This window comes from Micromonospora sp. NPDC048040 (assembly GCF_055587185.1).
Genome location: NZ_JBVJGT010000023.1, coordinates 1 through 56,770 on the forward strand (window position 1 = coordinate 1; position 56,770 = coordinate 56,770).

Below are 56,770 nucleotides of genomic sequence, written 5' to 3' on the forward strand. Positions count from 1 at the left end.
CCCCCCCCCCCCCCCCCCCCCCCCCCCCCCCCCCCCCCCCCCCCCCCCCCCCCCCCCCCCCCCCCCCCCCCCCCCCCCCCCCCCCCCCCCACGTCGCGTCGGGCATCATGGCGGCATGGTGCAGGTGGCGGTGTGCGGGCCGGCGACCGCGTCGGGCGCCGAGCTGGCGTACGCCCGCCGGGTGGGCGAGCTGCTCGCCGAGCGCGGCGCCACCGTGCTCTGCGGGGGCGGCGGCGGGGTGATGTCCGCCGTCGCCGCCGGCGCCCGTTCCCGAGCCGGCCTGGTCGTCGGCGTACGCCCCGACGACGGCACCTCGCCCGGCCCCGTGGCGGACGTGTCGGCCACGGTCGTCACCAACGTGGGCCAGGCGCGCAACGCGATCCTGGTGTGGAGCGCGGACGCGGTGATCGCGGTCGGCGGCTCGTGGGGGACGCTGTCCGAGGTGGCGCTGGGCATGCGGCGCGGCGGCATCCCGGTGGTGGTGCTCGGCGGGTGGCGGATCGTCGACGCCGGCGGCGTGCCCGTCGACGGCCCGCTGCACGTGTCCACCCCGGAGGAGGCGGTCTCGGCGGCGCTGCCGCGGTGACGTCGCCGCGCCCGCTGGCGGCCGACGCGCCGGGGCGGGTCAGCCGTGCTGCCCGGCCCGGTACGCCGCCGCGAGCCGCTTCGGCGCCCGGTCCTGCCACGCCTCGACGACCAGCTCGGTCAGCTCGTCGGGGTCGATCCGGTCGAGCCGGACCAGGACGACCGGGTAGCCGTCGAAGTGCGGGGTGGCGAAGTAGACGCCGGGGTCGTCGGCGAGCAGCGCCTCCTTCGCCCCCAGGTCCGGCATTCGCACGCCGAGCACCGGGCCGTCGGGCGCCGCCGCCCCGAGGGCGTCGAGGTCGGCGCGGCGCAGCGGGCGCTCCCAGACGAACGCCCGGTCCCGGACCTTCCACGCCGGCGCCCCCTGGTAGGAGGGGTGCTCGCTCGTCTCCGGCAGCCCCAGCGCGATCCGGCGTACGTCGTCCCACGTGGCCATGTCCCGACCCTACGCCTGACCGACGACGCGCGGTTCCCGCTCGGCCGGCGCGGGGGCCGGCCGGGGGCGGAGGCCGGGCAGCAGCGGCAGCAGGGTGACCACCAGGCAGAACGCGGTCATCACCGACAGGGCGGGGCGGAGGCCGAGCGCGGTCACCGACCAGCCGCCCAGCAGCGCGCCCAGCGGCAGGCCCGCGAACGCCAGCGATCCCGCCAGCCCGATCACCCGGGTCTGCAACTCGGGCGGCACCCGCTCGTAGATCGTCACGCCGAGCAGCGGGTTCACCGCCGCGATGCCGATGCCGGACGCGAACGTCACCGCCAGCACCACCGCCAGCTCCTCGCTCAGCGCCAGGACCAGCAGCCGCGGGGCGCCACTGACCGCCGCCCCGACCACGAAGGTCAGGTACCGGGGCAGCCGCGGGCCGTACGCGGTGAACAGCAGGTTCCCCAGCAGGGCGCCCGCCGAGAACGCGCCCAGCACCAGGCCCAGCCCGGCCGGGCTGCGCAGCACGTCGGCCACCCAGAGCGGGATGTAGACGGCGACGCTGGCGTTGACCACCATGTTCAGCGCCGAGATCACCAGCAGCATGGTCAGCAGCATCCGGTCGCGGCCGAGGTAACGGAACCCGCCCGCCAGCGCGCGCAGGTAGCCCTCCGGCCGCGCCGGCGTCGTCGGGGGCGCCGGCGGTCGGACGAGGAGCCCGACCAGCAGCGCGCAGACGGCGAAGCTGGCGGCGTCGATGAGGATCGCCTGGGTCACGCCGAACCACCAGACGAGCAGCCCGCCCAGCCCCGCGCCGAGGAGGGTGACCACCCGACCGAGCCCGTCGTAGACGGAGGTCAGCCGGATCAGTCGCACCCCGGCGGCCTCGGCGGCCGGGCGGAACATGACGTGCTTGACCCGGTCGCCGACGCCCCGCAGCGTGCCCACGAGGGCGACCAGCGCGACCAGCGCGCCGAAGCCCAGCCACGGGGTGAGGGCCACCGCGACCATCAGCCCCGCGCTGCCCACGTCGGCCAGGATCGAGGTGCGGCGCAGCCCGATCCGGTCCGCCCAGGGGGTGCCCAGCGCGCCGGAGAGCAGGTAGGGCAGCGTCTCGGCGGCGGCCACCGCGCCCATCTTCGCGGGGCTGCCGGTGGTCTCCAGCACCAGCCACGGGATCGCCACCACGGAGACCCGGCTGCCCAGGTTCGAGATCAGGTCGGCGGCGACCAGGGTGGTCAGCTCCCGCCGGGGCGTCACGCCACGCTGCCGATCGACGCCTCCGGGTGCTCCACCGCGCTCGGGTGGGCCTCGGCGTGCCGGGCCCGCAACGCGCGCTTGTCCACCTTGTTCGAGCGGTTGAGCGGCAGCCGGTCGACGAACTCCACCCCGCCCGGCGCCCAGGTGTCGCTGAGCGCGGCGGTGACCAGGTCGATCAACTCCCGCGCGGTCACCGTCGCGTCGGGCGCCGGCACCACGTAGGCGTACGGCAGCTCGCCGGCGACCTCGTCCGGCACGCCGATCACCGCCGCCGCGCGGACCTGCGGGTGCCCGGCCAGGACGTCCTCGATCGGGCGGGAGTAGATCGGCCAGCTGCGCCGCCGGGTGAGGATCCGGTCCTGCAACCGGTCGACGAGGTAGAGGTAGCCGTCGGCGTCGACGTGCCCGATGTCGCGGGTGCGGACCCAGCCGTCGACCAGCGTCTCGGCGGTCAGCTCGGGCCGGCCGTGGTAGCCGGCGAAGCGCAGGTCGGTGTGCACCCACACCTCGCCGTTCTCGCCGGGCGGCAGCACGGTGCCGTCCTCGGCGCGGATCTCGACGCGCACGTCCCCGTACGGCCGACCGCAGGAGCGCAGCCGCTCCGGGTGCTCCGGGTCGTCGGTCAGCCCCGGCAGGGCGGTGATCACCACCGCCTCGCTGAGTCCGTACACGATGCGCAGCACCGGGCCGAAGCGGGCGATGGCCTGGCGCAGGCGGGCGGGTGCGGCGGGCCCGGCGCCCACGTTGAACATGAACATGGCGGAGAAGTCCGCGCCGTCCAGCGCCGGGTGGTCGAGCACCTCGTAGAGCATCGGCGGGGTGACGAAGGTGGAGTTGATCTGCTCCCGCCCGACGGTCTCGATGAACCGCGCCGGGTCCCAGCCGTCGCGGGGGAACAGCACCCCGCCGGTGAACAGGTTGAACAGCGTGGTGATCTGGCCGCTGGCCAGCCACATCGGCGAGTGCGACAGGTGCCGCAGCAGCGGGTACCCGGCCGCGCGGAAGTCGGCGGCCAGGGCGAGGATCTGCGCGTAGAAGCTCTCCCGGTGGTGCACCAGCTTGGGCGTGCCGGTGGTGCCGCTGGTCTGGAGGAAGGACTCCGGCGCGGGCGGCCGCGCCGGCAGGTCGTCCCCCGTCGTGGGGGGCCCGGCGGCGGTCAGGTCCGGGCCCGCGCCGCCCGGACCCAGGCAGAAGACCGGCACGCCGGGCAGCCCGGCGGCCAGCCCCGGACCCAGGCTCGCGGGGTCGCGGGCGTCGTAGACGAAGGCGTCGGGGCGGGCCAGCCGGACGAACTCGTCCACCTCGCGGCGGGAGGTGACCGGCGCGATCCACATCGTCCGGCAGCCCAGCAGGTGCAGGGCGAGCTGCACCAGCGGCCCCTCCACCGGGTTGCCGAGCGCGACCAGCACCCCGTCGCCCGGCCGTACGCCGTGCCCGCGCAGCGTCGCGGCCAGCCGGCGCACCTCGGCGGCGACGTCGGCGTAGCTGAGCCGGCGCCCGCCGCCGACCAGCGCCTCCCGGTCACCGAAGTCGGCGAACAGCTCCAGTGCCCGGTGTGCGTAGCCGTCCCGTCGCTCCGGTCCGTCAGTCATCCCGCAGCCCCCATCGGCGAAGAGGAGTGGCCGTCCGCCGGCCGACCCGGGGACGTGTACACCGCGTCGGCGGGCCAGCTCGCCGGCGCGGCGGGTGGGCGCGCGCCTCGGCGACCGCACCGCCGCCGTCCGTGAGCGTAGGCACCACCGCCTGTCACGGGACAGAGACCGAACGGCGTTCCGGCCGGACCGGAGGACATTTGATCACGTCGATCAGGTTGATTGACGCCCGTAAAACGGGGCGGCTAGGTTTCTGGACCATCGTCCAGGCGGTGCCGTCAGCGGACGGCCCTGGGCTGCCAACGATGGAGGTTCAATGTCGACCCCGAAGAGATGGCCTGTCATCGCGTCCGCGGCCACGCTGTTGATCGCGGGAACCCCGGCGGTGGTGGCCAGCGCCGGCCCGCCGGACGCCGAGGCGGCCCGCCAGCAGCGGACGGTCTGGGCGGGCAGTTGGGCGGCCGCGGTCACCCGGGGCAACGCGACCGGCCTGACCAACAACGGCCTCAACAACCAGAGCGTCCGGATGGTCGTGCACACCAGCGTGGGCGGACCGCAGTTCCGGGTGCGACTGAGCAACATGTACGGCGAGCAGGCCGTCAAGGTCGGCCGCGCCACCGTGGCGAAGCCGAACACCGCGACCCCCGACGACCTGTCCGACATCGACACCTCGACCCTGCGGGAGCTGACCTTCGACGGGGCCACCTCCGCCACCATGAACCGCGGCGCCGAGCTGCTCAGCGACCCGGTCGCCCTGCCCGTCGGCGACCAGCAGGACCTGGTGGTGACCCTGCACTTCCCGACGCCGACCGGGCCGGTGACCTTCCACGGCCAGTCCCGGCAGACCAACTTCATCGGCGCCACGGACCTCACCTCCGCCGCCGACGGCGCCGGGTTCACCATCCGGCCGAACTGCTGCTGGTTCTTCCTGTCCGGCATCGACGTGCAGCGCCGGCACAGCCCCGGCTCGGTGGTGGTCTTCGGCGACTCGATCGCCGACGGCAACGGCAGCACCGTCAACGCCAACAAGCGCTGGCCGGACCTGCTCGCCGACCGCCTCGTCGACGCCCGCCCCGACGTACGCACCCCGGGCGTGCTCAACCTGAGCCTGGCCGGCAACCGGCTCAACCACGAGGGCACCGAGCCCGGTGCGGGCGGCTTTCCCGGCTATTACGAGCTGGGCCCCAACGCCCTGGCCCGGCTCGACGAGGACGTCTTTGCGCAGACCGACGCCCGGACCGTCATCACCCACCTGGGCATCAACGACATCTGGATGTCGGGCGACTCCGCCGAGAGCATCATCGCCTCGCTGCGGCAGGTCAACCAGCAGGTGAAGGCGCGCGGCCTGCGCAGCCTGGTGTCGACGCTCACCCCGTACGAGGGACACGGCAACCCGGGGGTGTGGACGCCCGAGAAGGAGGCCACCCGGCAGGCGGTGAACGCGTGGCTGCGCGGCAGCGACGAGTTCGACGGGCTGCTCGACTTCGACCGGGTGCTGCGCGATCCCGTCCAGCCCAGCCGGCTGCTGCCCGCGTACGACTCGGGTGACCACATCCACCCGAACGACGCCGGCAACCAGGCGATGGCTGACGCCGTGCCGCTGCGACTGCTCGGCCTTTGACATCCGGCGCGGGCGGCGGGCAACCCCCGCCGCCCGCGTCACCGTTCCTGGGGGAGACCGATCGACCGTGGACGTCACGCAACTGCTGACCCGTCTCTACAGCGACGAGGGCCGGCAGGACCCGTATCCCTGCTACGCGGGGCTGCACGAGCTGGGGCCGGTCAGCCCGGTGCCGGCGCGCGCCGAGCACCGGTCGGTGGCCGCCGTCGCCGTCGGCTACGACCTGGTCAGCCAGGTGCTGCGCGACCCGGAGTGGTACAAGCAGCCGCCGCCGGGCTGGCAGGAGCAGGAGGTGCTGCGCACCCTCCAGACCTCGATGATGTTCGTCAACCCGCCCGACCACACCCGGATGCGGGGGGTCTTCGCGAAGACCTTCACGCCGCGCCGGCTGGGCGCGCTGGAACCGGCCGTGCACCGGGTCGTGGACGGACTGCTGGACCGGATGGCCGACGCCGGGGAGACCGGGTTCGACTTCGTGGCGGAGTTCGCGTACCCGATGCCGGCCCTGGTGATGGCCGAGTTCATCGGCATCCCCGCCGGTGAGCTGGACTTCTACCGGCAGCGGGTGGAGCGGATCGACGAGTTCCTGGACGTGGCGGGCAAGACCCCGCAGCGGCTCGCCGCCGCCAACACCGCCGCCGCCGAGCTGCGCGACTTCTACGCCGACCTGATCGCCCACCGGCGCCGCCAGCCGGGCGAGGACCTGATCAGCGGGCTGGTGGAGGCGGTCGACTCCGGCGACGTGGGGCTCAGCGCCGACGAGCTGGTCAGCAACCTGATCGTGCTGTTCAACGCCGCCTTCGTCACCACCGTCTACATGTTCAGCAACGGCCTGCCGCTGCTGCTGGCGCACCCCGACGTGGCCGCCGCGCTGCCCGGCGACGACACGCTGGCCCGGGGCGCCGTCGACGAGATCCTGCGGCTGGAGGCCCCGGTGCACTTCCTGGCCCGGGCCGCGCCCCGGGACACCGAGCTGGGCGGGGTGCCGGTCGCACGGGACGAGAACGTCCTGCTGATCATCGCCGCCGCCAACCGCGACCCGGCCCGGTTCCCCGAGCCGGACCGCTTCGACCCGCGCCGGCCCGGCCCGCCGTCGCTCGCCTTCGGCGTCGGCCTGCACTTCTGCCTCGGCGCGGCGGTGTCCCGGCTGGAGGGTCGGCTCGCGCTGCCGAAGCTGCTGGCCCGCTTCCCCCGGCTCGCGGTCGCCGAGCCGCCCACGTACAGCGGCAGCCTGTTCCTGCGCGGCATCGACAAACTGCTGGTCCACCCCGGAGGGGAGGCCGCGTGAGCGTCCACCCGCAGGTCGCGGCGTACCGGGCCGCCCGCGAGTCGGCCGGCATCCCGCCGCTGTACACGCAGACCCTCGCCGAGGCCCGCGCCGCCGACCTCGCCGCGATCCGCGCCGGCGGCGGCGCGGTCGAGCCGGTGCACGACGTACGCGACACGCACGTGCCCGGCCCGGCCGGCGACCTGCCGGTGCGTATCCACCGGCCGGCGGGGGAGGGTCCCCTGCCCACCCTGGTCTACTTCTTCGGCGGCGGCTGGACGCTGGGCAGCGTCGACACCGCCGACGGCATCTGCCGGCGGCTGGCCAACGCGGTGCCCTGTCAGGTGGTCACCGTCGGCTACCGGCTGGCCCCGGAGCACCCGTTCCCGGCCGCCGTGCACGACTGCCACGCGGCGGCCCGGTGGATCGCCACGCATCCCGAGGAGTTCGGCGTCGACCCGCGGCGGCTGGCGGTCGGCGGGGACAGCGCCGGGGGCAACCTCGCGGCGGCCGTCACCCTGCTGGCCCGCGACGGCGGCGGGCCCGCGCTCGCCGCCCAACTGCTGGTGTACCCGAACACCGACCAGACCGGGGAGCCCGGCGGCGACGGCGAGGACCCGCTGCTGTTCAACCGCCACTCGGTCGCCTGGTACCGCGGCCACTACTTCGCCGACCCCGCCGACGCGCGGCACCCGCTGGCCTCGCCGCTGCTCGCCGAGGACCTGAGCGGCCTGCCACCGGCGCTGGTGGTCACCGCCGAGCACGACCCGCTGCGCGAGGAGGGGGAGCGGTACGCCCACCGGCTGCGCGACGCGGGCGTGCCCACCACCCTCGCCCGGTACGCCGGCATGATCCACGGCTTCTTCGCCATGCCCGGCGCGTTCGACGACGGCCGCCGCGCCCAGGACCGGGCTGCCGCCTTCCTGCGGGAGCGGTTCGGTCTCCCGACCGGCGATGCCGGCCCGGGAACGGTGGCGGCGGCTGCGGCTTCCCGGCCGGCGGCGGGGACGGGGGCGAACGATGGCTGAGACGGTGCTGCCCCGGCAGGACGTGCCGGCCGCCGAGCCGCCCGCGCCCGCCGGCCTGGCCGACTTCGCCGAGCGGGCCCGGGCGGTGCTCCCGCCCGAGGTGTGGGACTTCCTCGACGGCGGCAGCGGCACGGAGACCACCCTCGCCGCCAACCGGCGCGCCCTCGACCGGGTGGCCGTGCTGCCCCGCGTGCTGCGCGGCGTGGCCGCCCCGCGTACCGACGCGCGGCTGCTCGGCGCCCCGTGCGCCCTGCCGGTGGCGGTGGCGCCGATGGCGTACCAGCGGCTGGTGCACCCCGACGGGGAGACGGCGCTCGCGGCGGCGGCCGGCGCGGCCGGCGTGCCGTACGCGGCCAGCACGCTGAGCAGCGTGCCGATCGAGGAGATCGCGGCGACCGGCGCGGCCGTCTGGTTCCAGCTCTACTGGCTGCGGGACCGGGCCCTCGTCGCGGAGCTGCTGGACCGGGCGCACGCGGCCGGGTGCAGCGCGCTGATGGTCACCGTGGACGTGCCGATCCTGGGCCGACGGCTGCGCGACGTCCGCAACTCCTTCGCCATTCCGCCGCACGTCGTCGCCGCCAACCTGCCGGCCGGGCGGGACGCGCTCGCGCACGCCGCCACCCCGGGCGTCTCGGCCGTCGCGGCGCACACCGGCGAGGTCTTCGCGCCCGCGCTGAGCTGGGCCGACCTGGACTGGCTGCGGGGCCGTACCGCCCTGCCGCTGGTGGTGAAGGGCATCCTGGACCCGCGCGACGCGGAGCTGGCGGCGGCCGCCGGAGCGGACGCGGTGGTGGTCTCCAACCACGGCGGCCGTCAGCTCGACGGCGCACCGGCCACCGCCACCGTGCTGCCCGAGGTGGTGACGGCGGTGGCCGACCGGTGCGAGGTGCTGCTGGACAGCGGTGTGCGCGGCGGCGTTGACGTGCTGCGCGCGCTCGCCCTCGGCGCGCGGGGGGTGCTGGTCGGCCGGCCGTTGCTGTGGGCGCTCGCCGCCGGGGGCCGGTCGGGGGCGGAGACGGCGCTGGAGTTGCTGGCCGGCGAGTTCCGCGACGCGCTGGCGTTGGCCGGCTGTGCCGACCCGGCGGCCGTCCGCGAGTTGCGCGTGCTGAGGGAGGGCTGAGCGGTGGCCGAACCGGTGGACCTGCACGTCGCCGACCTGCATCCGGCGGTCGACGACCCGGCGCTGAACTCGATGAACTTCCTCAACGAGGTGGCCCAGCACTATCCCGACGCGGTGTCGCTGGCGGCCGGCCGGCCGTACGAGGAGTTCTTCGACGTCGCCGCGCCGCACCGGCACCTGGAGACGTTCCGCCGGCACCTGGCCGACGACCTCGGGCAGAGCCCCGCGCAGGTGCACCGGACCCTGTTCCAGTACGGCCGCACCAAGGGCATCGTGCACCACCTCGTGGCTCGCAACCTCGCCGTCGACGAGAACATCACGGTCGACCCGGAGGCGGTCGTGGTGACCGTCGGCTGCCAGGAGGCGATGTTCCTGGTGCTGCGGGCGCTGCGGGCCGACCCCCGCGACGTGCTGCTCGCCGTCGCCCCGACGTACGTCGGGCTGACCGGCGCCGCGCGGCTGCTGGACCTGCCGGTGCGGCCGGTGGCCGGCGGCCCGGCCGGGGTGGACCTGGCCGACCTGCGGGAGCAGGTGCGCCGGGCCAGGGCGGCGGGGCTGCGCCCACGCGCCTGTTACGTGATGCCGGACTTCGCCAACCCGTCGGGCACGAGCATCGGGCTGGCCGACCGGCGGCGGCTGCTCGACCTCGCCGCCGAGGAGGACCTGCTGCTGCTGGAGGACAACCCGTACGGCCTCTTCCCGGCCGGGGACGCGGGGCGGCTGCCGACGCTCAAGGCGCTGGACACCGCGCGGCGGGTGGTCTACCTGGGCTCGTTCGCCAAGACGGTGCTGCCCGGCGCGCGGGTGGGCTACGTGGTCGCCGACCAGCGCGTCGCCGGCTCCGACGGCTCGGTGGGCCTGTTCGCCGACCAGCTTGCCAAGATCAAGAGCATGGTCACGGTGAACACCTCGGCGATCGCCCAGGCGGTGGTCGGCGGCGCGCTGCTGGAGCACGGGTGCAGCCTGGTGGCCGCCACCGCCCGGGAGCGGGCCGCGTACGGCCGGAACCTGGGCCACCTCGTCGACGGCCTGGCCCGGCGCTTCCCGCCGGGCGCGTCGCCGGTGCGCTGGAACGTGCCGGCCGGCGGGTTCTTCGTGGTGGTCACGGTGCCGTTCGCGGTCGACGACGCGTTGCTGCACCGCTCCGCCCGCGAGTACGGGCTGCTCTGGACGCCGATGGCGCACTTCTACGACGACGGCGCCCCGGTCGACGCGCTGCGCCTGTCGGTCAGCGCGGTCACCCCGGAGCAGATCGACCTGGGCCTGGACCGGCTGGCGGCGCTGGTCGCCGACGCGACGACCGAGCGGTCGCGGGCGCTCGCCGTCACCCCGCAACCGGCCCGGTGATCTCGCCGGAGCCGCGCGGGGTCAACCGGCTCGCGACCAGGTGACCGGTAAGCGGCAGCACCCGTCGTGTCCACAGTCGGCGGTGGTGGCCCTGCCGTCTCGGCGTTGACACACCGCGTTCACCGCATGGCAAAGCGCGACTGCCGGTGTTCCGCCGTCCTTCGTGGACACCCATAATGGACGTCATGATCGCTTGGGAGTACGCGTTGCTGGTCCGCCGCTATCAGGGGCAGGGCCGCAATTTCCATGTCAGCTTCATCTGGTACGGCCCGGACGGGTCGCGCCGGGACATCACCGCGTACGGCGACACCGCGATCGCGCACCTCAACCGGGCCGGCCGGGAGGGCTGGGAGCTGGTCTCCGCCGCCGAGGACGTGAACAACATCCAGGGCAGCACCGAGGTGCACCGCTACCACCTGAAGCGGCCCATCGCCTGATCCGGGGAGGGACGGACGGTCCGTCCCAGCGGTCCTGGTCGAGGACCCGGTTCTCGCTCATCTGTCGGCTCCTCATCCGCGGGGTGACGCGGGTGTGGAGGGGGCGCCGAGACCGCGCGTATCGATGTGTCGAGATCAACGACTGCGGTAGCGTTGCCTCCCGCCGCCGCTGACCGGCCGCCCCGCCCGGGCGCCGGAGCGGCGCGGCGGGAGGGGGAGCGGTGACGCAGCCGGCAGCCGGGTCCCCCCGGCACGTCGTCGGGGTCGACTTCGGCACCCTCTCCGGCCGGGCGGTCGTGGTGGACGTCGCCGACGGCACCGTGCGCGGCGAGGCCGTGCACGCGTACCGGCACGGGGTGATCACGGAGCGGCTGCCCGACGGGACGCCGCTGCCGCCGGACTGGGCGTTGCAGCACCCCGACGACCACCGCGAGGTGCTCCGGGTCGCGGTGCCCGCCGCGCTGCGGGCCGCCGGCGTACGCGCCGAGGACGTGCGCGGCATCGGCGTCGACGCCACCTCCTGCACGATGCTGCCCACCCGTGCCGACGGCACCCCGCTCTGCGAGCTGCCCGAGCTGGCGGGCCGGCCGCACGCGTACCCGAAGCTGTGGCGGCACCACGCGGCCCAGCGGCAGGCCGCCCGGATCAACGACGTCGCCGCCGCGCGCGGCGAGACCTGGCTGCCCCGCTACGGCGGCCGGGTCTCCGCCGAGTGGCAGCTCGCCAAGGCGCTGGAGGTGCTGGAGGAGGATCCGGCGGTCTTCGACCGCGCGGAGCGTTTCATCGAGGCCGCGGACTGGCTGGTCTGGCAGCTCTGCGGCCGGGAGACCCGCAACGTCTCCGCCGCCGGCTTCAAGGGGCTGCGGCAGGACGGGCGGTACCCGTCGGCGGAGTTCCTGCGCGCCGTGCACCCCCGCCTCGACGGGCTGCTGCCCCGGATCGACGGCCCGCTCGCGCCGCTGGGCGCCCGGGCGGGCGGGCTGACCGCCGAGGCGGCCCGGTGGACCGGGCTGCCGGTGGGCACGGCCGTCGCGGTCGGATCCATCGACGCGCACGTCACCGCCGCGGCGGCCCGCGCGGTCGAGCCGGGCCGGATGCTCGCCGTCCTCGGCACCTCCACCTGCCTGATCATGAACGCGGCGGCGTACCACGAGGTGCCCGGGGTCTGCGGCGTGGTCGACGGCGGCGTCACCACCGGTTCCTGGGGCTACGAGGCGGGGCAGAGCGGCGTCGGGGACATCTTCGCCTGGTACGTCCGCACCGGCCTGCCGGCCGACTACGCGGACGAGGCGCGCCGCCGCGGGCTGAGCCCGTACGAGCTGCTGGACGCCCTCGCCGCCGAGCAGCCGGTGGGCGGGCACGGGCTGCTGGCGCTGGACTGGCACAGCGGCAACCGGTCGGTGCTCATGGACCACGAGCTGAGCGGGGTGCTGGTGGGGCTGACCCTGGCCACCCGGCCGGAGGAGATCTGGCGGGCGCTGCTGGAGGCCACCGCGTTCGGCGCCCGGACGGTGGTCGACGCGTTCACCGCCGCCGGGGTGGCCGTCGACGAGCTGACCGTGGCCGGCGGGCTGACCCGCAACCGGCTGCTGCTGCGGATCTACGCCGACGTCATCGGCCGGCCGCTGCACGTGGTCGACTCCGCGCACCCGGCGGCGCTGGGCGCGGCGATCCACGCGGCGGTCGCCGCCGGGGCGTACCCGGACGTGCCGGCCGCCTCGGCGGCGATGGGCGCCGCCCGCCGCGAGACCTGGCACCCCGACCCGGCCCGGGCAGCCGCCTACGACGAGCTGTACGCGGACTACCGCGCGCTGCACGACCACTTCGGCCGGGGCGGCACCGATGTCCTGCACCGCCTCCGCGCCCGCCGCCACCGCACCCACCGCCCCTGAGGCGCCCACCCCGCGCCGCCGGGCGGGGGCGGGACGGGGACGCCCCCGCGCGGCCGGGCCGGGCGGGGGCGTCGGGGCGGGCGCCCGGTCAGCCGAGGTCGACGGCCGGGTAGAGCGGGAAGCCCGTGAGCAGGTCGCTGGCCTGCTTGCCGACCCGGTCGGCGACGGCCGGGTCGAGGACGTACTTGGCCTTCGACGGGGTGCCGTCCGGGTTCGCGCCCGGCCGGGTCTGGCTGAGCACGGTGTGGATCAGCTCGGCCGTCTCGTCCATCTGCGCCGGGCCCAGCCCCCGGGTGGTCAGCGCCGGGGTGCCGACGCGGATGCCGGAGGTGTACCAGGCGCCGTTCGGGTCCTGCGGGACGGAGTTGCGGTTGGTAACGATGCCCGAGTCGAGCAGGGCCTGCTCGGCCTGCCGGCCGGTCAGCCCGTAGCCGGTGACGTCGATGAGCACCAGGTGGTTGTCGGTGCCGCCGGTGACCAGCTTGCCGCCCCGGCGCAGCAGCCCCTCGGCGAGGGCCTGGGCGTTGGCGACGATCCGCTGGGCGTAGTCGGCGAAGTCGGGGCGGCGGGCCTCGGCCAGGGCGACGGCCTTGGCGGCCATCACGTGCGGCAGCGGGCCGCCGAGCACCATCGGGCAGCCCCGGTCGACCTGGTCGGCCAGCTCGGGCTGGCAGAGCACCATGCCGCCGCGCGGGCCGCGCAGCGACTTGTGCGTGGTGGTGGTGACGATGTGCGCGTGCGGTACCGGGTCGAAGTCGCCGGTGAAGACCTTGCCGGCGACCAGGCCGGCGAAGTGCGCCATGTCGACCATGAAGGTGGCGCCGACCGAGTCGGCGATCTCCCGCATGATCCGGAAGTTGACCTTCCGGGGGTACGCCGAGTAGCCGGCGACCAGGATCAGCGGCTTGAACTCGCGGGCCGCCTCGGCGACCTTGTCGTAGTCGACCAGCCCCGTGGCCGGGTCGGTGCCGTAGCTGCGCTGGTCGAACATCTTGCCGGAGATGTTCGGGCGGAAACCGTGGGTGAGGTGGCCGCCGGCGTCCAGGGACATGCCGAGCATCCGCTGGTTGCCCAGCTCCCGGCGCAGCGCGAACCAGTCCGCCTCGGTGAGGTCGTTGACGTGGCGTGCCTGGGCCTTCTTCAGCGCGGGGGACTCCACCCGGTCGGCCAGGATCGCCCAGAAAGCGACCAGGTTGGCGTCGATGCCGGAGTGCGGCTGCACGTACGCGTGGGCCGCGCCGAACAGCTCCCGGGCGTGCTCGGCGGCGAGCGCCTCGACGGTGTCCACGTTCTGGCAGCCGGCGTAGAAGCGGCGGCCGACGGTGCCCTCGGCGTACTTGTCGCTGAACCAGTTGCCCATGGCCAGCAGGGTGGCCGGGGAGGCGTAGTTCTCGCTGGCGATGAGCTTGAGCGACTCGCGCTGGTCGGCGAGCTCGGCGCCGATGGCGTCGGCCACCCGAGGCTCGACGGCGCGGATCACCTCGAGGGCGCTGCGGAAGGCGGTGGATTCGGCGTTCGGCGACGACATGCGACCTCCAGTGACGTGCGGAAGGCCCAGGCGCTCGGCATGCGTCCTCATGACGGGACCGCTTCCCGATGGTTCTCCATCCCCACGCGCCAGTCACGGCCCACCGCCGATCCTACCGGGTCGGCCGGGCGCGCCCCGGCCCACCTCGGGACCGCCGCACCCGCGGTGTGGTGCATCGACGGGCCCGCGCCCCGCGCGGTTCGCGGTCGTCCCCGGCCGCGCATAGGATCGCGGTCATGGCAGGGGAGGACGGCGGGGGTGGCAGCCTGCTCGCCATCAGCGACCTGCACGTGGGGCACCCGGGCAACCGGGCGGTGGTGGAGGGGCTGCGCCCGGGGTCGCCGGACGACTGGCTGATCGTCGCCGGGGACGTCGGCGACACCGTGGCCGACGTCGAGTGGGCCCTCGGGCTGCTCGGCGACCGCTTCGCGCGGGTGGTCTGGGCGCCGGGCAACCACGAGCTGTGGACCCCGCCGGCCGACCCGGTGGCGCTGCGCGGGGTGGCGCGCTACCAGCACCTCGTCGACCTGTGCCGGCGCCTCGGCGTGCTGACCCCCGAGGATCCGTACCCGGTGTGGCGGGGGTCGGGCGGGCCGGTGCTGGTGGCGCCGCTGTTCCTGCTCTACGACCACAGCTGGCGCCCGGAGGGGTTCGACACCCCGGAGGCGGCGCTGGCCGAGGCGTACCGGACAGGGATCGTCTGCACCGACGAGTTCCTGCTGCACCCCGACCCGTACCCGAGCCGGTCGGCGTGGTCCGCCGCCCGGGTCGCCGAGACCGCCCGCCGGCTCGCCGCGCGGGAGCCGGGGCTGCCGACCGTGCTGGTCAACCACTGGCCGCTGCTGCGCGAGCCGACCCGGATCCTGCGCTATCCGATCTTCGCCCAGTGGTGCGGCACCGAGGCCACCGCCGACTGGCACCTGCGCTTCGACGCCGCCGCGGTGGTCTACGGCCACCTGCACATCCCCCGCACCACCTGGCACGACGGGGTGCGGTTCGAGGAGGTGTCGGTGGGCTACCCGAGGGAGTGGCGGTCCCGGGCCGTACCGCCGGCGCTGCGGCGGATCCTGCCCGCGCCCCCGGCGTGACGACGGGCCCCGGCGCACCGGGGCCCGCCGGAGTCGGTCGGCTCAGGCCGTCACGGCGTCCAGCGACTTCTTGATCGCCTTCGGGTCGGTCGGTGTGCGCGGCGCGTTCGCGCGCAGCTCGACCATCCGCTCGCCGATCTCCTGGAGCTGCTTACGGCCGAGCGCCTCGCGCACCTTCGGGAACCACTCCTGCTCCTCCTCCTCGACGTGGTGCAGGACGTTCTCGATCAGCACCGTGGTCTTGGCGTTGAAGCGCTCGTCGTCGGCGTCCATGGCGAACAGTTCGGCGCAGAGCACGTCGGCGACGTGGTGCTCCTCGTACGACTCGAGGATGTCGTCCTCCAGGTCGGGCAGGAGCTTGCGGACCTCCGGGTACATCACCTCGTTCTCCAGGTAGGTGTGCACCGTGAGGGCCTCCAGGATCTGGCTCACCAGCTTCTGCCGCCGCGCGGCCGGTCCCTCCTCGGCATCCTGGAACGCCTTGAACAGGCGGCGCATCTCCTTGTGGTCCTCTTTTAACAGGACGATGGCATCGGTGGACACCGTTGACCTCCTCGGCTCGTCGGACGCCTCCTCCCGTACCCCAGCCGTGAGCAGCGAAAACGGGTGGGGCCCGGCGGATCACCGCCGGGCCCCACCACGGGTCGTGCCGTGCTGCTACTTCACCACGTTGTACGCGTTGACCATGCCGGCGCCGTAGAAGCCGTTGCGCTGCCCGCCGGAGCAGGTGGCGTCGTAGGCGTTCGGGCCGGCCGCCATCAGCGGCACCGGGTTGTAGACACCGGCGGGGCAGGAGATCGCCTCGGCGGTGTTGCCCAGGAAGGCCGACAGCTGGCCGGGGGTCATGCCCGGGTGCGCCGACAGGGCCAGGGCGGCCACGCCGGTCGCGTGCGGCGAGGACATCGAGGTGCCCTGCTTGTAACCCCAGCCGTTGGTCTTCGTGGTGGTGTTGTAGGTGGTGGACAGGATGCCGTCGGCGGGGGTCGAGCGGACACCCTGGGTACGGAAGCGGGTGTCGCCACCCGGCGCCGTCACGTCGACCGTGCCCTGGCCGTACGAGGAGTAGTAGCTCTTCTCCCCGGTCGGGCCGACCGCCGACACCGTCACCACGCCCGGCGCCTCGGCCGGCAGGTCGAGGCAGGCGTTGGTGAGGTCCTCGCGGACCTCCGGCGTCCCGTTGTTCGGGCTGCCCTCGTCGGTGATCTTGTGGGCGAGGTCGAAGTTCGAGTTACCCGCGGACGCCACGTGCAGCACGCCCTTGCTCTGCGAGTAACGGATCGCCCGCTGGACGGCCTTCCACACCGGACGCTGGCGCGCGTCGTTGCGGCAGTTGAGCTCCCACGGGTCGATGTAGTAGCTGTTGTTGGTCAGCTGCATGCCCTGCTCGGCGGCCCACATGAATCCGCAGACCGCAGCCTCCGGGAGGATGTAGCCGTCGTTGTTGACCACCTTGACGGCGGCCACCTTGACGCCCGGGGCGACGCCGGTCACCCCCTTGCCGTTGACGGCGGCGGCGATGGTGCCGGCCACGTGGGTGCCGTGGTCGGAGTTGGTCGGGTTCCAGGCGGACTCGGTGGTGTCGGAGACCCCACCGATGCAGGACGTGCTCTTGTCCTTCGCGATCTGGTCCTTCAGGTCATCGTGGCTGGAGGAGATGCCGCTGTCCAGCACGCCCACCACCACGCTGGCGCTGCCGGCGTTGACGGCGTGGGCCTGCGGGACGTCGATCATCGGCATGTCCCACTGCTGACCGAACATGGGTTCCTTGGTCGGGTCGGCGGTGGTGTTCGCCACCTCGGCGGCGGAGACCTCGATGGTCTCGCCCTCGTCGAGGGCGGTGCCCAGGCCGGCGGTGGACGCCACCGAGTCGACGCCCGCGCCCGCCACGTCCGTGACGAAGTCGGGGTTGGTCGACCGGACGACGAGCACGCCGATCTGGTCGTAGCTGGCCACCACGGTGCCCTTGGCGGCGGCCACGCGGGCAGCCGCCTGGTCGGTCTTCGCGCCCTGCGGGGCGAGCACCAGGAACGTGGTGTCCGGGCCGGCGGCCGACGCCGCCGGGGCCACCCCGCCGGCGACGGCGAGGCCGACACCGAGCGTCACGGCAGACGCGGCAGCCAGTGTCTTGCGACGGAGGTTCTTCACACAGACTCCCAGGGGATGTTTCCAGCCGGGCACGCCCCCTGGCAGGGAGCGGCCGGCGGGAGGCGGGCGGGGGTGCCCTCCTCCGACCCACAGCGTAGGAGCCGGGTGTGGCGTTACACACAGCCGTTCGGTCAGACAAGGAAGTGTCAGACGGTGGCGAGGGTGTGGGGAATCTCGTCGAGCAGCTCCCGGGCGAGGAACCCGATCCGGCCGAACCGCGGCACCAGCCGCTGGCCGCTCACCGCGTGGGCGAACGCCGCCCAGCACGCGGCCTGCGCCGGCTCGGCGCCCCGGGACAGCAGCCCGGCCAGCAGTCCGGCGCGGACGTCCCCGCTGCCGGACGTGCCGAGCCCCGCGTCGCCGCTCTCCTCCCGCCAGCTCCGCCCGTCGGGTGTGGAGACATGGCCGTAGAGCGAGACCACGGCGTCGTACCGGCCGGCCAGCTCGATGGCCTCGGCGTCCAGGTCGTCGCCGGGGTCCCGGCCCAGCAGGTGCTGCGCCTCGGTGAGGTTGGGGGTGAGCACCACCGGCCGTCCGGACCCGACCAGCAGGTCCGGGGCGTGGCTGAGCGCACCCAGGGCGTACGCGTCGAGCACCAGCGCCGTCTCCCGGGCGGCCGCGTCGAGCACCAGGCGCAGCAGCGCCGCCGTCTCGTCGATGCCCTTCAGGCCGGGGCCGAGGGCGACCACGTCCGCCTCGGCCACCAGGTCGCCCAGCAGCTCGCCGGGCCCGCCCGCCACCGCGCCGTCGGCGGTCTCGGGCAGGCCCACCACCAGCGCCTCGGGCACCTGGATGCTCAGCGCGGCGGCGGTGGACTCGGCGGCGGCGAGCTGGAGCACCCCGGCCCCGGCCCGCAGCGCGGCCACGCCGGCGAGCAGCACCGCCCCGGGGGTGAACCGGGAGCCGCCGACCACCAGCACCGTGCCCCGGGCCTCCTTGCCCCCGGTCGGCATCGGCAGCGCCCAGTCCCGTAGCAGCTTGGGGGTGATCACCAGGGTCTCAGACCGGTTCGGCATGGACCTCGTCCTCCCTGGTCGGCCGGGCGCCCTGGGCCCGCAGGTGGCCGACGTCGTTGAACACGTCCGGGCTCAGCCGGCCGTGAGCCCCGGCGGACCAGCCGGTGATCGAGCAGTTGGCGATGACGTGCTCCCGGGTCAGCGCCATCAGCTCCGCCTCGGTGAGCCCCTCCACCAGGTACCGGGTCAGGAAGACCAGGGCGTCGTGGCCGAACAGCAGCGCCCGCCGGCCCTCGTGGTCGCGGCGCAGGTCGCCGAGGAGGGCGCGCAGGCGCAGCGCCACGTCCGTCCAGGACTCGCCGCCCGGCGGCCGGTAGTAGAACTTGCCGAGCCGGTCCCGGCGCGCCGCCTCCTCCGGGTGGCGCCGGCGCGCCCCGTACCCGGTCAGCCCGTCCAGGATGCCGAGTTCCCGGTCGCGCAGCCGCTCGTCGCGGGTGAGCGGGATCCCGGTGCCGGCCAGGGCCAACTCGGCGGTCTGCACGGCCCGCAGGTACGGCGACACCACCGCGACGTCGGGCCGGCGGGCCTCGGGCAGCCCGGCCAACCAGCGCGCGGTGGCCCGGGCCTGCTCCTCCCCGGTCGGGCTCAGCGGCACGTCCGCGTCCCGGTGGGTCAGGTCGATCAGCTCGGCGCCGGACGCCTCGGCCGCGGTGGCGGCCACGTTCGCCGTGCTCTCGCCGTGCCGGACGATCCAGAGCGCTGCCAGTTCCGCCATGCGGCACCCCCTACCCGAGGCCCGCCCCGGATAACCGCCCCCCGCCGCCCGCCGTGGCGGCGGGCGGCGGGACGCTCAGGCCGCCGGGCAGCGGGAGAAGAGGGTGGTGAAGCCCGACTCGACGCGCTCGATGCCGAGCACCAGGCCTGCGCCCTCCCCGACGAGCGTCAGCTCCAACTCCTCGTCCACCTTGATCGCCTCGAAGGTCGCCCAGTCGAGCACGACGTGGTCGCGCCGGGCCTGGAACATGTCGCCGCGGTCCACGAAGACGCGCCACCGGCCGGCGCCGTGCCGCGGCACCGCGCCCGCGTGCTCGGTCTCCCGCCGGTAGCCCGGCACGAAGTCCTCGTCGTGCAAGACCTCGTCGATCAGCGAGGCGGAGACGTCGGTGACGGTGAACCCGCCGGCCGCGTCGAGGGTGAGCACGTCCCGTTCCGGACCGCACCAGACACCGGTGACGTCGGCGGCGGCGGTGGGCGGTGGCTCGCCCCCACAGCCGGCGGCGACAAGCACCAGCGCCAGCACCAGCGACGGGTACCCCGTCTGTCCGCGCACGAACGCCCCCTCCGCCCGGCATCGTAGCCCCGCCGTCGGGCGTGAACGGGACCAGGCCGGGTAAGCGCTGCTGCCACCGAACAGCGAGAGCGAGATGGGGAGGTACGTCCGTGGCGACCATGACCAAGGAAATGATCAGCCCGGTCAAGGACCAGAACTACGACCTGATCCACGTCCTGCAGATGTCGTTGCAGCACATCTGGAAACTGGACACCTACATCGCCGACGCGGATTCGCGGGGCGACACGGAACTGGCCACCTGGTTCCGGAAGATGCAGGAGAACAACCGCAAGGCGGGTGAGCAGGGCAAGAAGATGCTCATGTCGCGCCTCCAGGAGGAGATGAGCTGAGTTCGGCCCGAGGTGGCCGGGCGGCCGGAGACGGGCCGCCCGGCCACCTCGCGTACGCCCGGCGCACGGGGCAGCGCGGACGGCCGCCGACCGGCAGAATGTCCATCCGGGTCGCACGGGATGGAGCCGCGATGACGGTTGTCAGGGGTCTGCGGGAAGCACTGGTGCTGTTCGTGATCGCGCTCGTCGTGGTCGCGGCCGCCGCCGGGGTCTGGGTCGCCCTGGGCGGCGGCGACTTCGTCTACCGCTTCGGCATCGCCCTCGTGGTGGTCGGTGGGCTGCTCGGGATCACCGGCGACCTCACCCTGAGCCGGATCGGCATGATGGGGGCGCGCGCCACCTTCGGCGTGGCGCCCGAGCGCGAGGCCGCCGGCGAGGGGCGGGTGCTGACCGGGATCGGGATCTTCCTGTTCGTCGGTCTGCCGCTCATGGCCGTGGGCATCATGCTGATCGCCTGAGACCGGGCCCGACGGCCGCCGGCCGTGTCGGAGGCGCCCGCTATGGTCCCCCGCACAACGCGGGTGATCAAGGAGACAGGGTGCGCACGTTCGAGTACGTCGGTGGCAGCGCGGCCAGGTTCTGGCAGGTGGAGCGGGACGACGCGACCGTGACCATCCGGTACGGACGCCTCGGCTCGGCCGGCCGGACGCAGGTCAAGCAGCTCGGTTCCGCCGCCGAGGCCGTCGGGCACGTCGACAAACTGGTCGCGGAGAAGCTCCGCAAGGGGTACGCCGAGACGGGCGTGCCGGCGACGGCGGGCGCCGCCCCGACGTCGGCCACCGCCCCCGCCTCGGCCGCCGTCTCTCTGGCCGAAGCTCCCGCGCCGGCACCCGCCACCGCGCCGGCACCCACCGTGAGCGCCGACGTCACCGAGGACGGCATGGCGACCGCGAGCGGACCCGTCGACGGCCCGGCGCTGCCCGACGAGGAGACGTTCGTGGTGCCGGACGGCTGGCGGCGCAAGGTCCTGCCCCGCCACGACGGGGTGCCCGGCACGGCGTTGCCGCGCGGCCCCAAGGCGGTGCGCGCCGCCGAGGATCTGCTGCGCTCGGTGCGGGCGGGCGTCGAGCGGTTCGTCGAGCGGGGCGGCGACCCCGACGTCGGCGAGGCGCTGCGCGCCCACCTGGCCGGCGACCGGACGCCGCTCGGCGCGGGCGCGCTCATCGTTACGGTGGCCCACGAGGTCGGCTGGTACGACAGCGACCGACTGCACGCCCTGGCCGACGGGATGGTCGCCACCGACGGCGTGGTCTTCGCCGCCCGCGCCCTGGCCGAGTCGGCCGACCTGCACACCGGGTGGTGCTCGTGTCGCGACGGCGAGAAGTGCCAGCTCAGCCGGCAGCAGGGTGGGACCGGGGCATGGTGCGACCGCGACGGGCGGCTCGCGGTCGCCCGCCGGGTCCGCGCGCACCTGGCCGCCGCGAGCGTCGAGGAGTACGCCGCCGCCCGCGCCGCCCTGGCCGGGTACCGGGACGCGGCTCTCCCCGTGCGGGTGATGCTCTCCTTCCTCATGCCCACCGAGGCTGACTGGGTGGCCCAGGACGTGGACGACGTGGCGCGCGCCGGCGATCGCGATTTCGCCGAGCTGATGGTGTTCTCCGTCAACACCGCCGAGCAGTGCGCCCGCATGGTCGACCAGGTCATCTCCCTCTACTTTTTCCTCAAGGACGCGAACGCGGTCACCACGGCGACCGCCGCCGTCGGCCCGGCGCTCGCCCCGCTGCTCGCGGAATGGTTCGACAACCAGCACCTCGGCGCCGAGAGGCGGCGACGGCTGGTGTCGCTGATGTCGGCGTTCCCCACTGACGAGGCGATGCGCCTGCTGCTCGACCGGCTCGACCAGACGTACGTGCAGGCCGCGGTGCTGACCATGCTGGAGCGGTTCCCCGTGCGCGGGCTGCGGCTGCTCGCCGCATCGGCGGAGGGGGACACCCCGGCGGCCCGGGAGGCGGCGCAGCTGCTGCGCGGGCACGCCGCAGCGAATCCCGCCGCCGTCGCCGCCGCGCTGCCCGGGCTGGGCGACGCCGCCCGACAGCGGGTCATGGAGGTGCTCGCCGAGCTGGCGTCGGCGGTGCCGCAGGCCCGGCCCGAGCAGCTCCCGTCGGTGCTGGTCGACCCGCCGTGGCGGCGCCGGAGCGAGCCCGCGTCCGTGCCGCCGGTGACCGGCGTGCGGCGGGTCGAGGAGTCGGCGATCGCGTGGCTGCCGGGGGAGCGCGAGCGGTTCGCGGCGATGACCCCGACGTACCTGACCGACCGGCTCGACGACCGGTCGATGACGGACATCGCCCGGGAGATGGCGGCCTCCGGCCGCGTCGCCAGTGACATCGCGGTCGTGTTCTACACCATGGGGCCGGAGGCGCTGGCCCGTCCGCTGATCTCGCGCTGGCGGGCCAGCTACCCCCACAACGCGGAGTACTGGCTGCGCTGCGTGCTGGGCCGCTTCGAGGGGGACGCCCTGCCGGCCGTCCTGCGCCGCGCCCAGGCCGACCCGGCCGCCGCCGAGGCGCTCCTGCCGGTCGCCGACTCCGCCGTCGCCGACCTGATGGCGGGCCGGCTCGATCGGTCCAAGTCGCGGACGGTGGCCCTGGCCTGGCTGCACCGGCATCCGGCGGTCGCCGCCCGCGCGCTGCTGCCGGCGGCCCTGGGCATGCCCGGCCCCGCGCAGCGCGCCGCCGAGCGGGCCATGCGCGTCGTCGCGGTGGTGGACCCCGAAGCAGTCCGACGGGCCGCCGAGGGGTACGGGCCCGAGGTCGTCGCCGCCGCAACCGCCGCCGGGCTGCTCGACGCGGACCCGCTGGCGCAGCTTCCCCCGACGATGCCCACCCTGCCACCGTGGGTGGACCCGGCGGTGCTGCCGCCGGTCCTGCTGCGGGACCGCGCCGCGACGCTGCCCGCCGACGCCGTCCGGCACCTCGGCACGATGCTCGCCATCTCCCGTCCCGGCGAGGTCTACCCGGGCGTCGACCTGGTGCGGCGGGCCTGCGATCCGGCCTCGCTGGCCGAGTTCGGCTGGGCGCTGTTCGAGCGCTGGCAGGCCGCCGGTCACCCGCCGAATGAGGGCTGGGCGCTCACCGCGCTGGGCTGGCTCGGCGACGACGAGACCGCCCGCCGGCTCGCGCCGGTGATCCGTGCCTGGCCGGGCGAAGGCGGCCACGCCCGGGCGGTCACCGGCCTCGGCGCGCTCGCCTCGATCGGCACCGACGTGGCGCTGATGCACCTGTGGGGTCTGGCGCAGAAGGCCCCGTTCCGGGGGCTGCGCGAGGAGGCCCGGCGGCACGTCGCCGCGGTCGCGGACAGTCTCGGCCTCGACGCCGCGCAGCTCGGCGACCGGCTGGTGCCCGACCTCGGCCTGGACGCCGACGGCAGCCTGGTCCTCGACTACGGCCCCCGCCGGTTCACCGTCGGCTTCGACGAGCAGCTCAAGCCGTACGTGCTGGACGGCAGCGGGGCCCGCCGCAAGGACCTGCCCAAGCCGGGGGCACGCGACGACCAGGACCTGGCGCCGGCCGCGTACCAACGTTTCGCCGGCCTGAAGAAGGACGTGCGCACCCTCGCCGCCGACCAGATCCGCCGCTTCGAGGCCGCGATGGTGACCAGGCGCCGCTGGCCGGCCGCCGAGTTCCGCCGGTACTTCCTGGACCACCCGCTGCTGTGGCACGTCGTGCGACGGCTGGTGTGGGCGACCTTCGACGCCGACGGGGCGCTCGGCGTCGCGTTCCGGGTCGCCGAGGACCGCAGCCTCGCGGACGTCTCCGACGAGGTCTACGATCTGCCGGCCGAGGCGACCGTGGGCATCGCGCACCCGTGGCACCTCGGCGCGGCCGTACCGGCGTGGGCGGAACTCTTCGCCGACTACGAGATCCTCCAGCCCTTCGCCCAGCTCGGCCGGGAGGTGCACCACCTCGCCACCGACGAGCGGGACGAGAAGGTGCTCGGCCGGTTCGCCGGCGTGACCGCCGAGGCCACCCGCCTGCTCGGGCTGGAACGGCGCGGCTGGCGGCGCGGCGACCCGCAGGACGGCGGCTTCCAGCAATGGTTCGAGCGGATCCTGCCCGGCAATCGGGCGATCGTGGTCGACATCGACCCGGGCATCGCGGTCGGGGCGGTCGGCGAGTTCGCGAAGCAGGAGATCACGCGGGTGTGGGTGAACGACCGGCCGTACGGCGACTGGCGCGGCCAGGGCCGGGTGCGGTTCGGCGACCTCGACCCGGTCGTCGCCTCCGAGCTGCTGCGCGACCTCTCGGAGGTGACCCGGTGAGCGGGGCCGACGCGGCCGGCGGGCGGGCCCAGCGGCCCCCGGCCGAGGTGCGCCACGCCGACGAGCTGGCCCGGCTGCGGGCCGACGACACGGACCCTCGCCCGCCGGGCTGGGCGCTGAGCCTGCGCGCCGCCCGCCGGTTCATCCTCGGCGACCCCGCCGCCGGGATCACCCGCAAGTTCGTCGGCGACCCCTCGCTGATCGACCGGGCGCTGGTCGCGCTCGCCACCAGCCGGGGGCTGATGCTGGTCGGCGAGCCCGGCACCGCCAAGTCGCTGCTGTCGGAGCTGCTCGCCGCCGCCGTCAGCGGCGAGTCGACGCTGACCATCCAGGGCGGCGCGTCGACCACCGAGGACCAGATCCGCTACTCCTGGAACTACGCGCTGCTGGTGGCCGACGGGCCGTCGCCGCGCTCACTGGTGCCCGCGCCGCTGCTGCGCGGCATGGCCGAGGGCAGGGTGGTGCGCTTCGAGGAGATCACCCGTTGCCCCCTCGAGGTGCAGGACTGCCTGCTCTCCCCGCTCTCGGACCGGGTGCTCGCCATCCCCGAGCTGCCCGGGGCGGAGGCGATGGTGTTCGCCCGGGAGGGCTTCAACGTCATCGCCACCGCGAACACCCGCGACCGGGGGGTCAACGAGATGAGCGCGGCGCTCAAGCGGCGGTTCAACTTCGAGACGGTCTTCCCGATCCCGGACCTCGCCACCGAGCTCGACCTGGTCGAGGCGGAGGCGACCGCGCTGCTGGCGCGCTCCGGGGTGGCCGTCCCGCCCCGCCGGGACGTCCTGGAGGTGCTGGTCACCACGTTCCGCGAGCTGCGCACCGGCGTCACCGAGCGGGGCGACGCGATGGAGCGGCTGTCGGCGGTGATGAGCACCGCCGAGGCGGTGTCGGTGGCGCACGCCGTCGGGGTGCGCGGCTGGTTCCTGCGCGGCGAGCCGGGCGACCCGGCCGACGTGGTCGCCTGCCTCGCGGGCACCGCCGCCAAGGACGACGCGGAGGATCTGGCCCGGCTGCGGCGCTACCTGGAACAGCAGGTGCCCCGGCGCTCCGGCCCGCAGTGGCAGGCGTTGCACGACGCCCGGCACCTGCTGCCCGGCTGATGGCGACCGGCGCGCCCGCCGACGTCCACTTCCTCGGGGTCCGCCACCACAGCCCGGCCTGCGCCCGGCTGGTGGCGCGGACCATCGCGGCGGTGGAACCGGCGTACGTCCTGGTGGAGGGGCCGGCGGACCTGAACGACCGGCTGGACGAGCTGCTGCTCGGGCACGAGCTGCCGATCGCCGTGTTCACCGCCTACCGGGCAGGCGGGCACCGGCACGCGTCGTGGAGCCCGTTCTGCGACTACTCGCCGGAGTGGGTGGCGCTGACCGCCGGGCGGCGGGCCGGGGCGGAGGTCCGCCTCATCGACCTGCCCGCCTGGCATCCCGCGTTCGCCCACCGGGACAACCGGTACGCCGACGCCGAGCAACGCTATGCCGAGGTGGTCGAGCGGCTCTGCGCCACGTACGCGGTGGACAACGTGGACACGCTGTGGGACCACCTGTTCGAGGTCGCGCCGCCCGACGGGCTCGCCGAGCGGCTGGCCGTGTACTTCGACCTGCTGCGGGGCGAGTCCGACGCCGGGGCGGACGACACCGCGCGGGAGGCGTACATGGCCCGCTGGGTGCGCGCCGCCCGGGCCCGGGCCGGCGGTCGGCCGGTGCTGGTGGTCACCGGCGGGTTCCACCGGCCGGCGCTGGTCCGGCTGGCCGCCGCCGGTGACCCGGACCCGGGCACCCCCGCCGACGGCTGGCCGGCGGTGCCCGCGCCCGCCGAGGGGGCGACGGCGCGCAGCTACCTGGTGCCGTACTCCTTCCGGCGGCTCGACGCGTTCGACGGCTACCAGTCCGGGATGCCGTCACCGGAGTACTACCAACGGCTCTTCACCGACGGGCCGCAGCGGGCCGCGGACGGGCTGGTGGAGACGGTGGTCGGCCGGCTGCGCGAGCGCCGGCAGCAGGTCTCGACCGCCGATCTGATCGCCGCGCGCACCATGGCCGCGGGCCTGGGCCGGCTGCGCGGCCACCCCCATCCGGCCCGCGCCGACGTGCTCGACGGGCTGGTCTCCGCCCTGGTCACCGACGCGCTGGAGCAGCGGCTGCCGTGGACGGCCCGGGGCCGGCTGCCGGCCGGGACGCACCCGGCGGTGGTGGAGATGGTCGCCGCCCTCGGCGGCGAGCGGTCCGGGCGGCTGCACCCCGACACCCCACTTCCGCCCCTGGTCCACGACGTCGCCGCCGAGTTGGACCGGCACGGGATCGACCTGCGGGGCGACGTCCGGCTGGACCTGACCGACCCGGCCGACCTGGCCCGCAGCCGGCTGCTGCACCGGCTGCGGATCCTCGGCGTGCCCGGCCACGTACGCGAGCGGGGCCCCGCCCTGGGCGCGGCCCCGGAGCTGACCGAGCATTGGACGGCGCGCCCCGACGACGAGCGGCTCGCCGTGCTGATCGAGGCCGGCGGGCACGGGCCGACCGTCGTGGACGCCGCCGCCGCGCGCGTCGAGGAGCGGGCCGGCACCCTCGGCGGCGACGTGGACGGGCTCGCGGAGCTGCTCTTCGACGCCGCGCTGTGCGGGCTGCGGGAGCACTCCGGGCGGGCGCTGGAGGCGATCACCAGGGCGGTGGGTGGGGCCGGCCGGCTCGCCCCGCTCGGCCGGGCGCTGGCCGCCGTCCTCGCCCTGTGGCGGCACGACGTGCTGCTGGGCAGCGCCGGCGACGCCGGGCTCGGGGCCGCGATCGTCGCCGCCGTGCGGCGTACGCTCTGGCTGGTCGAGGGGATCCACGGCGCCGGCGCGGCGGAACCGGGGCGGCTGGCCGCCCTGGTGGCCCTGCGGGACGCGGTCCGGCACGCCGGACCGGCCCTCGGCATCGACCCGGCGCCCGCGCTGGCCACGGCGGCCCGGGTCGCCGCCGACCCGGCCGCGCCACCCGACCTGCGCGGCGCCGCGACCGGCCTGCGCTGGTCCCTGGGCGCCGGTGGGGAACCGGCCCGGGCGGTACGCGCGATGGCCGCGCCGGGCACCCTCGGCGACTGGCTCGCCGGGCTCTTCGCGCTGGCCCGCGAGCAGGTGGCCGGCGGCGAGCGGGAGTTGCTCGACGTGCTGGACACGCTCCTCGGCGAGCTGACCGGGCACGACTTCCTGCTCGCCCTGCCGGCGTTGCGGCAGGCCTTCGCGTGGTTCCCGCCCCGGGAGCGGGAGGCGATCGCCGGCCACCTGCTGACCCGGCGGGGCGCGACCGGCTCCGCCCGGTCCCTGCTGCGCCTGCCCGTCGACCCGGTGCTGGTGGCCCGCTCCCGGGCGCTCGACGCGGAGGTGGACGCCCTGCTCGCCCGCGAGGGGCTCGACCGGGAGGGGAGCCGACGATGACGGACGCGTCCGATCCCACGCTGGAACGGTGGCGCCTGGTGCTCGGCGAGGCCGCGCACGACGGCCTGGGCGGCCCGGCGCTGAGCGCGGAGGCGCAGGCCCGGGACGCGGCGCTGGACTGGCTCTACGGCCGCGACGAGGAGCTGGCCCGGCGCGGCGTGCGGCGCGGCGGCACCGGGCCGTCGGTGCTGACCACGGTGGACTGGCTGGACGGGATCACCCGGCTGTTCCCGAAGGAGACCGTCGAACGGCTGGAACGCGACGCCGTCGAGCGGTACGAGATCCACGAGGTGGTCACCGACCCGGAGCTGCTCCGCCGGATCGAGCCGAACCCGACCCTGCTGCGGGCGGTGCTGCGCACCAAGCACCTGATGAACCCGGAGGTGCTGCGGCTGGCCAGGCGGATCGTGGAGGCCGTCGTCCGGCAACTGGTGGAGCGGCTCGCCGCCGAGGTCCGGCAGTCGTTCTCGGGCGCCCGCGCCCGACGGCCCAGCCGGTTCCGGCAGGCCCGCAACTTCGACGTCCGGCGGACCATCCGGGCGAACCTCGCCCACTGGCGCCCCGACGAGCGCCGGCTGCACATCCGCTCCCCGCACTTCTTCTCCCGGACCCGCCGGCACCTCGACCGCTGGCAGGTGATCCTGCTGGTCGACCAGTCGGGCTCGATGACCGGCTCCGTCATCCACGCCGCGGTCACCGCCGCCTGCCTGTGGGGGCTGCCCGGGGTCCGCACCCACCTGGTGGCGTTCGACACCGAGGTGGTGGACCTGACCGCCGACGTGGACGACCCGGTCGAGCTGCTGATGAAGGTGCAGCTCGGCGGCGGCACGGACATCGCCCGCGCGGTCGCGTACGGGGCCGGGCTGGTGGAGAACCCGCGGCGCGCCATCGTCGTGCTGATCACCGACTTCTACGAGGGAGGCGACGCGGGCGCGCTGGTGCGTACGGTCGGCCAGCTCGTCGGGCAGGGCACCCACGTGCTCGGCCTCGCGGCCCTCGACGAGGAGGCCGAGCCGGTCTACGACCGCCAGACGGCGCAACGCCTCGCCGACGTGGGCGCCGGGGTCGGCGCGATGACGCCGGGGGAACTGGCCGCGTTCGTCGCCGAACACGTGGGCCGGTGAGCGTGGTGACCGGGCGACGTGCGTCCCGCCCGCCGGGCGACCCGAGCGACGGGGCGAGCAGGGCCGGCCGCCCGACGCGGCGCTCCCCGGCGTTGGTGCCCGGCCGGCCCGATCGGACGAAGGAGGAGCGGTGACCCGTGCCGACCTGCTGGCGCTCACGCCGGAGGTGCTCGCCACCCTGACCAACCGGGGCCTGGTCAGGCGGGCCGCCAAAGCCGTCGACGGCGGTGACCTGCCCACCCTGGACACCCGGCCCGACGGCACCGTCGTGGCCGACCATCCGGACGGCACGCGCAGCACGCTGCCCCCGGCCGGCGGGCTCACCGCCGGCACCTGCACCTGCGGGGCGCCCGGCGTCTGCCGCCACCTGCTGACCCTGGTCCTCGCCTACCAGCGCCACCCCACCCCACCCACCGCCTCGCGCGAGCTTGCACTTCCTGCCCAGTCAAAGCCGACATTCCACTCCAAGGGCGGGCCGAAAGAGCAAGATCGCGGCGGTGCCGGGGGAGAGGGCGGCGGGGCCGGGTGGGTGGACTGGTCGCCGGGGGCGTTCACGGACGAGGAGGTGGAGGAGGCCGTCGGGGCCGGCGCGGTGGCCGCCGCCCGCCGGCTGTTCCGGCGCGGTTACCCGGCCCGGGTGCGCCGGCCCACCGCGCGGGACCCGATCCCCCAGGTCGAGCTGCCCTCCCGCACGGTGCGCTTCCTCGTGCCCCACCAACTCGGCTACGCGCAGACCGACGCCGCCGCGGGCCAGGGCGAGGCGGTCGCGCTGGCGGTCTGGGCCTGCCGGGCCGCCGACCGGGAGCGGCCCGCCGGCCGGGACGTGCAGGTGCAGGTGGGCGGCGGTTCCGCCGTGCTGGACCGGCCCGCCCTGGACCGTGCCGTGGAGCTGGCCGGGGAGGTGCTGCTCGCCGGGGCGGCGCACCTCGGCGCCGGTCCGGTCGCCGCCCTCGCCGCGGCGCGCCGCGACCTGGACGCCGCCGGGCTGCGCTGGCCGCTGCTCGCCCTCGACGAACTCGCCACGCAGCTCGACGCGTACGCCGACCGGTCGGCCCGCTACCGGCCGGCGCTGCTCGCCGAGGTGGTCGCCGAACTGCACGCCCGCCGGCGGGCGGTGCGCAACGGCGGGGCCAGCCCGGCCGCCCGGGTGCTGGGCACCGAGGAGCCGGCCGAGGCGCCGCTGCGCCGGATCCGGCTCACCGGCGTCGGCGCCCGGGTGCGCGAGCTGGGCGGCGAGCGGATCGTCGAGGTCTTCCTCGCCGAGCCGGAGGCGGGCGGGGTGCTGGTGCTGCGCCGGGAGTGGCCGGCGACCGACGACGCCCCGGCGACCGGGCACCAGTTGGCCGGCCGCCGGGTGGCCGGCAGCACGCTCGGCGTGCTCGCCACCGGCAACGTGGTCACCGAGTCGGCGGTACGCAGCGCCAGCCGCCGGATCCGCTTCGCCACCGGCCGGATCGCCCGGACCACCGTCACGCCCGGCGCGGGGGCCTGGGAGTGGATGCCGGCCGGCCTGCTGGTCGACGACCTGTCCGCCCTGGCCGAGTCCCTCGCCGACCTGCCGCCCCGGCTGATCCGGCCCAGGGTCGACGCGGAGGCGGTGCGGCTCGTCCGCGTCGGCGAGGTGCGGTCGGTCCGGTACGCCCCGGGCGAGCAGCGCCTCGACGCGGAGGTGACCGACCCGACGGGAGCCATGGCCACGGTCTCCGCCGTGCACCGGCCGGTCTGCCCGGGGGCGCTGGACAGCCTCGCCGCCGCGCTGGCCGGCGCGCACGGCCCGCCGCGCTTCGTCAGCGGCACGGTCCGGCGCACCGTCGGCGGGCTGGTCGTGGAGCCGCTGGCCGTGGTCGCCGACGCCACGGTGCTCGTGCCGGACCTGGCGCCCGGGGCCGGCGACGGTGCCCTGGCCGGCGGCCTGGCCCCGGCGCCGGACCGGGTGGGCGCGGCGCTGCGCGACGGCCTCGGGCTGCTCGCCGAGGCGGCCCACACCGGCCTGCGGCACCTGCCGAGCAGTTTCCCCGACCGGTTGCGCGCGGCGGCCACCGCGTTGGCCGCGGTCGGCCTCGACGGCGGCGCGGACCGCCTCACCGCGCTCGCCGGAGCGCTCGGCCCCGACCCGGGTGCCGGCGCGGTCGGGGCCTGGGTGGACGCCCAGATCCGGCTGCTCACGACCGCCGAGTGCCGGTGAGGCCGCGCGAACCCGCCGTGCGGGACGCGTGAGCCGCGCGACGCCGCGCCCGCCGACGGCCCGGGGCTCGCCGGGGGCCGCGACGGGCCGTGCCGACCGGCCCGCCGGGTTACGGTGTGGGGCGTGGCGACGCCGGCCGAGGAGATCAAGGTGGGGGAGCGGCTGGTCCGCGTCTCCAGCCCCGACAAGCCGTACTTCCCCGAGCTGGGGCTGACCAAGCTGGACGTGGTGCGGTATTTCCTGGCCGTCGGCGACGGCGTCCTGCGCGCCCTGCGGGACCGGCCGACCATGTTGGAGCGGTGGCCGCGCGGCGTCTTCCCGGGGGCGAAGATCGCCACCCGGCAGGACAACCGGGGCGACGCCTTCTACCAGAAGCGGCTCCCGGCGGGGGCGCCCGAGTGGGTGCGCACCGCCCACATCACCTTTCCGAGCGGGCGTACGGCCGACGAGGTCGCGCCGAGCGAGCTGGCGGTGGTGATCTGGGCGGCGAACCTCGGCACGCTGCGGTTCCACCCGTGGCCGGTCGCCGCCGCCGACGTCGAGCGGCCCGACCAGCTCCGCATCGACCTCGACCCGATGCCTGGGGTGGGCTTCGACCAGGTGGTGCCGGTGGCCCACGAGGTGCGCGCGTTCCTCGACGAGTTGGGGCTGACGGGCTATCCGAAGACCACCGGCGGGCGGGGCCTGCACGTCTACCTGTCGATCGAGCCCCGGTGGAGCTTCGGCGAGTGCCGGCGGGCGGTGCTGGCGCTGGGCCGGGAGATTCAGCGCCGGCTGCCGGAGTTGGTCACCACCACCTGGTGGCGGGAGCAGCGGGACCGCCCGGTCTTCGTCGACTACAACCAGATGTCCCGGGACCACACGATGGCCTCGGCGTACTCCATCCGCCCCACCCCGCAGGCGCTGGTCTCCGCGCCCCTGGACTGGTCGGAGCTGGACGACGCGCGGCCGGAGGACTTCGACGTCACCACGATGCCGGCCCGGTTCGCCGAGCGTGGCGACCCGCACGCGGGCCTCGACGACCGGCGCTTCTCGCTCGAACCGCTGCTGGAGTTGGCCGACCGGGAGGGGCTGGAGGCCCCGCCGGAGCGCTGAGCCCGCCGGCCACGGCGGACCGCGGCCGGAGTGCCGGGCCTGCGGGCCGCCGCGGGCCGGGCCGCCGGAGCGGTGCGCCTGCCCGGCCATCCCGGCGCGGCTCACTCCCACGGGCTGCGGTCGCCGTCGAACTCGTCGAAGACCAGCCAGGTGCGGGTGGACAGCACTCCGGCGATGCTCTGCACCCGGCCCAGCACCACGTCCCGCAGCGTGGCGTTGTCCGGCGCCCGGACCAGGGCCAGCACGTCGTGGTCGCCACCGAGCAGCGCGGCGTGCTCGATGTAGCGGACCCGGGCCAGCTCCGCCGACACCTCCCGCCAGGTGTTCTGTTCGATCTTGAGCGCGACGTACGCCGAGGTGCCCAGCCCCGCCGCCTCGGGCGCGACCTGGGCCCGGAAACCGGTGATCACCCCGTCGCGCAGCAGCCGCTCCACCCGCGCGTACGCGTTGGTGCGGGAAATGTGGATCCGCTCGGCGAGGGTGCGCACGGAGGTGCGGCCGTCGCGGACCAGTTCGTCGAGGATCCGCCGGTCGACCTCGTCCAGGGGCCGGGCCGAACGTCCCGTTCCGGCGGCCCACTCCGCACTCGGCCCGGACTCCTGGCTCATGTCGATGCCTCCCGCATGCCATCCGTCCCGCGTTTGTCATGGATCTTGAGTCAATCATCCGACGGCAGGAGCATAGGCCCACCACACGTCCCAGGAGGTCCCGCCGTGACGACCACACCCGAGGCGGTCCGCAGGGCATCCCCGCGCAGGCGTCGGGCGGCCACCCCGCCCGACCCGGCCAAGCCGCTGCTGCCGGCCACCGAGCCGGTCCGTCTACTCGATCCCGCCGGCACGCCGCTGCCCGCCCACGCCGACTACCCCGAGCCGCCCGTCGAGGCGCTCGCCGACATGTACCGGCGGATGGTCATCGGCCGCCGCTTCGACATCCAGGCCACCGCCCTGACCAAGCAGGGCCGGCTGGCGGTCTACCCGTCCTCGCGCGGCCAGGAGGCCTGCCAGGTCGGCGCGATCCTCGCCCTGCGCGAGGACGACTGGGTCTTCCCGACCTACCGCGAGTCGATGGCGCTGGTCTCCCGGGGCATCGACCCGGTCGAGGTGCTGACCCTGCTGCGCGGCGACTGGCACTGCGGGTACGACCCCGCCGCCCGCCGTACCGCCCCGCAGTGCACCCCGCTGGCGACCCAGTGCGTGCACGCCGCCGGGCTGGCCTACGGCGAGGCGTACCAGGGGCGGGACACCGTCGCGCTGGCCTTCATCGGCGACGGGGCCACCAGCGAGGGCGACTTCCACGAGGGCGTGAACTTCGCCGCCGTGTTCAAGGCGCCGGTCGTCTACTTCGTGCAGAACAACAAGTACGCCATCAGCGTCCCGCTGTCCCGGCAGACCGCCGCCCCGTCGCTGGCGTACAAGGGCGTCGGCTACGGCGTGCCCAGCGAGCAGGTCGACGGCAACGACCCGGTGGCCGTCCTCGCGGTGCTCACCCGCGCGGTCGCGCACGCCCGCTCCGGCAAGGGGCCGTTCCTCGTCGAGGCGCACACCTACCGGATGGAGCCGCACACCAACGCCGACGACGCCACCCGCTACCGCGACGGCGCCGAGGTCGACGCCTGGCGGGACCGGGACCCGGTCGCCCGCCTGGAGACGTACCTGCGGGCGCGGGACGTGCTCGACGACGCGCGCGTCGCCGCGATCGCCGAGGAGGCCGAGGCGTACGCCGCCGACCTGCGCACCCGGATGAACGCGCAGCCGACGGTCGACCCGATGAGCCTCTTCGCGCACGTCTACGCCGAGCCCACCCCGCAGTTGGTCGAGCAGCGCGAGCAGGTCCGCGCCGAGCTGGCCGCCGCCGCAGACGAGGAGGGTGAGCGCTGATGGCCACCCTGACCATGGCGAAGGCGCTCAACGCCGCGCTCGCCGACGCGATGCTCGACGACGACCGGGTGGTCGTCTTCGGCGAGGACGTCGGCGCGCTCGGCGGCGTCTTCCGGATCACCGACGGCCTCCAGGCCCGGTTCGGCGACAAGCGCTGCTTCGACACCCCGCTCGCCGAGGCCGGCATCGTCGGCTTCGCCGTCGGGCTGGCCATGTCCGGGCTGCGCCCGGTGGTCGAGATGCAGTTCGACGCGTTCGCGTACCCGGCGTTCGAGCAGATCGCCTCGCACGTGGCGAAGCTGCGCAACCGCACCCGTGGCGCGCTCAGCGTGCCGATCGTCATCCGGGTGCCGTACGCCGGAGGTATCGGCGGGGTCGAGCACCACTGCGACTCCAGCGAGGCGTACTACGCCCACACCCCCGGCCTGAAGGTGGTCACCCCGGCGACGGTCGAGGACGCGTACTCGCTGCTGCGCCAGGCGATCGACGACCCCGACCCGGTCGTGTTCATGGAGCCGAAGAAGCTCTACTTCTCCAGCGCCGACGCGGAGCTACCCGCGACCACCGCGCCGATCGGCCGCGCGGTCGTGCGCCGCCCGGGCCGCGACGCCACCCTCGTCGCGTACGGGCCGGCGGTGCCGGTCGCGCTGGAGGCCGCCGAGGCCGCCCGCGAGGAGGGCTGGGACCTGGAGGTGGTGGACGTGCGCAGCATCGTGCCGTTCGACGACGAGACCGTCACCGCCTCGGTCCGCCGCACCGGCCGGTGCGTGGTGATCCAGGAGGCGCAGGGCTTCGCCGGGGTCGGCGCCGAGATCGCCGCCCGGGTGCAGGAACGCTGCTTCCACGCCCTGCACGCCCCGGTGCTGCGGGTGTCCGGCCTGGACATCCCGTACCCGGCGCCGATGCTGGAGCACACCCACCTGCCGTCGGTGGACCGGATCCTCGACACGGTGGCCCGACTCCAGTGGGACGACCAGCCGGACGGGCGCTGGCTGACCCGGGGGAGCGCGGCGTGACCACCGTGGACGGGGCGCAGGTCTTCCTCCTGCCCGACCTGGGGGAGGGGCTGAGCGAGGCCGAGATCGTCGAGTGGCGGGTCGCCGTGGGCGACGTGGTCACGGTGGACCAGACCGTCGTCGAGGTGGAGACCGCCAAGGCCGTCGTCGACGTGCCCTGCCCGTACGCCGGGCGGGTCGTCGCGCTGCACGGCGCGGCGGGTGAGGTCCGCCCGGTCGGCCAGCCGCTGGTCACCATCGCGCCGGTGGACGGCGACGGCGGGGCCGGCGACGAGCCCGCCGGGCACGCCACCTACCGCGAGGAGGAGCGCGCCGGCTCCGGCAACGTCTTGATCGGGTACGGCACCGGCCACGGCGGCTCGGGGCGGCGGCGTCGCCGGCCCCGCCCCGCGGTCGCCCTCGACCACCGCCCGGCCGAGCCGCTGGCGGCGCCCGCCGCCCCGGCGGTGGCGGCGGACCGCCCGCGCGACGCGGCGCCCCTGATCATCTCGCCGATCGTGCGCCGGCTGGCCCGCGAGCACGGCCTCGACCTGGCCGCGCTGCGCGGCACCGGCCCCGGCGGGGTGGTGCGCCGCGCCGACGTGGAGGCCGCCGTGGCCGAGGCCGCCTCGCCGGCCGCCCGGCTCGCCGCGGTGCCGGACCAGCCGGACGCGCCGGACGCGGCGGACGTGGTCGTCCCGCTGACCGGCATCCGCAAGGCGATCGCCGACAAGCTCTCCCGCAGCCGGCGGGAGATCCCCGAGGTGACCATCTGGGTGGACGTCGACGCCACCGGGCTCCTGGCGACCCGGGCCGCGATCAACGCGGCGACCCCGGACGCGCCGGTGAGCATCCTGGCCCTGCTCGCCCGGATCTGCCTGTCCGGGCTGCGCCGGTTCCCGCAGCTCAACGCCCGCGTCGACACCGAGGGCCAGCGCATCGTCCAGTCCGCCGGGGTGCACCTGGGCATCGCCGCCCAGACCGACCGGGGGCTGGTCGTGCCGGTGCTGCGGGACGCGCAGCGGCTCACCACCGCCGAGCTGGCGGCCGAGCTGACCGCGACCACCTCGGCGGCCCGGGCCGGCACCCTGCCCCCGGCCCGGCTCACCGGCGGCACGTTCACGCTGAACAACTACGGCGTCTTCGGCGTCGACGGCTCCACGCCGATCATCAACCACCCCGAGGCGGCGCTGCTCGGGGTGGGGCGGATCGTGGACAAGCCGTGGGTGGTGGACGGGCAGCTCGCGGTGCGGAAGGTGACCCAGCTCAGCCTGACCTTCGACCACCGGGTCTGCGACGGCGGGGTGGCGGGGGGTTTCCTGCGGCACGTCGCCGACTGCGTCGAGCAGCCGGCGCTGCTGATCGCCAACGTCTGACCCGCCGCGACGGCCCCGGTTCCGCCTCCGGCGGTGCCGGGGCCGTCGCCGTCGCGGCGGGTGTTTCCCCGAAAGCGGGCCGGGAATGCGGGCCTGGCTGTCCCGCCGAGGGGAGGACGAGGTGGCGTACCCGGACATGTCCTCCGCCGGCGGCGTGCGCCGCTACGCGGTCGCCGGCGCCCCGCTGCTCTGCGACGCCCGGGAGCACGGCCTGGTGGGCGACGGCGCGACCAACGACCAGCCGGCCCTGGCGGCGCTGGTGGACCGCCTCGGCGACGCGCACGCCGCCGACGGCCGGGTCCGGATCATCTACTGCCCGCCCGGGGTGTACTCGATGCGGGACTCGGGCACGGTCTGGCGCTCCGGGGTGTCGCTGATCGGCGCCGGCCCGGGGGCGACCCGCTTCGTGCTCAGCAACGCCGGCAACCGGGCCGACCCGGCCCCGCTGGCCTTCCACACCGTGCAGCAGCACGGGGCCGGCCCTGACCGCCACCTGGCCGACTGCACCTTCGCCGACTTCGAGATCGACGGCTCGGGCGTGGCGTCGGCGGACTACAACCCGCTGGCCAAGGGTCTCGGCCTGCAGTACGTCGTCCGGGGTGTGTTCCGCAACCTGTACATCCACCACACCGCCGCCACGGGCCTGGGCTGCGACTTCCTCCAGGACTGCCTGATCGACGGGGTGCTGGTGGTCGGCTGCGGGCGGCTGGACAACGGCACCCAGATGGGCGGCGCGGGCGTCGGCGTCGGCATCGGCGGCTGGGGCAGCGTCGAACGGTTCAACATCGTCAACTGCAGCGCGGTGGACAACGCGACCAACGGGATCTTCCTGGAGTTGCAGGAGGCGAGCCACCTGCGCCCGCGCGGGGTGCGGATCATCGGCTGCCACGCCCAGGGCAACCGGTTCGGCATCTCCGACTGGGGCGCGAACGGCCTGATCGTCTCCGCCTGCACGATGACCGGCAACCTGGAGGCGGGCTTCCACGTCTCGGCGAAGGGCACCACGCACACCGCCGGGCGGGCCGGCATCCTCACGGACTGCGTGATCGACGGCAACCTGGGCGACGGGGTCAGCATCGGCAACACCCCCGGGCCGTACACGATCCGCGGCAACCGGATCAGCGGCAACGGCCGGTACGGCTACCACCAGCGCAACCTCGGCGGCGCGGAGGAGCAGATCGCCGAGGAGATCGTCATCGAGAGCAACGACTTCTACGGCAACAGCGCCGACGCCATCCGCATCGACCGCCCGCTCCGCGACATGATCGTGGTGGGCAACCGGATCCGCAACAACGGGCGGCAGTGCGCGCCGGCGATGAGTGGGCGCGGCGACTCGGTGCGCTACAGCGAGCGGAAGGTGGTGGACCGGCGGGCGACCTGGCCGAACGACGGTCACCGGGGCAAGGTGGTGCGCGTCGGCGACGGGATCGCCACGGTGGCCGCCAACGACGACAACGAGCTGACGCTCGCGCCGATCCGCCCCGACGCCTCCAGCGGGTGGAGCGGGGGCACGCCGCTGCCGGGAACGCCGTACGAGCTGCCGGCCGGCCCGCCGGTGCGGGCCGGCATCACGATCAACGCGGCGGTCGACTCGGCCACCATCCGGGGCAACCGGATCTGGGACAACAAGAACCCGAGCACCCAGAACCACGGCCTCTGGATCACCGACGAGGGCAGTTGCGTGGACTGCCGGGTGGAGGACAACGACCTCGCCGGGAACGCCGACTCCGCCATCCGCATGGACACCCCGCCGGTCGGCGGCCGGTGGGAACGCAACCACGGCGACGACGACTGGACCTGAGCCGGCGCCACGCGGGTGGCCGAGGCCCGCCCGGCCGTTGCCCGTCGCCGCCGCCACGAGGCCGGGGCGGGGCACCGGGGGCGGGTCGGGCGGGAACGGCGCGGGGCGGCGCAACCGGGACGCGGCGGCATGGCCGGGCTCCGGCGGTGCCGGTCCGGGCGATCCCGGACGGACCCGGAAACGGGGGCACCCGGACCCATTCCGCGCAGTCCGGCAAATGCGCCCCATAATTGCTTTTCCCTTTTCGCCGAAAATTGCGCGCCCGTCCGGGCGGTATGGAGAGAATGTGGCGGAGGACGCCAATTAACGGGGGGACGCATCATGAAGTTGAGGCGGCGACTGACGGTTCTGGCCGTGACCATCGCGGCCACGCCGTTGGCCCTCGGCGGGTGCACCGCCGACCGCAAGCCGGGTGCCGGGTCGGCCGAGGGCCGGGCGACGGCCCCGGAGTTGGCCGTGACGCCCGCCGACCGCGCCCGCGAGGTGCCGGTCAGCGCCGAGGTGGGGACCGTCGTCAAGGGTGGACGGGTCACGTCGGTCCGGATCACCGACGACAAGGGCGCGGAGGTCAAGGCGGAGCCCCGGGAGGACGGCTCGGGCTGGGTGCCGAGCAAGCCGTTGCAGCCGCGGCGCACCTACACCGCGGAGGTGACCGCCACGGGTGACTCGGGGAAGACCACCACCCGGAAGACCACCTTCACCACGATGCCGAAATCGTCGAAGCCGGAAATCACCAGCACGTTGTATTTCGCCGGCAACCGGACGTACGGCACCGCCATGCCGGTGACCGTCGCCTTCGACCCGCCCATTCCGAAAGAGGCCAGGGCGGACGTGCAGCGCCGATTGTTCGTGAAGACCGACCCGCCGCAGCCGGGCACCTGGTCGTGGGTGTCCGACGGCAGCCAGGTCTATTACCGGGCCCCCGATTTCTGGCGTCCGGGCACCACGATCAGCGTCCGGGCCGGGCTGGAGGGTCTGCCGATCGGCAAGGACCGGGTCGGCGACTCCGACCGGACCGCCACCTCCAAGATCGGCCGGCAGGTGGCTCTGGAGATCGACAACGCGACCAAGCAGATGTCCGTGGTGCGCGACGGCAAGGTCGTCCGCAAGATCCCGGTCAGCATGGGCAAGCCGAGCACGCCGACCTCCAGCGGCAAGATGGTGATCATGGAGAAGCACGAGTACACGACGTTCGACACCCGGGGTTCGGCCGACCCCTACGTGGTCGACGTCGAGGACGCCCAGCGCCTCACCTGGGGCGGTGAGTTCATCCACGCGGCGCCGTGGTCGGTGGGGGACCAGGGCAACACCAACGTCTCGCACGGCTGCACCAACGTCTCCAACGAGGCCGCGGACTGGCTGATGGGCGTCACGCAGGTCGGCGACCTCGTCACCATCAAGGGCACCGAGGTCGGGTTGAACGAGGGCAACGGCTGGACCGCGTGGAACGTCGGCTGGGACGAGTTCGCCAAGGGCAGCGCGCTGCCGGTGCCGGCCGGGCTCCGGCCGGCCCCGTCGCAGGCCCCGCACCCGGGCGCCGTGGCCGGGGGCTCGCCGGTGCCGGCGCCGTCCGTCCGCGGCGGCTGACCCGGCCGTACGCACACGGGGGACCGGTCCGCCGCCAGGCGGGCCGGTCCCCCGACCTGCCGGTCTCGGCGAGCGGCCGGGGCCGGGTGCCCGGCGGCGCGTCCACCGGCCACCACCAGAGCCGGCCGTCCTCGGTCCCGCTGACCACCCGCCCGGACGGGTCGACGACCACGTCCTCCGGGCCGGCGACGCCGTCGGGCCGGGGCAGCAGTTCGGCGGCGTCGAGCCGGCGGTCGGTGGGGGACCACGGCCCGTCGAGCGGGGGCGGGAGGGTGGCGGGCTCACGGACGGGACGGATCAGCCACGGCGCGCGGGGACGGGGAGGAGCGACCATCGGCCCGTTCCCGCCCGCCGGTGTGGCACCCGCCGGCTCTCGACGCCGGGCGGCGCGGGTGGGCTGGAGATCATCGCGGTGGCGCGGTCCTCCTCCCTGAGGAGGATCAGGGAGGCCCTCGGGGGTGACCCTGGGTGGACCCGGATCCCGTCCCTGGGCAGGGCGGAAATGTCGGTGGTGGGGGCTAGATTCGTCGGCATGGGGCAGCGTGAGGACAGGTTCCACGTCGAGGTCAGCGTGGACGATTACGTGGTGGACGTGCGGGCGATCGGCGAGGTCGACATCGCCACGGTCGCCGCGTTCCGCTCCGCGCTCTGGGCGGCCCCCGCCCGGCCGGTGCTCCGGCTGGATCTCTCGGGCGTCCGCGTGCTCTCCGCCGCGGGGGTGCGGGCGCTCGTCGCCGCGCACCTGCGCATCCGCGCCCGGGGCGGTGAGTTGGTGCTGCTGCACCCCGACCCGGTGGTCGCGCGGGTGTTGCGGGCCACCGGCCTGCACCGGGTCATCCCGATCGTCGACTCGTGCGCCGACCGGGAGCTCGTCGCCTGCTGACCACCCCCGACCGATCGGGTGCGTGTGCGCCCGGGGGCCGACCGCGCGTGGGCGGGTCGACCCCCAGGCCCGTGCTCAACGGCTCAGCGGACGCCGACCAGGTCGACGACGAAGACCAGGGTCTCGCCCGGCTTGATGACGCCACCGGCGCCCCGGTTGCCGTAGCCCAGGTGCGGCGGGATGGTCAGCCGGCGCCGGCCGCCGACCCGCATGCCCACCACGCCCTGGTCCCAGCCGGCGATGACCTGCCCGGCGCCGAGCCCGAACTGGAACGTCTCGCCCCGGTTCCAGGAGGAGTCGAACTCGCGGCCGGTGGAGTGCGCCACCCCCACGTAGTGGACGTCGGCCAGCTGCCCTGGCTGGGCCTCCGGCCCCTCGCCGACGGTGATGTCCTCGATGACGAGATCGGCGGGCGGCGCGCCCTCGATCGGCCCCACCTCGGGCTTGCCGGAGCGGGCACCTGCTGCCTGGTTCATACGGGAGTCTCCTGCCGTTTCGGTCCTGATGTCCCGGTCACCATCCTGCCGGATGGCGGCCGGTCGGCGCGCGGCGGTCCCGGGAGCGGCTCGCGTGCGTCGACGTGTCGGCGATGTGCGAGCCCTCGGCGCCGTCGGGCGGGAGAGCCGGGTCCGGCCAGGCGCGACGAGTCGGGCGTACGCACGGACCGGCGGGCGTCACCGGTGGTGACGCCCGCTGGGTGAGGTGCCGGACCAGGTCAGCGGAGCCAGGGGAGCCGCCGGACGAGGGGGAGCTTCGCCCAGGCCGCGCCCAGGCCCAGGGTGGCGCCGGCGTTGACGAGCGCGAGACCGACCAGCAGGGCCGCGTTGAGCAGGTGGTCGTCGAGGAAGGGGTTGTTCTCGGGGGGCAGGACGACCGTCCACATCATCACGTAGAGCACCACGCCGGCGACGGCGGCGACGCGCATCCCGATGCCGAGCAGCAGCGCCACGCCGATCGCGGCCAGGCCGGTCATGAAGAGCACGTCCGCCCAGGCGGCCCCGGCGATGCCGTTGTAGAAGCCCTTGAAGGGGCCGGCCGCGCCGAAGGTCAGGAAGCCCTTGGTGGGGCTGCCGCCGTTGATCCAGGCGTTCTTCGCCTCGGTGGCGTGCCCCAGGCCGAAGACCTTGTCCAGGAACGCCCAGAGGAAGGTCCAGCCGAGGGCGATGCGGATGCCGGCGAAGACGTACCGGGCGGCACGCTCCCGGGTGGTCTCGGCGAGGTGCCGGGGCTGCGCCGCTGGGGCGATGGTCCTGGCGGTGATCTGCTCGGTCGCGGTCATTGTCTCCACGTCCCTTCGTGTACCTCGCACCGCGCTTCCCGGTGGCATCTCCATTGGACATCCGCCGACGCCCGCCGGGCAGGGCCTACCGGGCCCCGCCGGACCGGGACCTTGGACCCCTTCCGCACCGGTCCACCCGGCCGTGCCGACCCGGTCCCGCGACCCTGACCCGGCGGGCGGTCGCGGCCATACCGTCGCAGGTGCCAACGGCAGGGAGGTCGTGATGAGGACGTGGCAGGTGGGCGACGTGATGACGCGGGACGTCGCGACGGTGGGGGAGGAGACCCCCTACCGCGAGATCGTCGACGCGCTGGTCCGGCGGGGCATCAGCGGCGTGCCCGTGGTGGACGGGTTCCGCCGGGTGCTCGGCGTGGTGTCCGAGTCGGATCTGCTGCACAAGGTGGAGCGGGCCGGGCACCCGGACGAGCGGCGGATCTTCGAGGGGCGGCGGCGCCGCAGCGCCCGGGAGAAGGCAGACGCGTTGCTGGCCCGCGAACTGATGACCGCGCCGCCGGTGACCACCTGGCCGGAGGCGACCATCTCCGCCGCCGCGCGGCAACTGGACCGGGAGTCGGTGAAGCGGCTGCCGGTGCTCGACGATCTGGGCCGGCTCGTCGGCATCGTCACCCGGGGCGACCTGCTGCGGGTGCACCTGCGTACGGACGCGGAGATCCGCGAGGACGTGGTGCAGGAGGTGCTGCGCCGGGTGCTCGCGGTGCGGGACGGCCTGGTCACCGTCAAGGTGCGCGACGGTGAGGTGACGCTCGACGGCCGGCTGGACCGGCGCAGCGCGGTCGAGCTGGCGGGGCGGCTGGCCGGGCAGGTCAGCGGCGTGGTCCGGGTGACCAGCACCATCGCGTACGACGTCGACGACCGCACGCTCGTCGAGCGGGACGCCGGCCCGGTCACCCCGGTGGCCTGACCGGCGACGCCCGGGCCCCGCCGTCCGGGCGGGGCCCGTCGGCGTGCCGCCCGCCCGGGCCCGCGCTCCCCTCCGGCCGACGGCAGCCGGCGCCTGAGGCCCGGGAGCCGCCGGGCAGCGGCGACCGGGCCCGGCCGGCACCCGCCGACTTGCCCGGACGGCCGTCGGTCGGTCGGCGGCTCGCCTAGGCTCGGGGGCGGGCGCGGTGCGGCTCTGCCGCCGAGCCCCGCCGCGGGGACCGCGCCCGCGCCGGAGCCGCCGGGCATGCGGCGCGCGAGGAGCGGAGCCGCCCTGTCCCGTCGTGGATGCGGAGGGCGCCGGGTGGACGAGGCGACGTTCGCGGCGCCGCTGTGGGCCTGGGCGGCGGTGGGCGGGGTCATCACCGTCATGCTGGCCGTGGACCTGCTCTCCCACCGCGACAACCACGTGATCGAGCTGCGTGAGGCGCTGGTGTGGAGCGGCGTCTGGATCACCGCCGGGCTCACCTTCGGCCTGCTGGTCTGGCTCTGGCGGGGCGGCGATCCGGCCGTGGCGTACTTCTCCGGCTACCTGCTGGAGAAGGCGCTCTCGGTCGACAACGTCTTCGTCTTCGCGCTGCTGTTCGGCTACTTCCGGGTGCCCGCCGGTTACCAGCACAAGGTGCTCTTCTGGGGGGTCGTCGGGGCCCTCGCGTTCCGGCTGGCCTTCATCTTCGCCGGTGCCGCGCTGCTGGAGCGGCTGGCCTGGGCCGGGGTCGTGCTCGGCGCCTTCCTGGTCTGGACCGGGTGGCGGCTCGCGGTGCGCGGCGAGCCGGACGTCGAACCGGACCGCAACGTCGCGGTCCGGTTGTTCCGGCGGCTGGTCCCCACCGAGCCGCGCTACCACGGCGGCCGGTTCACCGTCCGGGTCGACGGCCGGCGCAGGGCCACCCTGCTGCTGGTCGCCCTGATCGCGATCGAGGCCACCGACGTGGTCTTCGCGATCGACTCGGTGGCGGCGATCCTGGCCATCACCACCGACACGTTCCTGGTCTGGACGGCGACGGCGTTCGCCGTGCTCGGGCTGCGCAGTCTCTACTTCTGCCTGGCCGGGCTGCTGCGGCACTTCAGCTACCTGCGGTACGGGCTGGCCGTCCTGCTGGCCTTCGCCGGGGCGAAGCTGATCCTGTCCGAGACGCCGGTGGGGAAGCTGCCGGTCTGGCTCACCCTCGCGGTGGTGGTGCTGACCCTGTCGGTCGCGATCGGCTGGAGCGTGCTCGCCGCCCGTCGGGAGCGCCGGCACGCGGGCTCCTGACCCGACCGGCCGGGCGACGCGCCCGGGCAGTCAGCCCGGCCGGACGACCGGGTCGGCGAGCTGGGCGGACAGCAGGGCGGGCGCCTCGGCCAGGGACGGGCCGTACCAGGTCAGGTGTCGCCCGGAGAGCAGCGCGCACGGGACGCCGGGAAACGCCTCCGGCCCGTCGTCGGCGGTGAACCGGTACGGCTCGTCCGGCAGCACCACCAGCTCCGGCTCGCGGGCGCGCAGCTCGTCGAGACTCGGTCGGGGATAACGTTCGGCGTCGTCGGCGTACAGGTTGGTGACGCCGAGTCGGCGCAGCACGTCCCCGGCGAACGTGTCGGCGCCCAGCACCACCCACGGGCGACGCCAGACCGGCACCACCGCCCGGCGGGGCGGCCCGACCGCCGGCGCGGCGGCCCACGCCCGGCGGGCCGCCGCCAGCCACTCCGGCTCCGCCGGCGCGCCCAGCTCGCGGAGCAGGTCGCCCAGCTCGGTCAGCGCCTCGTCGACGGTCCGCGGGTAGGTGACCCGCACCGGCACGCCGGCCGCGGCCAGGGCCTCGGCGTCGACGCGGCGGTTCTCCTCGACGTTGAGCAGCACCACGTCCGGCCGTAGCGCGAGCACCCGGTCCAGGTCGGGGTACTTGCTGCCACCGACCCGCGCCACGTCCAGCCCCGCCGGGTGGGTGCACCAGTCGGTGGCCCCGACCAGCAGGTGGGGCAGGGTCAGCGCCACCGCCTCGGTCAGCGACGGCACCAGCGACACGACCCGCACGCGCACCCCCGCTCCGCCTGTCGACAACCGCCACGCTCGATCATGCCCCAGCGGCGGGCGCCAGCCACTCCTGCCGGGTCAGCGCGTACTCGACCTCGCCGTGCTCCGCCCCGTCGATCATCTCCGGCCAGTCCCCGACGTACGTGCGCACGAAGCGCAGCCCGGACTTCTCCATCACCCGGCGGGAGGCCGCGTTGACGGTCATCGTGTTCGCGGTGACCCGTTCCACGCCCAGCTCGGTGAAGCCCTTGTCGACCAGCGCCCGGCAGCCCTCGGTGGCGAGGCCGCCGCCCCAGGCCGCCCGGCGCAGGCGGTAGCCCAGCTCCACCTCGCGGGCGTCGCCGTCGCGGGTCGGGCGGAACTCGAACCAGCCCAGGAACTCGCCCGACCCCCGGCCCACGGCCGCCCACCAGCCCAGCCCCGGCGGCCGCCGGTAGTGGGCGAGGATCCGGGGCAGGGTGCGCTCCCGGACCACCTCCGGCGGGGTGGGACGCCCGCCGGTGAGGTATCGCATCACCTCGGGGTCGCCGTCCAGCTCGACGAGGAGTTCCGCGTCGTCGGGGGTGAACTCGCGCAGCACCAGCCGGTCGGTGCTCAGGAAGGGCGTCACCGGCCCATCCCACCGGGCGGCCCCGGCCGGCTCAACCGAATTCCCCGCCCGTACCGCCCCCGCCGCACCACCCCGGCTCCGTCCATGATCGACGGCCTAGACTCGCCCCCGGGCCGACGAGTCGGCCCGGGGGCGACGGCAGGACGGATCACACGGATGACGAGCACCGGTGGCGGGGACGGTTCCTGGCTGCGCGCGGTGACCGGGGACGGCGGTCGCGGCCCGCTGCTCACCCGGGCCGGCCAGCTCGTGTACGGCGCCCGTCGCCTCGGCGAACTCACACACCGGCGGCCGAGCGGCATCACCGGCCACCAGTGGAGCACGGCCACCCGGGAGGGCTACGACTTCGTCGTCTGCGCCGCCGACACGGCCCGGCCGGTCTTCGCCGTCGAGGTCGGCCCGGTCGCTCCCGCCGGCTCCGCCGGGCAGCGCGCCGAGCGGATGAAGAACGTGGTCGCCGAGGCGGTCGGCCTGGCGGTGCTGCGGATCGGGTCGCCCACGCTGCGCGCCGACGAGCACGGGCGGCGGATCGTGACGTACGTGATCGACGCCCGCGCCTACGCGGCGCTCGGTGCGGGGGAGCCGGAGGCGGGGGACGTGCCCCCGCTCGGGTTCCGCGACATCTTCGGCCGGCTGCCCGACGGGCGGACGGGCCACGTCAACGACCTCGGCGCGCTGGCCCGGGCCGCGGCGGTCGACGCGTACGTGTCGCGGGGGCTGGTGGACCCGATCGTCCGGGGGCTGCACCTGAGCTGGCGGGGCGGGCCGGCCGAGGGGTGGAGCTGGGTCGAGGTGCGTCCCGGCGCCTGCCTCGTGGAGCGGGTGACGGTGCACGAGCAGCGGGTCTCCGCCGGCGTGGACCCGGCCCGCCTGGCCGAGGACCTGGCGGCGATGGCCGTCGGCCAGCGGCTGCGCGAGCTGGAGACGGCCGAGCCGGTCCTGACGCCCCGCGAGGAACTGCTCGCCGACATCCGGCTGCTCGAATCGCGGCGCGACGAGATGGCGCACGGGTTCGCCTTCGCGCACCTCTGCGCGGACTGACCCGCCCCGGCGCCGCACGGGCGTACCCCGGCGGCCCCGGCCGCCGTCAGGCCAGCGCTGCCGCCGTCCGGCCGGGGGTGGCGGCCGAGGTGGCATCGGCCCGCAGGGCCTCGATCCGCCTGGCCCGGGGGCGGACCGCGAGGAGGTTGCCGGCGGCCACCAGCAGGGCCAGACCGAACAGGCCCAGCCAGAGGGCGTCGGTGGAGAACCGGGCGGCGACCAGCCCGCCGAGGGTCGGCCCGGCGAAGCTGGCGAAGGCGTAGCCGAGCGAGTAGACCCCCTGGTAGCGGCCGCGCTGCGCCGTCGGCGACAGGTCCGCCGTCAGCGCCGAGTTCGCGGGGGTCATCAGCATCTCGCCGAGTGTCCAGACGGCGACCGTGAACGCGTAGAACCACACGGCGTCGGCCAGCGCGGTCAGCGCGAAGCCGGCGCCGACCACCACGACGGCGGCGGCGATGGTGCGGGACCGGTCGAAGCGGCCGACCAGCCGGGGCACGAAGAGCTGCCCCAACACGATCATCAGCCCGTTGACCGCGATGACCGGCCCGTACGCCGACGCCGGCAGGCCGTCGGCCTGCAACGCGACGGGGAGCATCACGCTGCCCTGGATGCAGAGCCAGGCCAGCCCGGTGAGGGCGGTGAAGGTCAGGAAGACCCGGTCGCGCAGCACGGTGCCGAGCCCGCCGGAGTCGGCGCGGGTGAACTGCCCGACGGTGACCGGGGCGGGGCGCGACTCGGGCACCTTCAACCCGATCAGCACGGCGGTGCCGAGCAGCACCGCCGCGTTGACCACGAACAGCAGCAGCGGATCGGCGCGGACCAGCAGGCCGGCGACGGTCGCGGCGACGGCGAACCCGATGTTGATCGCCCAGTAGTTGAGCGTCAGGGCGCGCAGCCGGTCCCGCTCGCCCACCACGTCGATGATGGTGGCGGTGAAGGCCGGCCGGGCGACGCCGAGGAAGAGCCCGAGCAGGAGGGTGAGCGCCGCGACCGCCGTGGGGTGGTTGCTCAGGCCCAGCGACACCGCCGCCGCGGCGGCGGCCACGTTGCCGACCAGCATCGCCGGCCGCCGCCCCCACCGGTCCGCGACGACCCCGCCGAGCACGCTCCCCGCCGCGCTGCCGGCCCCGTGCAACCCGATCACCACTCCGGCGTACGCGGGGCTGAAGCCCCGCACCGAGACCAGGTAGACGCCGAGGTAGATGGCGACGAAGCTGCCCAGCCGGTTGATCAGCGTGGCCGTCCAGAGGTACCAGAACGTGCGGGGCAACCCGCCGGCCGTCTGGCTCCACCAGCGCGTCATCCGCCACCCCCGAGATGCGTTTGCGTAATGCCCGACAAAGCTGTCGCTCATTACACTCGGGGGGTGCGACGGTCTCGGGTCGCGCGGGCACGAATCGTGGTGATGATCACGTGCGGCCGGAGCCGCCCGGGTCACCACCTGCCCCTTCGCCGCCCGGGTGGGTCGCCGGTCCTCGGCCGGATCCGGTTTCCGTGCGGTCGCGGGAATCCGCCCGGCGCGGCCACTCGGGGGTCGCCCGGCGATCCGTCGGGGCGGCTCGGCGAATGCGCCGCCCGCGAATGCGTCCGCCGCCGGACGCGGGCCGTGCGAATGGACGGCCGTGGGAAAAGACCGGCGGGGCCCCGCTGATTCCGCAGCGTGACCCCGCGTGGACGCGAGCGTGAACCCGGCGCCAGGTCAGCGGTTCTTGTACGCCTCGGCGACCTCGACCGGGATGCGGCCGCGCTCGGAAATCTTGTAGCCGTTCTTGACGGCCCATTCCCGGATGGCCCGGTTCTGCTCCCGGTCCATTCCCGCGCCGCCCTGGGCGCCCGCCCGGCGGGGTGCCCGCCCGACGTCGACGGTGCCGCGGCCGATCCGCCGGCCAGCGCTGATGTACGGGTCGAGAGCTTTCCGCAGCACGCCCGCGTTCTCGTCGGAGACGTCGATGGTGTACGCCACGCCGTCCAGACTGAACTCGACGGTCCGGTCGGCCTTTCCGCCGTCGAGGTCGTCGGTCAGAACAGTGATTACTTTTCTCGCCATCGCCAATTACTCCCTGTGTGGGGCGGGGTGTGGTCAAAGTTTGACCTATCCCACGGCAATTGCGCAAGAATACGCGTCGTTTTTCATTTCGGCGGGTCGCGTTATCGCGGGAAATCGGCGCGGCCGGCGCAAAGGCGGGGGAGTTCGGTCGCCCAGCGTGCCGGCGTGGCCGGCGGGCGCCGCGGCCTCGGCCCCGCTGGAGACCCGCACCCTGGTCCCCGTGTCCCGTGTCCGGAACCGGCTCGTTGTCTTCGCCGCGTCGACCGGCCTGCTCCCGACACGGCCGGTGGCGCGGGGAAGTGGTCTGGGTCACAGTGGGAACAAGGGGAACGCTTTGTTACTTGAGTTGGACACGCTCAACTCAACGCGATAGCAGGTGTTCGATGGCAACTCTTCCGGTACTGCCCCTGACCGACGCCGTGCTGCTGCCCGGCATGGTCATCCCGGTGACCCTCGACCCCACCACCCAGGCCGCTGTCGACGCGGCCCGCGCCACCGGCGAGGGCACCCTCCTCGCCGTGCCCCGCCTCGACGGCGAGTACGGCCCCGTCGGCGCGGTCGCCACCATCGAGAAGGTCGGCCGGCTGCCCAGCGGCGAACCGGCCGCCGTCGTCCGCGGCCTCTCCCGCGCCCGGATCGGCTCCGGCGTTCCCGGACCCGGCGCCGCCCTCTGGGTCGAGGCCACCGAACTCGACGAACCGGCCCCCGCCGGCCGCGCCCGCGAACTCGCCCGCGAGTACCGCGCCCTGATGACGTCCGTGCTCCAGCAGCGCGGCGCCTGGCAGGTCATCGACGCGATCGAGCGGATGACCGACCTCTCCGAGCTGGCCGACTCCGCCGGCTACGTCTCCTGGCTCAGCCTCGCCCAGAAGACCGAGCTGCTCGCCGCGCCGGACGTCACCGCCCGGCTGGAACTGCTCGTCGGTTGGGTGAAGGACCACCTGGCCGAGCAGGAGATCGCCGAGCAGATCAACACCGACGTCCGCGAGGGGCTGGAGAAGTCCCAGCGGGAGTTCCTGCTGCGCCAGCAGCTCGCCGCCATCCGCAAGGAGCTCGGCGAGGACGAACCGGACGGCTCCGCCGACTACCGGGCCCGCGTCGAGGCCGCCGACCTGCCCGAGAAGGTCCGCGAGGCGGCGCTCCGCGAGGTCGGCAAGCTGGAGCGGGCCAGCGACGCCTCCCCGGAGGCGGGCTGGATCCGCACCTGGCTCGACACGGTGCTGGAGATGCCGTGGGGCACCCGTACCGAGGACAACACCGACCTGGCCGCGGCCCGCGCGGTGCTCGACGCCGACCACGCCGGCCTGGCCGACGTGAAGGACCGCATCCTGGAGTACCTCGCGGTGCGCAACCGGCGCGCCGAGCGGAACCTCGGCGTCGTCGGTGGCCGCGGCTCCGGCGCGGTGCTCGCCCTCGCCGGCCCGCCCGGCGTCGGCAAGACCAGCCTCGGCGAGTCGGTCGCCCGCGCGCTCGGCCGCAACTTCGTCCGGGTCTCCCTCGGCGGCGTCCGCGACGAGGCCGAGATCCGGGGCCACCGCCGCACGTACGTCGGCGCGCTGCCCGGCCGGATCGTGCGGGCCCTGCGCGAGGCCGGCTCGATGAACCCGGTCGTGCTCCTCGACGAGGTCGACAAGCTGGCCGTCGGCTACTCCGGCGACCCGGCCGCCGCCCTGCTGGAGGTGCTCGACCCGGCGCAGAACCACACCTTCCGCGACCACTACCTGGAGGTCGACCTCGACCTCTCCGACGTGCTCTTCCTGGCCACCGCCAACGTGGTGGAGACCATCCCCGGCCCGCTGCTGGACCGGATGGAGCTGGTCACCCTGGACGGGTACACCGAGGAGGAGAAGGTCGCCATCGCCCGGGACCACCTGCTGCCCCGGCAGCGGGAGCGGGCCGGGTTGACCGCCGAGGAGGTCGGCGTCGGCGACGACGCCCTCGCCCGGATCGCCGGCGAGTACACCCGGGAGGCCGGCGTGCGCCAGCTCGAACGGTCGCTGGCGAAGATCCTCCGCAAGGTCGCGGTGGCCCTGGCCACCGACCCGGCGCCGGTCCGCGTCGACGCCGACAACCTCGCCACCTACCTCGGGCGGCCGAAGTTCACCCCGGAGTCGGCGGAGCGGACGGCGGTGCCCGGCGTGGCGACCGGCCTGGCCGTCACCGGCGCCGGCGGCGACGTGCTCTTCATCGAGGCCACCAGCATGGAGGGCGAGCCGGGGCTGACCCTGACCGGCCAGCTCGGCGACGTGATGAAGGAGTCGGCGCACATCGCGCTGTCGTACCTGCGCTCCAACGGGCGCCGGCTCGGGCTGGACCCGAACGCCCTCGCCGGGCGGCGGATCCACCTGCACGTGCCGGCAGGCGCGGTGCCCAAGGACGGCCCCAGCGCCGGCATCACCATGGTCACCGCCCTCGCCTCGCTGGCCGCCGGCCGGCCGGTGCGGCCCGAGTTCGGGATGACCGGCGAGGTGACCCTCTCCGGCCGGGTGCTGCCCATCGGCGGGGTGAAGCAGAAGCTGCTCGCCGCCCACCGGGCCGGCCTGACCGAGGTGATCATTCCGGCCCGCAACGAGCCGGACCTCGACGACCTGCCGGCCGAGGTCCGTGAGGCGCTGACGGTCCACACCCTCGCCGACGTCGCCGACGTGCTCGCCCTGGCGCTGCGCCCCGCCGACGTCGACGCGGACGCCCTCGGCGGCCAGGCGTTGACCGCGGCCTGACCGGCGCGTCACCCAGCGGCCCCCGACGCCCTGTGGGCGCCGGGGGCCGCCGCGTGTGCGGGTCCCGCCGGTCAGGCGCGTCCCAGCCCGAGCCGTCGGGCGTACCGCCCCATCGTGCGGGACAGCCGGGCCGGTGCGGAGTCGGGCGCGGGGATCCCGATCGGGCGGACCCGACCGTTGTGCAGCGCGGTGAACCGCCACCCGGCCGGCGTCCGCACGGCGACCAGGGTCTGGCGGGACAGCCGGCGCCGGGGCAGCCGGGTGCGCCAGGGCATCAGCACCGAGCCGGTGCCGTGCACGACGGCCACGTCGGCGGTCACCGCCCGGATCGACTCCACCTCGCCGACCAGCGCCGATCCGGCGAGTACGCCCCGGAAGAGCCGGTCGTGCGCGTCCTGCATCGGTGCCCGCCCGGCCGCCCGGGTGCCGTCGTACGACACGTAGTCGGAGTCCTCTGTGAAGCAGGCGCCGTACGCGACCGCGTCGTTGTCGGTCCACGCCTCTAGCAGCCGGTCGAACAGCTCGCGGATCTCCCTGCGGTCGTTCTCGGTCATGGTCGCTCCCTGCTAAAGTTCGACTGTCGAAATCTAAACTAGCAGAAAGATTCGAATGTCGAAAAGTGAGCTGGTGTACCACGTGGCCCGCGAGATCCGGCTGCTGCAGCAGAGCTTCGACGCCTTCGACGAGGCGGCGGCCGGCCGGCTGGGGATCAACCGGACGGATCTGCGGGCGCTGGACGTCGTCCTCGGCCGCGGGCCGGTGACGGCCGGCGAGTTGACGGCGGCGCTGCGGCTCAGCCCGGCGGCCACCACCACCGTCATCGACCGGCTGGAACGGGTCGGCCTGGTGGCGCGTACCCGGGACGCCGCCAACCGGCGTCGGGTGCTGGTCGAGGCGACCGAGGCGGCCCGGGCGGCCGAGCGGAGGATCTACCGGCCGGTCGGCGAGGCCGGCCTGCGGGCGCTGACGCGGTACGACCACGGACAGCTCGAGACGATCGTCGACTTCCTCACCACCGCTCGCGCCGTGCAGCAGGAGCACGCCGAACGGGTGGCCACGGAGCCGGCCGACTGACCGCTGCGTGGACGCGACGAGGCCCCCGCCCGGAACAGCGGGGGCCTCGGTGCGTCAGTGCCGGTGGGGACGGTGCTCGTCGTCGTCAGCGCCGGTCGCGCCGGTCGCCGAAGTCGCGGTCGCGGCGCTCGCGCCGATCGGCCCCGTCGAAGCGGCGCTCGCCGCCGCCGTCACCGTCACGATCCCGGCGTACGGTCGCCTTGCGGCCCTTGATCGTGCTGCCGCGCAGCCCCGCGATCACCTCGTCGGCCACGGCGTAGGGCACCTCCACCAGCGAGAACCGGTCGGCGATCTCGATCGAGCCGATGTCCCGGCCGCTGACCCTCGTCTCGCCGGTGATCGCGCCGACCAGGTCCTGCGGGCGGACCCCGGCACGCCGGCCGAGGCCGATGAAGACCTGCGTGGTGCCGCCGGTGCGGGGCCGGCCGCCGCCGCGCCGCTCGCCCCGGCCGCCGCCCTCCGGCCGCCCCTCGCGCGGGCCCCGGACCGGGACCTGCGGGATCTCCTCCTCGTCCTCGGCGCCCGGCGAGGTCGCCTCGTGCGCCAGCTTCACCGCCGCGAGCGCCACCTCCACCAGGTCGAACTCGTCGGTCAACGACTCCACGATCGCCCGGTACGGGTCGAGGTCGTCCTCCAGCAGGCTCTCCCGCAGCGCGCCCTGGGTCAGCTCCAGCCGCCGGGTGCGCATGTCCGCCACCGTCGGGATCTTGTCGATGGTGATCCGCTGGCCGGTGACCCGCTCGATGGTCTTGAGCATCCGGTGCTCGCGCGGCTCGGCGAGGGTGATCGCCACGCCCTCCCGCCCGGCGCGGCCCACCCGGCCGATCCGGTGCACGTACGACTCGGGGGCCGACGGCACGTCGTAGTTGACGACGTGGGTGAGCTGCTCGACGTCGAGGCCGCGGGCGGCCACGTCGGTGGCCACCAGCAGGTCCGCGGTGCCCGTGCGCAGCCGGCCCATCACCCGGTCGCGCTGCTCCTGGCTCATCCCGCCGTGCAGCGCCTCGGCCCGGTAGCCCCGGCCGTTCATGGTCTCGGTGAGCCGGTCGACCTCCTCCCGGCTGCGGCAGAAGACGATCGCCGCGGTGGGGGACTCGACGTCCAGCACCCGGCCCAGCGCCGCCGGCTTGTGCGCCCGGGCGACGATGTACGCGCTCTGCCGCACCCGGGGCGCCTCGCCGGCCACCGGCTGCTCCCGGGCGATGAGGATGCGCACCGGGTCGGTCAGGTGCTGGCGGGCCAGCCCGTCGATCCGCGCCGGCATCGTCGCCGAGAACAACACCGTCTGCCGCTGCGCGGGCGTGTGCTCCAGGATCGCCTCGATGTCCTCGGCGAAGCCCATGTCGAGCATCTCGTCGGCCTCGTCGAGCACGACCGTGGCCAGCGAGCCCAGGTTGAGCGTGCCCCGGGCGATGTGGTCCAGCGCCCGGCCCGGGGTCGCCACCACCACGTCCACGCCCATGTCCAGGGCGCGCAGCTGCCGGCCGATCGGCTGGCCGCCGTAGATGGGCAGCACCCGGGTGCCCAGGTCCTTGCCGTAGCGGTGGAACGCCTCCGACACCTGCACCGCCAGCTCCCGGGTCGGGACCAGCACCAGCGCCACCGGGTCGCCGGGCCGCTCGTCGGGCATCCGCTGCAGCAGCGGCAGGGCGAACGCGGCGGTCTTGCCCGTACCGGTGGCCGCCTGCCCGAGCAGGTCCCGACCGGCCAGCAGGGGAGGGATCGCCTCCCGCTGGATCGGCGTGGGCTCCTCGTAGCCGAGGGCGGACAACGCGCCCAGCAGTTCGGCGCGCAGTCCGAGATCCGCGAAGGCGGTCACCTCGTCGGAGGCGTCCCGGGAGGGGTCGGTCGGTGGGTCGTGCCGTACGGGTGCGGAACTCATGCGGCAAGCTTTTCATCATCACCGGCCGGCGGTTCCGGCGACCGGCACAACAGCCCGCCCGGGGTGGGTCGCCGCCCCGTGCCGGCGACCCACCCCGCCCCGGATCAGCGGGTCAGCAGGGCCAGCACGACGGCGAGCGCGACGACCGTGTCGATGACCGCGCACCACTCGGCGTAGCCGCGCGGGACGACCCGGTTCGCGCGGTGGTGCACCACGTCCCAGGCCGCGTGTCCGAGCCAGCCGGCGGCCACCAGCCAGCCCGCCAGCCGGCCGTCGACCACGGTGGCGACCAACGCCACCGCCGCCCAGCCGGCCAGCCCGGCCAACTGGAGGACGAGCATCCGGCGCTCGCCCAACTGCCGCCGTGCCGCGCCGATGAGCAGGTAGGCCGCCGGCAGCGCCAGCAGGAACGGCGCCGGGGGCACCCACGGGTCGAGGAGCATGTCCAGCGTCATCAGCAGCGCGAGCCCCGTCGGCCAGCGGCGCGCCAGCGCCGCGACCAGCCGGTGCCGCGGGACCGGGCGGTCGGCGGCCGGGTGCCGGGCGTACTCGGCGCGTCGGCGCAGCACCGCGAGCGCCATCGCCGGGAGCATCAGCAGGTGGCTGCCGAGGAGCAGGGCGTCGGCGCCGACCAGCCCGGCCCGGAACGGTACGAACAGCACCAGGACCGGCAGGTACATCGCCGCGGTCATCTCCCCGACGGCGGCCCAGGAGTGCCTCCGGTACCGCATCCACACCGCCATGCCGACGCTCATGTCCGTCGCCATCAGCACGGCGCCGACGTCGGCCCGTCCGAGGTCGGGGGAGAAGCCGAGCGAGGTGCCCACGGCCGCGCGGAGCGGCCCGAGCAGCAGCATCCCGGCGATCATGGCCAGTGCCATCTCCAGCAGGTGCCGCAGCAGGGCGGCGCGCGGTCGCGCGTGACCGACGTGCGGTGCCGTCGGGTTGGCGTTCGTCGTCGTCTCCGTCATGCCATCGAGCCTGCGGGCGGGCGGGCGCGCCGGACACCCGCGCCGTGTCACCGGTCGACCGTGCGGAACGCACCGCCGATCCGTGCGTCCCGCGTACGGCGGTGGGCCGCCGCCGCGCCTACCATTCGGACCGTGGCGTTCGACCCGACGGTGTCCGGACCGGACCGGCGTCTGCGCCGGGCCCGGGCCGGCGCGACGGCGTCCCTCGCCACCGGGGTGGCCTCCGGCCTGTTCCTGCCCGCGGTCGGGCTGACCCGGGAGCCGTCGGGCCTGCGGGTGGCGCTCGGTGCGGTCGGGCTCGCCGCGGTCGCCGTGGTGCTGGCCGTGGCCCTGTACGCGACCGTGACACCGGACGTGGCGGACCGGGTCCGCCGCCGGTGCCGCGTGGCGTTCGCCGCCGTGGCGGTGCTGAGCGTCCCGCTGGTGGCGCCGGTCGCCGCCGGGGCGTGGCCCACCTGGGCCTGGCTGGGCGCGGCGGTCGTCGGCGCGGTGCCGCTGGTCGCCCGGTTGCGGATGGTGGTTCCCGTGGCGGCCGTCACCCTGCCGGTCGCCGCGGCGGTGGCGACGGCGACCGGGACGCCCGTGGGTCGGTCCCTGGTGATCAGCGGCGGCGTCGGCCTCGGCATCGCCGCGGTGAACGGATTCCAGGTGTGGTTCTGGGATCTGCTGGTGCAGGCCGGCCGAGGGCAGGTCGCCCAGGCGAGCCTCGCGGCCGCGCAGGAGCGGCTGCGCTTCGCCGGCGACGTGCACGACCTGCTCGGGCACCACCTCACCGTCATCGCGCTGAAGGCCGAACTCGCCGCCCGGCTCGCGGCGACCGACGCGGAGCGGGCCGGCCGGGAGGCGGCCGAGGCGCAGCGGCTGGCCGCCACCGCGCTGACCGAGCTGCGCCGCACGGTGCACGGCTACCGTCGCGTCGACCTCGCCGAGCAGGTCGCCGCGGTCGGGCAGGTGCTGCGCTCCTCCGGGGTGCGGTGCACCGTGGTGCCGCCCGCCGGCGAGCTGCCGGCGGAGGCGGCCGCCCAGCTCGCGGCGGTGCTGCGCGAGGCCGGCACCAACGTGCTGCGGCACAGCCGGGCCGGCTGGTGCCGGATCGAGATCGACCAGGAGGCGGACGTGGCGCGGATGACGGTGACCAACGACGGCGCGGGCGCGGCCGGCGCGCCCGACCGGCACAGCCACGGCCTGCGCGGGCTGGCCGAGCGGCTGGCCGCCGCCGGCGGGGAGCTGCGTACGCACCGGGAGGACGGCGTCTTCACCGTCGAGGCGACCGTCCCGACGGCGTCATGATCCGGGTCCTACTTGCCGACGACGAGGAGCTGATCCGGGCCGCCCTCGCCGCCCTGCTCGACCTCGAGGAGGACCTGACGGTGGTGGCGCAGGCGGCCGACGGCGGGGCCGCCGTGACCGCCGCCCTGGCGCACCGCCCCGACGTGGCCGTCGTCGACCTGGCGATGCCCGGCCCCGACGGGTTCCAGGTCGCCGCCGAACTGGCCCGGGTGCTGCCGTCCTGCGCGGTGGTGATCCTCACCGGCCAGGGTCGGCCGGCACACCTGGCCCGCGCGCTCACCGCCGGGGCCCGCGGGTTCCTGCCCAAGGGCGCGCCCGGCGGGGCGCTCGCCGACGTGATCCG

Annotated in this window: 49 protein-coding genes, 1 pseudogene and 1 riboswitch (1 of these 51 cut by a window edge); of the genes and pseudogenes, 30 read left to right on the plus strand and 20 right to left on the minus strand. The window is 75.2% G+C overall.

Annotated features, from left to right (window positions below; translation table 11 throughout):
- The first annotated feature begins 115 nt into the window (after positions 1-115).
- A complete protein-coding gene (locus ACZ6O2_RS21375) occupies positions 116-586 on the plus strand; it encodes an SLOG cluster 4 domain-containing protein (RefSeq protein ID WP_350707525.1) in 471 nt (156 codons plus the stop codon).
- A gap of 39 nt (positions 587-625) precedes the next feature.
- Here the strand turns inward: ACZ6O2_RS21375 and ACZ6O2_RS21380 are convergent, their stop codons facing one another.
- From ACZ6O2_RS21380 to ACZ6O2_RS21390, 3 genes are read right to left on the minus strand one after another with little or no spacing between them, the layout of a single operon-like run.
- Complete coding sequence (locus ACZ6O2_RS21380; protein WP_350707526.1) at positions 626-1,021, minus strand: MmcQ/YjbR family DNA-binding protein; 396 nt, start codon at positions 1,019-1,021, stop codon at positions 626-628.
- 9 nt (positions 1,022-1,030) lie between these two features.
- Positions 1,031-2,266, minus strand: a complete 1,236-nt coding sequence (locus ACZ6O2_RS21385; RefSeq protein WP_466024034.1) for an MFS transporter — start codon at positions 2,264-2,266, stop codon at positions 1,031-1,033.
- Entirely contained in the window at positions 2,263-3,858 is a 1,596-nt protein-coding gene (locus ACZ6O2_RS21390) for a class I adenylate-forming enzyme family protein (RefSeq protein ID WP_466024035.1), read from the minus strand. The genes ACZ6O2_RS21385 and ACZ6O2_RS21390 overlap by 4 nt, the downstream gene beginning before the upstream one ends.
- A gap of 343 nt (positions 3,859-4,201) precedes the next feature.
- On the opposite strand from ACZ6O2_RS21390, the gene ACZ6O2_RS21395 reads away from it, so the two are divergent.
- From ACZ6O2_RS21395 to araB, 7 genes are all read left to right on the plus strand, one after another.
- Positions 4,202-5,479 (plus strand): SGNH/GDSL hydrolase family protein, encoded by a 1,278-nt coding sequence (locus ACZ6O2_RS21395; protein ID WP_466024081.1) that lies wholly within the window; start codon positions 4,202-4,204, stop codon positions 5,477-5,479.
- Between the two features lie 67 nt (positions 5,480-5,546).
- A complete protein-coding gene (locus tag ACZ6O2_RS21400) occupies positions 5,547-6,767 on the plus strand; it encodes a cytochrome P450 (protein WP_466024036.1) in 1,221 nt (406 codons plus the stop codon).
- On the plus strand, positions 6,764-7,774 hold the full coding sequence (locus tag ACZ6O2_RS21405; RefSeq protein WP_466024037.1) for an alpha/beta hydrolase: 1,011 nt from the start codon (positions 6,764-6,766) through the stop codon (positions 7,772-7,774). The genes ACZ6O2_RS21400 and ACZ6O2_RS21405 overlap by 4 nt, the downstream gene beginning before the upstream one ends.
- Positions 7,767-8,894, plus strand: coding sequence for an alpha-hydroxy acid oxidase (locus tag ACZ6O2_RS21410; RefSeq protein WP_466024038.1), 1,128 nt, complete (start codon positions 7,767-7,769; stop codon positions 8,892-8,894). Before ACZ6O2_RS21405 ends, ACZ6O2_RS21410 begins: the two co-directional genes overlap by 8 nt.
- Positions 8,895-8,897: 3 nt before the next feature.
- Positions 8,898-10,241: an aminotransferase-like domain-containing protein gene (locus ACZ6O2_RS21415; protein WP_466024039.1), complete on the plus strand. Its 1,344-nt coding sequence runs from the start codon at positions 8,898-8,900 to the stop codon at positions 10,239-10,241.
- Between the two features lie 176 nt (positions 10,242-10,417).
- A complete protein-coding gene (locus tag ACZ6O2_RS21420) occupies positions 10,418-10,678 on the plus strand; it encodes a hypothetical protein (protein WP_350707539.1) in 261 nt (86 codons plus the stop codon).
- A 221-nt stretch (positions 10,679-10,899) separates the two neighbouring features.
- Complete coding sequence (gene araB / locus ACZ6O2_RS21425) at positions 10,900-12,570, plus strand: ribulokinase (RefSeq protein WP_466024040.1); 1,671 nt, start codon at positions 10,900-10,902, stop codon at positions 12,568-12,570.
- Positions 12,571-12,658: 88 nt separating this feature from the next.
- Here the strand turns inward: araB and ACZ6O2_RS21430 are convergent, their stop codons facing one another.
- Positions 12,659-14,098, minus strand: a complete 1,440-nt coding sequence (locus tag ACZ6O2_RS21430; RefSeq protein WP_350707543.1) for a glycine hydroxymethyltransferase — start codon at positions 14,096-14,098, stop codon at positions 12,659-12,661.
- A 17-nt stretch (positions 14,099-14,115) separates the two neighbouring features.
- A riboswitch (ZMP/ZTP riboswitch) is annotated at positions 14,116-14,205 on the minus strand.
- Between the two features lie 129 nt (positions 14,206-14,334).
- Here ACZ6O2_RS21430 and ACZ6O2_RS21435 point away from each other — a divergent pair.
- The gene (locus ACZ6O2_RS21435) at positions 14,335-15,186 is read left to right on the plus strand and encodes a metallophosphoesterase family protein (protein WP_466024041.1); all 852 of its coding nucleotides are present in this window, start codon (positions 14,335-14,337) and stop codon (positions 15,184-15,186) included.
- Between the two features lie 42 nt (positions 15,187-15,228).
- Here the strand turns inward: ACZ6O2_RS21435 and ACZ6O2_RS21440 are convergent, their stop codons facing one another.
- The 5 genes from ACZ6O2_RS21440 to ACZ6O2_RS21460 all read right to left on the minus strand — a co-directional run bounded on the left by ACZ6O2_RS21440 (position 15,229) and on the right by ACZ6O2_RS21460 (position 19,617).
- Entirely contained in the window at positions 15,229-15,729 is a 501-nt protein-coding gene (locus ACZ6O2_RS21440; protein WP_466024042.1) for a hemerythrin domain-containing protein, read from the minus strand.
- A gap of 114 nt (positions 15,730-15,843) precedes the next feature.
- Positions 15,844-17,331, minus strand: a complete 1,488-nt coding sequence (locus tag ACZ6O2_RS21445) for a S8 family peptidase (RefSeq protein WP_466024043.1) — start codon at positions 17,329-17,331, stop codon at positions 15,844-15,846.
- A gap of 146 nt (positions 17,332-17,477) precedes the next feature.
- Positions 17,478-18,347 (minus strand): NAD(P)H-hydrate dehydratase, encoded by an 870-nt coding sequence (locus ACZ6O2_RS21450; protein ID WP_466024044.1) that lies wholly within the window; start codon positions 18,345-18,347, stop codon positions 17,478-17,480.
- The gene (locus tag ACZ6O2_RS21455; protein ID WP_350707553.1) at positions 18,331-19,062 is read right to left on the minus strand and encodes a histidine phosphatase family protein; all 732 of its coding nucleotides are present in this window, start codon (positions 19,060-19,062) and stop codon (positions 18,331-18,333) included. Before ACZ6O2_RS21455 ends, ACZ6O2_RS21450 begins: the two co-directional genes overlap by 17 nt.
- Before the next feature lie 75 nt (positions 19,063-19,137).
- Entirely contained in the window at positions 19,138-19,617 is a 480-nt protein-coding gene (locus ACZ6O2_RS21460; protein ID WP_466024045.1) for a hypothetical protein, read from the minus strand.
- Positions 19,618-19,736: 119 nt separating this feature from the next.
- Here ACZ6O2_RS21460 and ACZ6O2_RS21465 point away from each other — a divergent pair, with 119 nt between their 5' ends.
- The 8 genes from ACZ6O2_RS21465 (at position 19,737) to ACZ6O2_RS21500 (ending at position 32,038) form a co-directional block, all read left to right on the plus strand.
- Positions 19,737-19,967, plus strand: a complete 231-nt coding sequence (locus tag ACZ6O2_RS21465; RefSeq protein WP_350707668.1) for a hypothetical protein — start codon at positions 19,737-19,739, stop codon at positions 19,965-19,967.
- A 131-nt stretch (positions 19,968-20,098) separates the two neighbouring features.
- Entirely contained in the window at positions 20,099-20,425 is a 327-nt protein-coding gene (locus ACZ6O2_RS21470; protein ID WP_350707556.1) for a hypothetical protein, read from the plus strand.
- Between the two features lie 80 nt (positions 20,426-20,505).
- Entirely contained in the window at positions 20,506-24,225 is a 3,720-nt protein-coding gene (locus ACZ6O2_RS21475; protein WP_466024046.1) for a DUF4132 domain-containing protein, read from the plus strand.
- Positions 24,222-25,325, plus strand: a complete 1,104-nt coding sequence (locus ACZ6O2_RS21480; protein WP_466024047.1) for an ATP-binding protein — start codon at positions 24,222-24,224, stop codon at positions 25,323-25,325. The genes ACZ6O2_RS21475 and ACZ6O2_RS21480 overlap by 4 nt, the downstream gene beginning before the upstream one ends.
- On the plus strand, positions 25,325-27,634 hold the full coding sequence (locus tag ACZ6O2_RS21485; RefSeq protein ID WP_466024048.1) for a DUF5682 family protein: 2,310 nt from the start codon (positions 25,325-25,327) through the stop codon (positions 27,632-27,634). The genes ACZ6O2_RS21480 and ACZ6O2_RS21485 overlap by 1 nt, the downstream gene beginning before the upstream one ends.
- Complete coding sequence (locus tag ACZ6O2_RS21490; RefSeq protein WP_466024049.1) at positions 27,631-28,758, plus strand: VWA domain-containing protein; 1,128 nt, start codon at positions 27,631-27,633, stop codon at positions 28,756-28,758. Before ACZ6O2_RS21485 ends, ACZ6O2_RS21490 begins: the two co-directional genes overlap by 4 nt.
- A gap of 130 nt (positions 28,759-28,888) precedes the next feature.
- Entirely contained in the window at positions 28,889-30,943 is a 2,055-nt protein-coding gene (locus ACZ6O2_RS21495; RefSeq protein WP_466024050.1) for a hypothetical protein, read from the plus strand.
- A gap of 123 nt (positions 30,944-31,066) precedes the next feature.
- On the plus strand, positions 31,067-32,038 hold the full coding sequence (locus ACZ6O2_RS21500; protein ID WP_466024051.1) for a DNA polymerase domain-containing protein: 972 nt from the start codon (positions 31,067-31,069) through the stop codon (positions 32,036-32,038).
- A 101-nt stretch (positions 32,039-32,139) separates the two neighbouring features.
- Here ACZ6O2_RS21500 and ACZ6O2_RS21505 read toward each other — a convergent pair whose 3' ends face one another.
- Positions 32,140-32,646, minus strand: a complete 507-nt coding sequence (locus ACZ6O2_RS21505; RefSeq protein ID WP_350707560.1) for an Lrp/AsnC family transcriptional regulator — start codon at positions 32,644-32,646, stop codon at positions 32,140-32,142.
- 105 nt (positions 32,647-32,751) lie between these two features.
- Between ACZ6O2_RS21505 and pdhA the strand changes: the two genes are divergently transcribed.
- From pdhA to ACZ6O2_RS21530, 5 genes are all read left to right on the plus strand, one after another.
- A complete protein-coding gene (gene pdhA / locus ACZ6O2_RS21510) occupies positions 32,752-33,918 on the plus strand; it encodes a pyruvate dehydrogenase (acetyl-transferring) E1 component subunit alpha (protein ID WP_350707562.1) in 1,167 nt (388 codons plus the stop codon).
- Positions 33,918-34,934 carry an alpha-ketoacid dehydrogenase subunit beta gene (locus tag ACZ6O2_RS21515; protein ID WP_350707564.1) on the plus strand — a complete coding sequence of 339 codons (1,017 nt, stop codon included), beginning with the start codon at positions 33,918-33,920 and terminating at the stop codon, positions 34,932-34,934. The genes pdhA and ACZ6O2_RS21515 overlap by 1 nt, the downstream gene beginning before the upstream one ends.
- The gene (locus tag ACZ6O2_RS21520; RefSeq protein WP_466024052.1) at positions 34,931-36,289 is read left to right on the plus strand and encodes a dihydrolipoamide acetyltransferase family protein; all 1,359 of its coding nucleotides are present in this window, start codon (positions 34,931-34,933) and stop codon (positions 36,287-36,289) included. Before ACZ6O2_RS21515 ends, ACZ6O2_RS21520 begins: the two co-directional genes overlap by 4 nt.
- A gap of 136 nt (positions 36,290-36,425) precedes the next feature.
- The gene (locus tag ACZ6O2_RS21525; protein ID WP_466024082.1) at positions 36,426-38,090 is read left to right on the plus strand and encodes a right-handed parallel beta-helix repeat-containing protein; all 1,665 of its coding nucleotides are present in this window, start codon (positions 36,426-36,428) and stop codon (positions 38,088-38,090) included.
- A gap of 321 nt (positions 38,091-38,411) precedes the next feature.
- Entirely contained in the window at positions 38,412-39,677 is a 1,266-nt protein-coding gene (locus tag ACZ6O2_RS21530; protein ID WP_466024053.1) for a L,D-transpeptidase, read from the plus strand.
- A 127-nt stretch (positions 39,678-39,804) separates the two neighbouring features.
- Here the strand turns inward: ACZ6O2_RS21530 and ACZ6O2_RS21535 are convergent.
- Positions 39,805-40,011 (minus strand): annotated as a pseudogene (locus ACZ6O2_RS21535) (SMP-30/gluconolactonase/LRE family protein); the annotation flags it as partial.
- Between the two features lie 198 nt (positions 40,012-40,209).
- On the opposite strand from ACZ6O2_RS21535, the gene ACZ6O2_RS21540 reads away from it, so the two are divergent.
- Positions 40,210-40,560, plus strand: a complete 351-nt coding sequence (locus ACZ6O2_RS21540) for an STAS domain-containing protein (protein ID WP_466024054.1) — start codon at positions 40,210-40,212, stop codon at positions 40,558-40,560.
- 83 nt (positions 40,561-40,643) lie between these two features.
- On the opposite strand, the gene ACZ6O2_RS21545 is transcribed toward ACZ6O2_RS21540, so the two are convergent.
- Entirely contained in the window at positions 40,644-41,036 is a 393-nt protein-coding gene (locus ACZ6O2_RS21545) for an FKBP-type peptidyl-prolyl cis-trans isomerase (protein WP_350707573.1), read from the minus strand.
- A gap of 239 nt (positions 41,037-41,275) precedes the next feature.
- A complete protein-coding gene (locus ACZ6O2_RS21550) occupies positions 41,276-41,848 on the minus strand; it encodes a hypothetical protein (protein ID WP_350707575.1) in 573 nt (190 codons plus the stop codon).
- Positions 41,849-42,062: 214 nt separating this feature from the next.
- Between ACZ6O2_RS21550 and ACZ6O2_RS21555 the strand changes: the two genes are divergently transcribed.
- Together ACZ6O2_RS21555 and ACZ6O2_RS21560 are read left to right on the plus strand one after the other, a co-directional pair.
- Positions 42,063-42,761 (plus strand): CBS domain-containing protein, encoded by a 699-nt coding sequence (locus ACZ6O2_RS21555; RefSeq protein WP_350707577.1) that lies wholly within the window; start codon positions 42,063-42,065, stop codon positions 42,759-42,761.
- Positions 42,762-43,082: 321 nt separating this feature from the next.
- Positions 43,083-44,033: a TerC family protein gene (locus tag ACZ6O2_RS21560; protein ID WP_466024055.1), complete on the plus strand. Its 951-nt coding sequence runs from the start codon at positions 43,083-43,085 to the stop codon at positions 44,031-44,033.
- Positions 44,034-44,063: 30 nt separating this feature from the next.
- Here ACZ6O2_RS21560 and ACZ6O2_RS21565 read toward each other — a convergent pair whose 3' ends face one another.
- Complete coding sequence (locus ACZ6O2_RS21565) at positions 44,064-44,792, minus strand: helical backbone metal receptor (RefSeq protein WP_350707672.1); 729 nt, start codon at positions 44,790-44,792, stop codon at positions 44,064-44,066.
- Positions 44,793-44,832: 40 nt separating this feature from the next.
- A complete protein-coding gene (locus ACZ6O2_RS21570; protein ID WP_350707578.1) occupies positions 44,833-45,402 on the minus strand; it encodes a GNAT family N-acetyltransferase in 570 nt (189 codons plus the stop codon).
- Between the two features lie 156 nt (positions 45,403-45,558).
- Here ACZ6O2_RS21570 and ACZ6O2_RS21575 point away from each other — a divergent pair, with 156 nt between their 5' ends.
- Positions 45,559-46,443, plus strand: coding sequence for a PDDEXK family nuclease (locus tag ACZ6O2_RS21575; protein WP_466024056.1), 885 nt, complete (start codon positions 45,559-45,561; stop codon positions 46,441-46,443).
- A 46-nt stretch (positions 46,444-46,489) separates the two neighbouring features.
- Here the strand turns inward: ACZ6O2_RS21575 and ACZ6O2_RS21580 are convergent, their stop codons facing one another.
- Both ACZ6O2_RS21580 and ACZ6O2_RS21585 read right to left on the minus strand, forming a co-directional pair.
- Positions 46,490-47,746, minus strand: coding sequence for an MDR family MFS transporter (locus tag ACZ6O2_RS21580; RefSeq protein ID WP_466024057.1), 1,257 nt, complete (start codon positions 47,744-47,746; stop codon positions 46,490-46,492).
- Between the two features lie 396 nt (positions 47,747-48,142).
- Positions 48,143-48,490: a histone-like nucleoid-structuring protein Lsr2 gene (locus ACZ6O2_RS21585; protein ID WP_350707584.1), complete on the minus strand. Its 348-nt coding sequence runs from the start codon at positions 48,488-48,490 to the stop codon at positions 48,143-48,145.
- A 383-nt stretch (positions 48,491-48,873) separates the two neighbouring features.
- On the opposite strand from ACZ6O2_RS21585, the gene lon reads away from it, so the two are divergent.
- Positions 48,874-51,210 (plus strand): endopeptidase La, encoded by a 2,337-nt coding sequence (gene lon / locus ACZ6O2_RS21590; protein ID WP_466024058.1) that lies wholly within the window; start codon positions 48,874-48,876, stop codon positions 51,208-51,210.
- 71 nt (positions 51,211-51,281) lie between these two features.
- Here lon and ACZ6O2_RS21595 read toward each other — a convergent pair whose 3' ends face one another.
- Positions 51,282-51,764: an SgcJ/EcaC family oxidoreductase gene (locus ACZ6O2_RS21595; RefSeq protein ID WP_350707588.1), complete on the minus strand. Its 483-nt coding sequence runs from the start codon at positions 51,762-51,764 to the stop codon at positions 51,282-51,284.
- 55 nt (positions 51,765-51,819) lie between these two features.
- Between ACZ6O2_RS21595 and ACZ6O2_RS21600 the strand changes: the two genes are divergently transcribed.
- Positions 51,820-52,284: a MarR family winged helix-turn-helix transcriptional regulator gene (locus ACZ6O2_RS21600; protein ID WP_350707590.1), complete on the plus strand. Its 465-nt coding sequence runs from the start codon at positions 51,820-51,822 to the stop codon at positions 52,282-52,284.
- 85 nt (positions 52,285-52,369) lie between these two features.
- On the opposite strand, the gene ACZ6O2_RS21605 is transcribed toward ACZ6O2_RS21600, so the two are convergent.
- Positions 52,370-54,166 (minus strand): DEAD/DEAH box helicase, encoded by a 1,797-nt coding sequence (locus tag ACZ6O2_RS21605; protein ID WP_350707592.1) that lies wholly within the window; start codon positions 54,164-54,166, stop codon positions 52,370-52,372.
- Between the two features lie 104 nt (positions 54,167-54,270).
- Complete coding sequence (locus ACZ6O2_RS21610; RefSeq protein ID WP_350707594.1) at positions 54,271-55,137, minus strand: hypothetical protein; 867 nt, start codon at positions 55,135-55,137, stop codon at positions 54,271-54,273.
- Positions 55,138-55,269: 132 nt separating this feature from the next.
- On the opposite strand from ACZ6O2_RS21610, the gene ACZ6O2_RS21615 reads away from it, so the two are divergent.
- Together ACZ6O2_RS21615 and ACZ6O2_RS21620 are read left to right on the plus strand one after the other, a co-directional pair.
- Positions 55,270-56,427 carry a sensor histidine kinase gene (locus tag ACZ6O2_RS21615; RefSeq protein WP_466024059.1) on the plus strand — a complete coding sequence of 386 codons (1,158 nt, stop codon included), beginning with the start codon at positions 55,270-55,272 and terminating at the stop codon, positions 56,425-56,427.
- A protein-coding gene (locus ACZ6O2_RS21620; RefSeq protein WP_350681505.1) for a response regulator transcription factor crosses the window boundary here: on the plus strand, positions 56,424-56,770 show its 5' portion. It continues 259 nt past the right edge of the window; the window shows 347 of its 606 coding nt (coding positions 1-347); it begins with the start codon at positions 56,424-56,426; its stop codon lies beyond the right edge, outside the window. Before ACZ6O2_RS21615 ends, ACZ6O2_RS21620 begins: the two co-directional genes overlap by 4 nt.

Bases quoted from the DNA above. Each gene is read 5' to 3' on its own strand.
- ACZ6O2_RS21375 (WP_350707525.1), top strand. From the start codon at position 116: ATGGTGCAGGTGGCGGTGTGCGGGCCGGCGACCGCGTCGGGCGCCGAG.
- ACZ6O2_RS21380 (WP_350707526.1), bottom strand. From the start codon at position 1,021: ATGGCCACGTGGGACGACGTACGCCGGATCGCGCTGGGGCTGCCGGAG.
- ACZ6O2_RS21390 (WP_466024035.1), bottom strand. From the start codon at position 3,858: ATGACTGACGGACCGGAGCGACGGGACGGCTACGCACACCGGGCACTG.
- ACZ6O2_RS21410 (WP_466024038.1), top strand. From the start codon at position 7,767: ATGGCTGAGACGGTGCTGCCCCGGCAGGACGTGCCGGCCGCCGAGCCG.
- ACZ6O2_RS21420 (WP_350707539.1), top strand. From the start codon at position 10,418: ATGGACGTCATGATCGCTTGGGAGTACGCGTTGCTGGTCCGCCGCTAT.
- ACZ6O2_RS21430 (WP_350707543.1), bottom strand. From the start codon at position 14,098: ATGTCGTCGCCGAACGCCGAATCCACCGCCTTCCGCAGCGCCCTCGAG.
- ACZ6O2_RS21435 (WP_466024041.1), top strand. From the start codon at position 14,335: ATGGCAGGGGAGGACGGCGGGGGTGGCAGCCTGCTCGCCATCAGCGAC.
- ACZ6O2_RS21450 (WP_466024044.1), bottom strand. From the start codon at position 18,347: ATGCCGAACCGGTCTGAGACCCTGGTGATCACCCCCAAGCTGCTACGG.
- ACZ6O2_RS21455 (WP_350707553.1), bottom strand. From the start codon at position 19,062: ATGGCGGAACTGGCAGCGCTCTGGATCGTCCGGCACGGCGAGAGCACG.
- ACZ6O2_RS21465 (WP_350707668.1), top strand. From the start codon at position 19,737: ATGACCAAGGAAATGATCAGCCCGGTCAAGGACCAGAACTACGACCTG.
- ACZ6O2_RS21470 (WP_350707556.1), top strand. From the start codon at position 20,099: ATGACGGTTGTCAGGGGTCTGCGGGAAGCACTGGTGCTGTTCGTGATC.
- ACZ6O2_RS21485 (WP_466024048.1), top strand. From the start codon at position 25,325: ATGGCGACCGGCGCGCCCGCCGACGTCCACTTCCTCGGGGTCCGCCAC.
- ACZ6O2_RS21490 (WP_466024049.1), top strand. From the start codon at position 27,631: ATGACGGACGCGTCCGATCCCACGCTGGAACGGTGGCGCCTGGTGCTC.
- ACZ6O2_RS21505 (WP_350707560.1), bottom strand. From the start codon at position 32,646: ATGAGCCAGGAGTCCGGGCCGAGTGCGGAGTGGGCCGCCGGAACGGGA.
- ACZ6O2_RS21515 (WP_350707564.1), top strand. From the start codon at position 33,918: ATGGCCACCCTGACCATGGCGAAGGCGCTCAACGCCGCGCTCGCCGAC.
- ACZ6O2_RS21525 (WP_466024082.1), top strand. From the start codon at position 36,426: ATGTCCTCCGCCGGCGGCGTGCGCCGCTACGCGGTCGCCGGCGCCCCG.
- ACZ6O2_RS21530 (WP_466024053.1), top strand. From the start codon at position 38,412: ATGAAGTTGAGGCGGCGACTGACGGTTCTGGCCGTGACCATCGCGGCC.
- ACZ6O2_RS21540 (WP_466024054.1), top strand. From the start codon at position 40,210: ATGGGGCAGCGTGAGGACAGGTTCCACGTCGAGGTCAGCGTGGACGAT.
- ACZ6O2_RS21545 (WP_350707573.1), bottom strand. From the start codon at position 41,036: ATGAACCAGGCAGCAGGTGCCCGCTCCGGCAAGCCCGAGGTGGGGCCG.
- ACZ6O2_RS21555 (WP_350707577.1), top strand. From the start codon at position 42,063: ATGAGGACGTGGCAGGTGGGCGACGTGATGACGCGGGACGTCGCGACG.
- ACZ6O2_RS21575 (WP_466024056.1), top strand. From the start codon at position 45,559: ATGACGAGCACCGGTGGCGGGGACGGTTCCTGGCTGCGCGCGGTGACC.
- ACZ6O2_RS21580 (WP_466024057.1), bottom strand. From the start codon at position 47,746: ATGACGCGCTGGTGGAGCCAGACGGCCGGCGGGTTGCCCCGCACGTTC.
- ACZ6O2_RS21585 (WP_350707584.1), bottom strand. From the start codon at position 48,490: ATGGCGAGAAAAGTAATCACTGTTCTGACCGACGACCTCGACGGCGGA.
- lon (WP_466024058.1), top strand. From the start codon at position 48,874: ATGGCAACTCTTCCGGTACTGCCCCTGACCGACGCCGTGCTGCTGCCC.
- ACZ6O2_RS21595 (WP_350707588.1), bottom strand. From the start codon at position 51,764: ATGACCGAGAACGACCGCAGGGAGATCCGCGAGCTGTTCGACCGGCTG.
- ACZ6O2_RS21600 (WP_350707590.1), top strand. From the start codon at position 51,820: ATGTCGAAAAGTGAGCTGGTGTACCACGTGGCCCGCGAGATCCGGCTG.
- ACZ6O2_RS21605 (WP_350707592.1), bottom strand. From the start codon at position 54,166: ATGAGTTCCGCACCCGTACGGCACGACCCACCGACCGACCCCTCCCGG.
- ACZ6O2_RS21610 (WP_350707594.1), bottom strand. From the start codon at position 55,137: ATGACGGAGACGACGACGAACGCCAACCCGACGGCACCGCACGTCGGT.